Below are 57,671 nucleotides of genomic sequence, written 5' to 3' on the forward strand. Positions count from 1 at the left end.
AATTTAGAAATTACTTTATCTTCATAAGAAATCCATTCTTTTATTGCTGAAAACACATCATAATCATCCAATTTAGCAAATGTTTTAAGCGCTTCTAAACTAAAAGTTTCTTCAGTAATTTGATGATTTAAAAAATATGAAAATGCTTTACTTGCAGGTAATTTTTTACCTGCTAATGCTAATTCTTTTGCTCTCTTCAAAATTTTTCCTAATAATTTTTCAGCAACCAAGCCCGTTTTGTGCAAATATACTTGCCAATACATTAACCTTCTGGCTACAATAAATTTTTCAACAGAATAAATTCCTTTTTCCTCAATCACTAAATTATCATTTTTAACATTTAACATGGCAATTAAACGTTCCGAACTTATATTTCCTTCAGCAACACCGGTATAAAAACTATCACGATTTAAATAATCCAATCTATCCATATCTAACTGACTTGAAATCAATTGATATAAAAATTTACGATGATATTTTTCTGTAAAAATTGTAATTGCTAAAGAAAGTTGCCCTTTAAACTCTTCATTTAAAGCTTCCATAAATTTTAATGAAATAGCTTCATGATGAATTCCTGTAACAATACTTTGCTCTAAAGCGTGTGAAAAAGCCCCATGCCCAATATCATGCAAAAGAATGGCAATATTTAGTGCATTAGCTTCTTCTTCAGAAATTTCAATTCCCTTTACTCTTAAATTTAATACGGCTTTTTGCATTAAATGCATGCTTCCAATAGCATGATGAAAGCGTGTATGATGCGCTCCAGGATATACTAAATGTGACAATCCCATTTGTGAAATACGTCTTAAACGTTGAAAATAAGGATGATCAATCAAATCACAAATTAAAGTGTTTGGAATAGTAATAAAACCGTAAATTGGATCGTTTAATATTTTAAGTTTGTTCGATTTTTTTTCGTTCAAAACATTTTTTTTTATAAATAGTTTAACAAAGATAACAATATGGTTGATATAAAAATTTTATGGGTTGATGATGAAATAGATATTTTAAAACCTCACATTATTTTTTTAGAAAAAAAAGGATATACAGTTTCTACTTGTAATAATGGTGCTGATGCCATAGATATGTGCAATGAAAATAATTACGACATTGTTTTTCTAGATGAAAATATGCCAGGATTAAGCGGTTTAGAAACGCTAACTGAAATAAAAAGTAAACATACAAACTTACCTATTGTAATGATTACCAAGAGTGAAGAAGAATATATAATGGATGATGCCATTGGTAATAAAATAGCTGATTATTTAATTAAACCCGTAAATCCGCATCAAATATTATTGAGTTTAAAAAAGAGTTTAGATCATTCTCGCTTAATTTCAGAAAAAACGACTTCTAATTATCAGCAAGAATTCAGAAAAATAGCAATGGATTTAGCGATGGTAAATTCTTATGAAGAATGGGTTGATATCTATAAAAAATTGGTTTATTGGGAATTAGAATTAGAAAATATTAGCGATTCTGGTATGGTTGAAATACTAGAAAGCCAAAAACAAGAAGCAAATTCGTTGTTTTTTAAATTTATTAAGAAAAATTACCCAAATTGGATTCACAATAATGATGATGCTCCAATATTGTCCAATACATTATTTAAAAAAGTGGTGCTTCCAGAAATTAATAAATCCAATGGAACTTTGTTAGTAGTAATTGATAATTTACGCTATGATCAGTTCAGTATTATTGAAAAAACGATTACTAAATATTATAAAAAAGAAGAAGAAATTTCTTATTTCAGTATCTTACCAACAGCAACTCAATATGCACGTAATTCAATTTTTTCAGGATTAATGCCTTTAGAAATGGAACAAAAACACCCTAATTATTGGAAAAATGATACTGATGAAGGGGGTAAAAATTTATATGAAGAAGAATTTTTACAAGAGCAATTAAAACGTCTTAAACTCAATATTAAACTAAGTTATCATAAAATAACCAATCTAAAATCGGGAAAACAACTTGCTGACAATTTCAATTCTATTAAAGAAAACGATTTAACTGTAATTGTTTATAATTTTGTTGATATGCTTTCTCATTCGAAAACTGAAATGGAAGTTATTAAAGAATTAGCGAGTGATGACAAGGCATACAGGTCATTATCTAATAGCTGGTTTATGAATTCACCATTGTTAGAAATGATTCAGAAAGCGCAGAATTTAGGCTTGAAATTAATTATTACAACTGACCACGGAACCATAAATGCTAAAGTTCCTTCAAAAGTAATTGGAGACAAAAACATAAGTTCAAATTTACGCTACAAAACAGGAAGAAGTTTATCTTATGAAGATAAAGAAGTATATGCCGTAAAAGAACCTAAAGAAATTGGATTGCCTTCTATTTCAATAAATAGCTCATTTATATTTGCAAAAGAAGATTTCTTTTTTGCCTACCCTAATAATTTTAATCATTTTGTAAAATATTATAAAAATACGTATCAGCATGGTGGAATTTCTTTAGAGGAAATGATCATTCCATGTGCTATATTTGTACCAAAATAATATATTAATAATTGAAGTTTACAGTCGCATTTTTCAGAATAATTAACTTAATAAAACTGATAACTGATAACTGATAACTGATAACTGATAACTGATTTTGTATGATAAAAAATTACTCGTTACAACAATTACCAGAAATAGCTAAAGAAATAATTCAATTTTCAAAACATAAAGTAATCTTATTTTATGGAGAAATGGGAGTTGGAAAAACTACGCTAATTAAAGAACTAGCAAAACAATTAGGCGTTTCAGATATTGTAAGCTCTCCTACTTTTTCTTTAGTGAATGAATATCATTCGGAAAAAGGTACTAAAATTTATCATTTTGATTTCTATAGGATTAACAAAGAAGAAGAAGCCATGGATATGGGAATTGAAGAATATTTTTATAGTGATAATTGGTGTTTAGTTGAATGGCCAAATAAAGTTGAAAATTTACTACCTTTAAAGTCTGTAATTATTAAAATTACAACAAGCAGTAATCAACAGCGAACTTTAGAACTTAAAAATAATGAGTAAAAGTGTAACATCTCCATTTAGCAGACAAGAATTGCTACCGCAAGAAGAAACCTTAGAAATACAAAGACAAAAAGGAGAACTTGTTATTGGAATTCCAAAAGAAACGCATTATCAAGAAAAACGTGTTTGCTTAACACCTGATGCTGTTGGTGCTTTAACTGCTCATGGGCATAAATTTGTAATTGAAACAGGTGCTGGAAATGGTGCTAATTTTTCTGACAAAGAGTACTCAGAAGCTGGGGCAAAAATTTCTTATGATGTTAAAGAAGCTTTTGGTTGTCAGATAGTTTTAAAAGTTGAACCCCCTTCGTTAGATGAAATTAAATTAATAAATCCTCAAAGTACTTTATTTTCTGCTTTACAATTAAAAACACAAACTAAAGATTACTTTGAAGCCATAGCAAATAAACGTATTACAGCAATTGCATTTGATTATATTAGAGATGATCAAGGTGTATATTCAATTGTAAAATCATTAAGTGAAATTGCGGGAACTGCTTCCATCTTAATTGCTTCTGAAATAATGAGTAGAGACAATGAAGGAAATGGGTTGTTATTAGGAAATATTAGTGGAGTTCCACCAAGTGAAGTTGTTATTTTAGGAGCTGGTACTGTTGGTGAATTTGCAGCTCGATCAGCTATTGGCTTAGGTGCAAATGTTAAAGTTTTTGATAATTCAATCACAAAATTACGATGTTTACAACAAAATTTAGGAAGAGCAATTTACACATCAACCATACAACCAAAAACATTACAAAAAGCATTAATGCGCTGTGATGTTGCCATTGGGGCTTTAAGAGGAGTTAATAGAACTCCAGTAATTGTTACAGAATTAATGGTAGAACAAATGAAAGAAGGAGCTGTAATTGTTGATGTTAGCATAGATAGAGGTGGTTGTTTTGATACCTCTGAAATTACAACTCATAAAAAACCTACTTTTGTAAAACATGGTGTAATACATTATTGTGTTCCAAATATTCCATCAAGATATTCTAGAACTGCCTCAGTATCAATAAGTAATATATTTACACCTTATTTATTAAACATTGCTGAAGAAGGTGGATTTGAAAATGCAGCTCGTTTAGACCGAAGTTTGCAAAAAGGAATGTATTTTTACCACGGAATATTAACCAATAAAACTGTTGCAGATTGGTTTAATTTACCTTTTAGAGATATTAATTTATTGTTTTTTTAAAATGACTTTTAAACAACGTTTACCTTATTTTTTAGGCGGATTAACTATTGGTATTATTGTAGTAACTTTCTTTTTAGGAAAGAAAGAAACTACATTTGACTATTTGCCAAACTCTAGAGTTTTAAAAAATATTAGAATTAAAGCTCCTGTTTTTTCTTCTGAAGTTTTAACACTTATCAATTCTAAAAAAATTGACAGCACTGCTATTTCTCAAATTTTAAAAAATGGAGATGTTGATATTCGGAATAAAATTAAATTAGACTCTTGTACTCAATACATTATAAAAGGTTCAAGAGATTTGAAAAATATTACGCTAACGGTTATAAATTGTGAATCAACAGCTATCATTAAAAATATTGTTATTGAGTAGCAATTTCTGAATAATAATATTCTTTAATTTTTTTAATACTTTTAATTGTTTTTTGAAGCCACTTTAAATACAATTCACTTTTTTCAGTTTCACTTAATTGCCAATTTACGTCAGATTTTTTAAGCTTATCATTCATATTTTGAAGTATAATGGCAGTTGCAACAGAAATATTTAAACTCTCTGTAAATCCAACCATTGGTATTTTCAAAAATCCATCCGCATTTTCCATGACATCCTTTGATAAACCTCCTTTTTCAACACCAAAAAAGAAAGCTGATTTTTGTGTAATATCAAAATCTTGTAATATACAAGACTCATTATGGGGTGTTGTAGCTATAATTTTATAACCTCTCTTTCTTAAATCATCAATACATGCTAACGTATTATTAGTGTCTTTTTCTTTGAAAATTGAAAAATCAATCCATTTCTGTGCTCCTTTTGCAACTTGGTTAGAAGCATAAAACTTATATTTATTTTGAATTACATGCAAATCTTGTATGCCGAAAATTTCACAACTTCTAACAACTGCACTGGCATTATGTGGTTGATAAATATCTTCAATAGCAACTGTAAAATGACGTGTTCTTTCATCAAGTACTTTTTGAAATAAATTTCTCCTTTTTTCCGTTACAAACTGTTCTAAATATTCAATAAATTTATAATCTACCATTCAAATTTAACTTTGTTCAAATATAAAATTTTACTTTTGAATAAATTAATGATATGAACAAAATTGTAGTTTTAACGGGTGCAGGAATAAGTGCTGAAAGTGGCATTAAAACTTTTAGAGATTCAGACGGACTTTGGGAAGGCCATGATGTTATGGAAGTTGCTTCACCAATTGGTTGGGAACGTAACAAAAGTTTAGTATTAGATTTTTATAATAAACGAAGATCTCAATTACTTAATGTTTCACCAAATGAAGGACATAAAGCATTGGTTTTATTGGAAAAAAAATATGAAACTACAATCATAACCCAAAATGTAGATGATTTACATGAACGAGCGGGAAGTAAAAATGTATTGCATTTACATGGTGAATTATTAAAAGTGAGAAGCTCTAAAAATGAAAATCTTATTTATGATTGGACAGATGATTTGAATTTGGGAGATCTTTGTAAAGAAAACAATCAACTTAGACCACATATAGTTTGGTTTGGTGAAGAAGTTCCAATGTTAGATAAAGCGATAGAAATTACTTCAAAAGCTGATATTTTAATTATTATTGGTACATCAATGCGAGTATATCCAGCGGCAAGTTTAATTCATTTTATAAAACCAAAAACACTTGTTTATTTTATTGATCCAAAACCTACAATTAGAGAAAATCTGTATCCTAATTTAACAATTATTGCAGAAAAAGCTTCAATAGGTGTTGTGAAGTTAATTACTAAATTAATTGGCTAATCATTAAAAATAATTCCCCTTTAGATATTTGACTTCCAATTTCAATTAATTTAAAAACCTCTGAATTTCTATCTTCTGAATATTTTTTTGATGCTTTAAAATAATCAATGCTATCATCAAATGGATTTTTTAAAAACCAACTATAATCTTCTGCATTTAAAAAACTTTTATTTGTGTTATTCAATTTTATATAAATCCGGATCATTTCTTTTGAATTACATTTAAACAAATTGATGTCATATTCTGAAATGTGCTCTAAATATTCCGTTTTAGTTAAAACATCTTCCCAAACTACATCACTAAATAGGTTTAACTCTTTTTCAGCCATTAAAGCATTTTCCTTCTTTATCTTCGTCCATTCTTTAGCATCTATTTGTTGAGTTGCTAAGAATTCAGAAAATTCATGATGTAATTCTAAAAACTGCTCTTTTGTTAATTGTCTATATTTCATAGTTTCTCTTATTGCATAGTTAATGATTTGGCGAAGTCAACATAGTCTGCTATTGCTTCATTTGAATTCAATTCCAAAAAAAAACCGCCCAATTTGGGCGGTTTAAATATAATAATTTTAAATTATTTAGAAAGAATAACGTACTCCAAATTGTGCTTGCCATCTAGATAATAAACTAGAATCATACACATATGTGGATTTTAAATCTTCACTAAATGTGTAGGTTGGTGTTCCAGTACCATCAACAGTAACCCCTATTGGTTGTACTGCATCTGGTTGTTGAACTAATCCCCAATCTGAATTAATTAAATTTCCAAAGTTTAAAATATCCGCTGTGAATTGAATAGAATTTGTTTCAGATAATTTTAATTCTTGAATAAATTTAACATCCCATTTACCTCTCCAAGGAGCTAAAGCACCGTAACGCTCAGCATAATTTCCTCTTCTTCCACTTAAATAATCGTCTTGTTTAATAAAATTATCAAATGCTTCACCCATACTTGCTCCACCTGAAAAATTCATACTTCCAATTTCACTTGTAGTTGGCACATAAATTAAATCATTTAAACCAGAACCATCTCCATTAATATCACCAGCATACGTATAATTAAATCTTCCACCTTGTGCATATTCAAAAAATGTAGAAATGGTAGTTTCCCATTTATCGTTTGCTTCATATTTCCAAGTTTTAGAAGCTACACCAATAATTCTGTGTGTATCTCCATATTTAGAATATGCTAATGTTGCATTGTTTGAATTTCCTAAAGTTGGGTTAAAATCAAAAGCATCACCTGTTATTTCCGCTTCAATTGAATTTACATCTTTAGAATTTAAATAATTATAAGCACCCATTAAATACAATCCATTTTCAAAAGTTTTTTGAGCTTTAAAAGAAGCATTAAAAGTTCTTCCTTTGTCTGAATTTGTAAATACATACCCATTATTACCTTTATCTGTTGCAGTATAAATTGGTCTATTATCAACACCTTGTAAACTTCCAGTTGGCAATCCTAATCCCCAGTTTTGAACATGAGCACCGTTAATATCTTTTGTATATGATAAATCTGTTGTCAATACCGTTCCATCCTGTAATTTATAGTCTAATCCTAAACTATTTCTCCATACTTGAGGGAATTTAAAATCTGGGTCAACAACTTGATAATACCAAACATTCGGGTTTGCTATTTGGTTTCCTAACCATACAAATGGGAAACGACCTGTAAACAACCCTGTTCCTCCTCTAACTTGTAATGTTTTATCACCTTTAGCATCCCAATTAAATCCAAATCTTGGAGAAATTAAAAAATCATTATTAGGCATTTTAGTAGAGTTTAAAAAAACTGTCTCTCCCGTTGAAGGATCAATATAAGGTACATCTGGCGCATAAAAATTACCAGGAAAATCTATAACATCTTGTGCTTTCTTACTTGAATCAAAGAATAATGGTTTGTCAAAACGAACCCCATAAGAAACTTTAAAGTTCTCATTTACATTCCATTCATCTTGCATATACACTGCTAATTGACCCACATTTGTTTCTGCCAAAGTCCAAGAATCATTCGCATTATTTGTATCAAAAACATTTTGAGCATTTGCCATGGCATCCGCTAACATTCCGCTAGAAACACCAGTTCTAAATGCATTCATATCAGCAAAATCACCGAAAAATGCTCCTACATATCCTCCATCAGGATATTCTGAATAACTACCTGGTCCAAACCCATAACCATAAGCACCTAAGTTAAATGAATTGTCAAATTGAAATTTTTCAAATGAAAACCCAATAGTATAATTATGATTTCCTTTGCTAATATTTAAGTTATTAGTTAACTGAAATACTTTTTGATCTAACTTATTATTAATTGAAAAAGGCTCATGACCCGCAACTATATAATTTCCTCCACTTCCATCTTTAATCCTAAAAGCTGGCATTGGTGCAGATTTTGAAGTTCTAAAATCATCAAAATGAGTATAACCCACTTGTAATTTATTAGTTACATTATCAGCCAATGTAGAGTTTAACTCAACTAAAAAGGATTTTAGTTGATTATTTATTTGATAGCCTGAATTTTCAAATTGCAAAATTTGAGAACTAGGTCCTCTAAAACCTAACGCCGTTGGATGTGCTGGCAAATCTCTTGAAGCATCTAAGAAATTATAAACAAAAGACATACGGTTGTTTTCATTGATATTCCAATCTAATTTTATCAATCCTTTTGTACTATTAGATGCATGTGTAAAACCTTCATATGCTCCTGTATCATAGCCTATTCCTGCTAATGCAGATTGTACTTCTTGTAAATCGGATAATAATACTCTTGATTCATTAATACCCGTATTACCATCTCCATTATTTGGTAACCAAGATTGACCTAAATCAGATCTTTTGTCTTGTTCATAATTTACAAAAACAAATAATTTATCTTTTATAATAGGAGCTCCAACACTAAATCCAAATTGAGATTGTTCTAATTTTGGTACAGCTATATTTTGACCTTTAATTTTATCTCCTGTTAAATCTTGATTTCTAAAAAATCCATAAACAGTTCCAGATACATTATTAGTACCACTTTTTGTAACAGCATTTATAGAAGCACCTGTAAAACCCGATAAAGTTACATCATAAGGTGCTGTTGCAACAGAAATTTGTTCAATAGCATCTAAAGATACTGGTTGAGCACCTGTTTGTCCACCAGGAGTTGCAGCATCTAATCCAAAAGGATTGTTAAAGATAGAACCATCTAATGTGAAATTATTAAATTGATCATTTCTACCACCAAAAGAACCTCCAGAAGCCGATGGCTCTAAACGTGTAAAATCTGAAGCTGATCTTGAAATTGTAGGTAATTTTGTTAATTCTCTTTTTCCAACACTAGTTTCTGCACCCGTTCTATTATTATTAAAAGTAGTACTTCTTCCACCTGTAATAACAACTTCTTGTAATTGCTCGCTTTCAGCAACCATTTGCACATCAATATCTAAGGCACTACCTAAATTTAAATATACATCTGTATATTCAATAGTTCTATAGCCTATATAACTAATTGTTACAGTGTAAGGTCCACCCACACGTAAATTTGGTAATGAATACCTTCCGCCATCTAATGTCATTGTACCAGCAACAGTTCCTGTAGGAATGTGTTTTGCTATTACATTTGCACCAAATAAACCTTCGGATGTGTTGTCACTTACCAATCCTTGAATTTTAGAAGTTGTAACTTGTGAAAAACCAGTAACAACTGAAAGCATCATGATTAATAATGAAAGTAGTAATTTTTGTTTCATAATTATTAAAATTAAATTAATTTGTTAATTGATAATTTTTATTCGCGTCAAATATAAACAAAAAAAACTCACCATTAAAGTGAGCTTTTTTTTGTTTATTAACGAATTATTGTTAATTACTATTCTAACTAACTTGTTATTGACATTTTAGTTTAAGCCTCTAGCCTTTATCATTGGTTCAATTTTAGGAGCTGCCCCTCTAAAATCTTCATACATTTTTTCTAGTTCTAAGGTGTTGCCTCTAGAAAGAATCATATCTCTATAACGTTGACCATTTTCTCTAGTTAAACCTCCATTTTCCATAAAATAATCATAGGTATCATGGCTCAAAACTTCTGTCCACAAATAAGAATAATATCCTGCAGAATAGCCTCCACTAAAAATATGTGCGAAATAAGTTGAACGATACCTTGTTGGTACTTCTTTTAGCAATAAATGAACTGAATTTAATGCTTCCTCTTCAAAATTGTTAACATCTGTAATATTAGTTGTTGTTGAAATGGTGTGCCAAAGCATATCTAAATTAGAAGCTGCCAAAACTTCGGTTAAACTATACCCTTGATTAAAGGTACTTGCATTTTTAATTTTAGTAATTAGTAGTTGTGGTATGTCACTTCCATCTTTATAATGCAGTGCATAATTTTTTAATATTTCCGGATACAAAGCCCAATGTTCATTAAATTGAGAAGGAAATTCTACAAAATCTCTTGCAACAGAAGTTCCAGACAAACTAGGATACTGTTGACTGGCGAAAAACCCGTGTAAGGCATGTCCAAATTCATGAAACATTGTTTCCACTTCATCAAATGATAATAAAGTTGGTTCTCCTTCAGCAGATTTTGCAATATTCATAACATTGTAAATCACCGGTTTTTTGTTATATAATTTAGACTGAGTTACAAAATTATCCATCCATGCACCACCGCTTTTAGAGTTTCTTGCATAATAATCTCCATAAAATAAACCAAGTGGTGTACCATCTTGTTCAAATAACTCATAAGTTATTACACCTTCTTGATAGGTAGGAAGGTCGGTTCTCTTTTTAAACGTAATTCCATATAATTTTTGAGCAGCATAAAATACTCCTTTTTCTAACACTGTATTTAGTTCAAAATAAGGTTTAATTTCATTTTCATCTAGGTCATATTTAGCTTTTCTGACTTTTTCAGCATAAAAATTCCAATCCCAAGGTTCTAATTTAAAAGTTTCTCCTTGAGAGTTTATCATTTTTTGAATTTCGGCACCTTCAGCTTTCGCTTTTGAAGTAGCAGCAGGAACCAATTTTGAAAACAACTCTAAAACAGCTTGTGGTTTTTTAGCCATGGTATTTTGTAATCTCCATGAAGCAAAATCATCAAAGCCTAATAATGTACCTTTTTGAGCACGTAATTCCACCATTTTTTTTATTAACTCTTTGGTATTATATTTACCCTCATTTGTTCTGTTCCAACCAGCTTCAAATAATTGTTTTCGTACTTCTCTATTTTCTAAATATTGTAACTGAGATTGTTGTGTGGTATTTGTAATGGTTAATAACCATGTGTTTTCTTTCGTATTATCTTTAATATTTGCAATCTGTTCAGTTGAAAATCCTGCAAGCTTTTTAATATCATGAATTTCAATGGTAGTAGCTCCATTTGCTTCTAACAACGTTTGATCGAATTTTGTGCTAAGTGATGCAAGCTGCTCATTAATATTTTTAAGTGTAATTTTATCTTCTTCCGATAAATTTGCTCCTGCAATACTGAATTTTTCATAGTAGTTTTCTACTAATTTAGTAGATTCAGCGTCTAAATTAAATTTTTCTCTATTTGAATAAACCGTCTTTACTTTGGTAAACAGCGTATTATTTAAATAAATTTCATCAAAATGTTTCGCCGCTAAAGGAGCAATTTCAGTTTGTATATTTTTTAAAGTATCGTTTGTATTAGCAGCTGTTAAGGCGTTAAACACATTATTTACTCTATCTAACATCTCATTACTTTTTTCTAAGGAAAGAATTGTATTCTCAAAAGTTGGTTTTTCAACATTTTCAACAATTACTTTAATTGCTTCTGATTGTTGTCTCATAGCTTCAATCAATGCTGGCTTAAAATGCTTATTTTTAATCTTCGTAAAATCAGGAGCAGCATAAGGCAATATACTTTCATTTAAAAAAGGATTATTGGACAAATCACTTTCCATTGAAGTATTTTTTTTGTTTTGATTACAGGATATAATAGTAACCATAAGTGTAAATATTAATATCGTTTTTTTCATTATTAAAAATTAAGATAATTATTGGTAAATTTAAGAATGCTTTATCAATTAACACTATAATTTTAATATAAAAAAAAGCCCACTTGAAAGTGAGCTTTTTTTATAATAATTAACTAAATTTATTAGTTACTTTGTTCTGCAATTATTTCAATTGGTAATTCTATAATTACTGCTCTATGCAATCTAATTGTAGCGTTATATTTACCAAGTCTTTTAATGTTTCCACCTTCAACTTTAATGAATTTTTTATCAACTACTTGTCCTGCAGCAGCTAAAGCCTCTGCAACATCACCATTGTTAACTGAACCAAATAATTTAGAACCATCACCAGTTTTAGCAACAATTTTAATTTCTAATTCTTTAATAGCATCCGCAATTTTAGTAGCATCTCCTATTAGTTTTTCTTCTTTAAAAGCACGTTGCTTTAAAGTTTCTGCTAATACTTTTCTCGCTGAAGTTGTTGCTAATACTGCAAATCCTAAAGGAATTAAATGATTACGACCATAACCATTTTTCACAGCTACAATATCATCTTTAAAACCTAAGTTTTCAACGTCTTGTTTTAATATAATTTCCATAATTCCGTCCTTTTATTTTAACATATCTGCTACATAAGGCATTAAAGCCAAATGACGTGCTCTTTTAATAGCTACAGATACTTTACGTTGATATTTTAATGAAGTTCCCGTTAAACGACGAGGTAAAATTTTACCTTGCTCATTTACTAAGTACAATAAGAATTTTGCATCCTTGTAATCAATATACTTAATACCATTCTTTTTAAAACGACAGTATTTAGTAATTTGTTTTGTGTCAATATCTAATGGAGTTAGGTAACGAACCTCACCTTGTTTACCTCCTTTTGCTTGTTGTTCTATAGACATAGCTTATTTTTTAGATGCGTTATTTCTTAGTCTTCTTTTTTCAGCCCAAGCAATAGCATGTTTATCTAACTTTACAGTTAAATAACGCATAACGCTATCATCTCTTCTAAATTCAAGTTCAAATGGAGTTATAGTTTCTCCACTAACTTTGTATTCAAATAAGTGATAAAATCCACTTTTTTTGTTTTGGATTGCATAAGCTAATTTTTTTAGCCCCCAATCTTCTTTTGATATCATTTCGGCACCTTTAGAAACAAGATAGTCGTTAAACTTCTGTACTGTTTCCTTTATCTGAACTTCAGATAAAACGGGATTCAAAATGAAAACAGTTTCGTAATGATTCATAATTAAAAATTTAAGTTTTTACTTTAAGGGTGCAAATATACTGTTATTTACTTAATTGACAAGTGATTTTTAAAGTTATTTTAGTGAAAGTAAAATCGCTATAATTCAGCTTTGTAAACACTATTTTTAACATATAAATTTTGGTTTCATTCTTATATTAATAATTATCCACATCAATATTAAATTTAATTGGGCGAAATTCTTTTACAGCCTGAAAGGAATTCTTTACCCTTAAAATATTATTTTTAGTTACTGTAAGCGATTGTTTTTGTGGAATTTTAATAATTAAAGTTCTAATGTAATAATTTCTAATCTTAGCTATTGAAGGTGTTGAAGGCCCTAATACAAATTCACCAAAAATACTTATTAAAGACTTCCCTAGCCAATGCGCGCCCTCATCAACTCTATTAAAATCTTTATGGCGTAACGTTATTTTTATCAATCTATAAAATGGAGGATATTGATATTGCCAACGTTCATCTAATTGTTCTTTATACATTTCTTCAAAAGAATTGGTAGAAACTTGTTGTAATATTTGATGAAATGGATTAAAAGTTTGAATGGCTACTTTTCCTCTTTTTTTAACGCGTCCTGCCCTACCTGAAACTTGTACCATTAATTGATAACTTCGCTCGTGTGCTCTAAAATCTGGAAAGTTTAACATGGTATCAGCATTCATAATTCCAACTAACGAAACATTTGCAAAATCTAAGCCTTTTGATAACATTTGTGTACCAACTAAAATATCTATTTCCTGCGCTTCAAACTGCCCAATTATTTTTTGATAGCCATATTTACCACGAGTTGTGTCTAAATCCATTCTTCCAATTTTAGCATCTGGAAAAAGTTCTTCTAATTCTATTTCAATTTGCTCGGTACCAAAACCTTTAGAATTTAATTTTTCGCTTCCACAAGCACCACAATTATGCTGCATTGCTTTTTTATAGCCACAATAATGGCAACGTAATTCTTTTCGGTAACTATGAAATGTTAAACTTACATCGCACTGCGGACATTGCGGTGATACACCACACGTTTCACATTCAATTACAGGTGCATATCCTCTCCTATTTTGAAATAAAATAACTTGCTCTTTATTATCTATAGCATCCGTAATCATTTCAAGTAAACGGTCTGAAAAATGACCTTTCATTCTTTTTTTTCGATGCTTTTCTTTTATATCAACTAGCTCAATTTCAGGCAATAAAACATCTCCATAACGTCTATTTAATTCAACAAAACCATATTTACCTTGTTGTGCATTGTAAAAAGTTTCTATACAAGGAGTTGCTGAACCTAATAAAACGTTGGCTTTATGTTGGTTTGCTAATACAATTGCTGCATCACGTGCATGGTATCTTGGTGCTGGATCATATTGTTTAAATGAAGGTTCGTGTTCTTCATCAACTATAATTAAACCTAAGTTTGAAAATGGCAAAAACATAGATGAACGTGCCCCTAAAATTAGCTGTGCTTTTTGTTTATTTTCTAATACATTATTCCATACTTCAACACGTTCATTCATAGAATATTTTGAATGAAATACAGATAAATATTCTCCAAAATAATATTGTAATCTTTCAATTAACTGCGTAGTTAAAGCAATCTCTGGCAATAAATAGAGCACTTGTTTATTAGTGTCAAGTAATTCTTTAATTAATTTTACGTATATCTCTGTTTTACCACTACTTGTAACACCTTTTAATAATGTAGTTTGTTTTGTTTTAAACGTTGTTTTAATAGCATTATACGCAACTTCTTGAGGTTCAGTTAATTCTTTTAATCCTGATGAATTTCCTTCAAAATTAATTCGATCTTTTTGAATAAAATAGATTTCAAAAACTCCTTTATCAACTAGTGATTTTATAACTGCTGCTGAAGAATTTGAAGACTCTTGAAGCTTCTCTGCTTTTATTGGTTTTCTTGAAGCAATTAATTGAAAATAGGTTAAAACTACATCGCGTTGTTTTTTTGCTCTACTTAAGATTTCTAATAATTCAGCTAATTTTTCATTTGAATTCCATAAGTCTGATAAACGAATGTATTTTATGAGTTTTGGCTTATATTGCTCATAAATTTGTTCTTTAACGAATATTACATTTTTCTCAATTAATGCTTTAATAATTGGAAAAACACCTTTCTTCCCTAGTATTTCAATAACTTGAAAAATTGATAGCCTAGATTGATGTTGTAACGCTTCGTAAATCAAAAATTCTTCATCTGAAAGCATTTCTTCTTTCGAAAAACTTTGAACCAATTCAATTTCTGTTTCGCTTTCTAATAAAAAAGCAGAAGGCAATGCTGCTCTAAAAACTTCACCCAAAGAACACATATAATAATCAGAAATCCATTCCCAATGTTTTAATTGAATTTCATTTACAATAGGTGTTTCATCTAATATTTGATGAATCTCTTTTGCTTCATAACCAATAGGCGCTTCACTATGAATACTGTAAACTAAAGCTGTATATACTTTTGATTTTCCAAACTCTACAGCAACACGCATTCCTTTTTTTAAGAATGTAGCTTCAGCTTCTGTTATTTTATAAGTAAATAACTTTTGTAGTGGAATGGGTAATATGACGTTTATATAATTAATAACTTTTGAATAAATAATGAAATGAATTGATTGTCCAAAAATAATTAATTGAGCATGTTAAATGCATAAAAATCTTATTTTTAATTAAAAATATTTTAATATACTGATTGTCAATTACTTAAAAACATTTTTAATTTTTGGCACGTTGTTTGTAATTGTGAGTTTGTATAATACAGTATGAACCTTTAAAACTCTTAATTATGAAAAACAAGATATTAGTATTCGCAACATTTATATTTGTAAGCATCACTACATTTGCTTCAACAAATACTTCAACAGATAACCGTTATTATAATGATTATGGTGATTCATTCACTTTTGTTGAACGAGGTATAACCTTTTCAGTTTTTCAAAATGGAGAATTTGATTTTTATATTAATCAACACAATGGCGTAAATATTGGCTATCAAAGTAAAAGTATAAACATTAGTTTTAATTCAGGTTATAACTATGACGCATATGTACAATATGATAATTATGGCGCTATTATTCAAATTGAAGATATTCCAATTTATTATGATTATTATGGTCGTGTAGACAGAATTGGAAACATAAATCTTAATTATCAATACGGAAGATTGGCACGTTTAGGTGGATTATATGTTCACTATAATAATTATGGCTCTTATTCTCATTGTTCTGGATATATAAATACTTATAACCGTAATTATGTATATCATCCTTATCATAATTATTTTGCAAGACCATTTTTTGAATATAGAGTAGTAAGCTATAAACCTTATAGAAACCATTACAACCCAAACAGATACGTTTATAATAGAGATCATTCAAAAAATAATTATTATAATTCAGGTAATAAAAGAACAAATAATAATACAAGACAACGTGTAGCTACTCAAAATGTTCCAAAAAGAAGTAGTGATAATATTGCAAGATCTGATAGAAATAATACAAGATCATATAGTAGTAATAGAACAACAGGAACAACTAGAGATTCTCGTGATCGTTCAACAAATAGTTCAACTAGAAGAAATACAACAGAAACAAGAGATTCTAGAAACTCAAGAACAAATACTAAAAGTTCTCCAGAAAAATCAGTACAACAAAAACGTACTGTAACTGAAAACAGACCTGATAGAGTTCAAGAAAAAAGAAGTACACCAGTAACCTCAAAAAGAACTGAAATTTCTAAAAACAGAAGCAAAAAGGTAAATACTCGCAAACCTGCAACAACAGCAAAAGAAAGAAAACCTGCGAATAGAGAAAATAGCAGTAATGAAAATACAAGAAAAAGGAGAGGTTAATAAATTGATTTAGTTAGTTTTAAAAAAAGCTTTACAGAAATGTAAAGCTTTTTTTATATCAATTAATTTAAGAAGTAACAATTATAAAAGTTTATTCTTTTTTGCTTTTTTACTTCCTGCATACATATCATATCTCACAAATTTACAATCCAAATCTCCATTTTTCACAGGGATTTTTCTTGAAGTTCGCAAACCTACGTACTTTAAAGCTTCCATATCTGAAGTTATAAACCAAACAGTAGAATCTGGATATCCATTTTTAAGTGTATCACCAATTTTTTTATAAAACTCTTGAACATCAACATTTAATCGTTCACCATAAGGTGGATTAAATAAAATGGTTGTTTGCCCAAATACTTCTTTCATTGAATTAAAGAAATTCACGTGATGTATTCCTATAAATTCTTCTAAATTTGCATTTTTAACATTCTCTTTTGCCTTAACAACTGCAGATGGCGCTTTATCAAAACCCATTATTTTAAAATGAGAACTTCTAATTTTTTTCAATAAAGATTCTTGAATGGTAAAGAATAAATCTTCATCATAATCCTCCCATTTCTCAAAACCAAACTCTTTTCTATTAATATTTGCGGGTATATTATTAGCAATCATAGCAGCTTCAATTAAAATGGTACCAGAACCACACATAGGGTCAATAAAATTACATTCACCTGTATATCCTGAAAGTAACACCAAACCAGCAGCCAAAACTTCATTTATTGGTGCAATATTAGTTGAAGTTCTATAACCTCGTTTATGCAAAGAATCTCCCGAGCTATCTAAAGAAACCGAACATAAATCTTTTTGAATATGCACATGGATTTTAAGATCGGGATGCTGTACATCAACATTGGGTCTTTTACTATATTTATTTCTAAAATAATCTGCAATTGCATCTTTTGATTTTAAAGAAATATAGTGAGAATTTGTAGTGAAATTATCTGAATTAACTACCGCTCCAATAGAGAAAGTACTATCAACATTCATATATTTTTCCCACTCAATTTGCATTAGTTTTTTATACAAATCATCTTCATGCGCCACTTTAAAGCGTTTAATAGGCTTTAAAATTCTAATGGCAGTACGCAAAGCAATATTAGCCTTGTACATAAAACCCTTATCACCTCTAAAAGAAACACTTCTTACGGCTGATTCAACATCTTGAGCACCAAGATTTTTAAGTTCAGTTGCCAATAATTCTTCAAAACCAAACATTGTGGTGGCAACCATTCTAAAATCACTATTCATATTTTATAATTTTTGCAAAAATACGGAAATATTAAGTTTAATGTGAGAATTTCAATTTTTAGAAACATTTAATTTTAAAAAAACTCAGAAAACCAATAAATTGATTAGAAATTAAATTGATAAATTGGCAATAAAGTCTATTCATTTACCTTTTTTTTGTAAGTTAGCCAGAATTTAAAAAATATAGAACTTATGAAATACATTTTATTTTTAGCAGTAGTACTAGTATCATTAACTGTTAATGCTCAAGCAGATCAAATATTTAAACATAACGGTGAAGTTGTTGAAGGAAAAGTAATACGATTGGAAGAATATACAATTGTTTTTGTTTATGATGGTGAAGATGCTGAAAATACAATAGGAAAGTATGCAATTGAGAAAATTGTTTATGGTAAAAGTGGACGTGTTGAAGAAGTATCAGAAAAAATTGTAATTAATAGTGATAAAGATTGGGAGAATGTTGTTGTATTAGAAGACAAAAGTTACATCGCTGGTTTAACAAAAGTAGAAGAGATTAGAGGTAAAACAGGGTTAATTAATTTTCAAACAGGAAATTCAGGAGATAAAAAAGCAGAAAAAAAATTAAAAATCGCTGCAGCCAAATTAGGTTGTCAGTTTATTTTAATGACATCTGATAAAACTACCGTTGGTGCTAATTCAAATATGTTAGGCGGTACTCAAGCAATAAAAAAAGGAATAACCTATAAATACTAGTTTATCAAATTCAAAAAAAAAAGTTGCTTATGGCAACTTTTTTTTTGTGATATAGTTGCTTTTCGAATTTAAATAATAATGGTTTAAGAAATATTGAATTAAGTATCTAATAACTATTCAATTCCTTACTTTTGTTTGGAATTTATAATTATGACTAAAAACAAAGAATGGTTTGCTTCGTGGTTTGACACAAACTATTATCACATTTTATATTCCCACAGAGATTATTCTGAAGCTCAAGAGTTTATGAAGAATATTGTTGCTTTTTTAAATTTAAAAAAGCAACATGTTTTATTAGATTTAGGCTGCGGTAAAGGAAGGCATTCCATCTATTTAAATTCATTAGGGTTTACCGTTGTTGGCGCCGATTTATCTAAAAACAGTATTTCAGAAGCAAAACAATCTGAAAAAGAAGGTTTGAAATTCATTGAACATGATATGAGGAATCCATTTAACTCAACATACAACGCTATTTTAAATCTATTTACAAGTTTTGGATTTTTTGAAGATGACGCTGAAGATATCGCTATACTTCAAAATATAAAAAATGGTTTAAAACCCAATGGGATTGCTATTATAGATTTTATGAATGTAAAAAAAGTAATAGCGAATTTAGTTGTTGAAGAAGTTCAAATTATTGAAGGAATCTCATTTAAGATTAACAGATATATAAAAAACGGCTTTATTATAAAGGAAATTAATTTTGATGCAGACGGCAAACATCATACTTATTTTGAAAAAGTTAAAAGTTTAGATTTACCAAAAATAAAAACATATTTGAATTCTGTTGATTTTAAAATAAAGCATACTTTTGGTAATTACCAATTAGAAGATTTTAACGAAGAAACTTCTGATAGATTAATTTTAGTTTTAGAATGACATATATTGCTCTTATTTTATCAGTTTTAGTAGGTATTTTAATTGTTTTTGGTTTAAAACCAAGCAATAAAACAGCTCAATTATTATTAGCATTTAGTGGTGCTTATTTACTATCTATTACAATTCTACATTTATTTCCAGAAGTGTACTCAACTGAAATTTCAAATATTGGATTATTTATCCTCTTAGGTTTATTATTTCAACTAATATTAGATTTTTTCTCAAAAGGAGCAGAACATGGTCATATTCATGTGCAACAAAACATGGTATTTCCCTGGGCATTATTTATAAGTTTAAGTATTCATGCTTTTATGGAAGGAATTCCATTAGCGCACAATCACCATCATGAATATTTATTATGGGCTATTGTAGTTCATAAAATTCCAATTGCAGTTATTTTAGGAACCTTTTTTGTAAGCTCAAATATTAAAAAAATAAATGCTATACTTTTTTTAGTATTATTTTCTTTAATGTCTCCTTTGGGAAGTTTAGCTGGTGAAAATATTCTATTTTTAACTACTTATAAAACGGAAATAACAGCCATAATTATTGGAATATTTTTACATATTTCAACCATTATATTATTTGAAACTTCAAAAGATCATAAGTTTAATCTTTTGAAGTTTATTGCTATACTTGTTGGTATGTTTGTTGCTTTTTTAGCTTAATTAGCTACTTGACTAATAAATTTTATACGCATTAAACGTAATTCTTCATAGTCATATTCACCATCAAATTCATCCATAGCATCTTGTATTTTATCACTCTCCGACTCCATAAAATAATTAAAAATTTCCTCTTGCTGATCTTCATCTAAAAGTTCATTAATACAGTAATCTATATTTATTTTTGTCCCACTATAAACAATCCTCTGCATTTCTTCAATAAGGTCTTCAAAGGTTAAACCTTTAGATTTTGCAATATCTTGAAGCGGTATTTTTCGATCTGTATTTTGAATGATATATAATTTTAAACTTGAATTTACTCCTGTACTTTTTACTATAAAATCATCAGGTCTCAAAACATCATTTTCTTCAACATATTTAGCAATTAACTCTATAAATGGCTTTCCAAATTTTTTGGCTTTTCCTTCTCCTACACCATAAATATTTGTTAATTCATCCATGGTTATTGGATATTTTAAAGCCATATCTTCTAATGAAGTTTCTTGAAAAACTGCATATGGAGGTACCCCATTTTTTTTCGCTACCGATTTTTGTAAATCTTTTAATAATTTAATTAAAACTTCATCTGCAGAACCACCACTATTACTTGTGTTAGAAATAATGGTTGAATCATCTCCTTCCTCATAAATATGATCTTCAGTCATCATAAAAGATGTTGGTTCCCCAATATAGTCTATTCCTTTTGTTGTAATTTTAATAACACCATATTGTTCAATCTCTTTTTTAATATATCCTGCTACTAATGCTTGCCTAATTAAAGCCATCCAATATTTATCAGTCTGGTTTTTGCCACACCCAAAAAATGGCTGATTATCTGTTTTATGAGATTTTAATAATGCATTTATCTTACCAATAAGTGTATTTACAAGCTCTTTTGATTTATATTTTTGATTTGTTTTTAAAACAACTTCTAGCAAAATTTTCAATTCGTTTGTAGCTTCGTGCTTTTTCTTCGGATTTCTCATATTATCATCCATATCAGCACCTAAACCTGTTAAAACATCAAATTCTTCACCAAAATAATGCAATAAATATTGTCTTCTTGACATAGAAGTTTCTGCATATCCTACTACTTCTTGTAAAAGTGCATTTCCAATTTCTTGTTCTGCAATTGGTTTTCCAGATAAAAACTTTTCAAGTTTTTCAATATCTTTATAGGCATAATAGGCTAAGCAATAGCCTTCTCCGCCATCACGTCCTGCTCTTCCTGTTTCTTGATAGTAGCTTTCTAAACTTTTAGGCATATCATGATGAATAACAAAACGAACATCAGGTTTGTCAATTCCCATTCCAAAAGCAATGGTAGCAACAACCACATCAATATCCTCCATTAAGAACATGTCTTGATGTTTTGATCTTGTTTTACTATCTAAACCTGCATGATAAGGAACAGCTTTTACACCATTTACTTGAAGCACTTGTGCAATTTCTTCTACTTTTTTTCGACTCAAACAATAAATAATCCCAGATTTGCCTGTATGTTGACGAATAAACCGAATAATATCAGAATTTATATTTTTTGTTTTTGGACGAACATCATAAAATAAATTAGGACGATTAAAAGAAGCCTTAAAAGTAGTGGCATCAGACATCCCAAGTGTTTTTAAAATATCTTCTTCCACTTTTTCAGTAGCCGTTGCTGTTAAACCAATAATTGGCACTTTGTCTATTTTTTCAATAATAGCACGAAGATTTCTATATTCTGGCCTAAAATCATGTCCCCATTCAGAAATACAATGTGCTTCATCAATGGCTACAAATGAAATAGTTTGCTTTTGTAAAAATTCAATATACTCCTCTTTTATAAGAGATTCAGGAGCTACATACAATAACTTAGTAATTCCACTTTCAATATCATTTTTTACTTGAGTTACTTCCGTTTTATTTAAGGAAGAATTAAGTACATGAGCTATTCCATATTCAGAAGAAATTCCTCTAATAGCATCTACTTGATTTTTCATTAAAGCAATTAACGGAGAAACTACAATTGCAGTTCCTTCCTTAATTAAAGCTGGCAACTGGTAACATAGCGATTTACCTCCACCTGTTGGCATAACAACAAATGTATCATTGCCTTTCATTATGCTTTTTATAACATCTTCTTGTAACCCTTTGAATTTATTAAATCCAAAATTCTTTTTCAAAGCCTCATGTAAATCAATTTCTGTGTTACTCATTATACTTTTTAAATTATCTAAACAAGGTTAAATTTTCAACTAAATTTATAGTTTCATTCTTAATAAATTAATAAACTTAACAAATTATATTTATTTTTAATTAGTTTAATCAATTTCTAATTAAATAAATTTATTTTTGTTAGCTAATAAATATAAAACATTTTTTTAATTCAAAAACCTATTCTTTTGAAAAATAAAAATAAAATCTTAGAAAATGCGAAACAAACTATTTTAGCTGAAAGTATTGCTATTGCTAATTTAGTAAATTTTCTAGATGATAACTTTGAAAATGCTATAAATTTTATACATAACTCAAATGGTAGAGTTATTGTAACTGGTATTGGTAAAAGTGCAAATATAGCAACTAAAATTGTAGCTACATTAAATTCTACTGGTACACCAGCAATATTTATGCATGCAGCAGATGCTATACATGGAGATTTAGGGATTATCCAAAAAAATGATGTTGTTATTTGTATTTCTAAAAGTGGTAATACTCCTGAAATAAAAGTTTTGTTGCCCCTAATAAAAAATTATGGTAATAAAATTATTGCAATTACTGGCAATGTTGAGTCGTTTTTAGGAATAAACGCTCATTTCACATTGAATTCTTATGTTGAAAAAGAAGCATGTCCAAATAATTTAGCACCAACATCAAGTACAACAGCTCAATTAGTAATGGGTGATGCAATAGCTGTTTGTTTATTAGAATTAAATAATTTTTCGAGTAAAGATTTTGCAAAATATCATCCAGGCGGTGCTTTGGGTAAAAAATTATATTTAAGAGTTAGTGATTTAATTGAAAAAAATGAGGTGCCTCAAGTTTTAATTACTACATTAATTAAAGATGTAATTATTGAAATATCAAAAAAACGTTTAGGAACAACAGCTGTAATTGAAAAAAATAAAATTGTTGGTATCATTACTGATGGAGATTTAAGACGTATGTTAAAAGATAATTCAGATATTAGCCATCTAAAGGCAAAGGATATTATGAGTAAAAATCCTAAAACAATACAGGTTGATGAAATGGCTATAACTGCATTAGAAACAATGGAAAACAATAATATTACTCAAATATTAGTTGAAGACGGTACAAAATATGTAGGTGTTGTGCATTTACATGATTTATTAAAAGAAGGAATTTTTTAAGATGGCGAAAAAAATAGTACAAGAAAAAGATATGTCGTTTTTAGACCATGTAGAAATACTAAGATGGCATTTGGTTCGCTCTGCGGCTGCCATTTTTATAGTTTCTATGGGGGCTTTTTTAATGAAAGATTTTATTTTTAACAAAATAATCTTTGCACCAAAAGATGCGAATTTTATTACATACCGATTCTTTTGTAAAGTTTCAAAGATATTTGGAACTGATGGATTATGCATCACCGAAATTCCATTTAAACTACAAAGTTTAGATATGGCTGAACAATTTAGCGTTCATATTTGGGTGTCAATTACTGCAGGTTTCATTATTGCTTTCCCTTTTATTATTTGGGAATTTTGGAAATTTATTAGCCCTGGTTTATATACAAAAGAGCGTAAAGGAGCTTTAAGTTTTATTATTATTTCTTCTTTTCTATTTTTTATAGGAGTTCTATTTGGCTATTATGTAATAACTCCTCTTTCTGTAAATTTTTTAGGAAATTATTCTATTAGTGATAGTGTTGAACGTAACATTCAAATTGGATCTTATATTTCATTAGTAAAATCTTCTGTATTAGCTTCTGGTCTAATATTTGAGCTTCCTATAATCATGTATTTCTTAACTAAAATGGGACTTATAACTCCAGATTTTTTAAAAAAATATAGAAAACATGCGTTGGTTGTAGTGTTAATTTTAGCAGCAGTAATTACTCCTCCTGATATTATTAGCCAAATAATTGTTGGTGTTCCTATTATGATCTTATATGAAGTTAGTATTATTATATCTAAAATAGTTATTAAAAGAGAATTTAAAAAAGAACAGCAAAATGCCTAATCAAGTTGAAGAATTTAATACATATCGTATAAAAATGAACGATAAAATATTGGCTGAAGATAATAAAGTCATAAAAAGGATCTTTAATATAGATACCAACGCCTATAAAAAAGGGCATTTAGATGTTAAAACTAAAGAATTATTAGGTTTGGTAGCTTCTGCCGTTTTACGCTGTGATGACTGCATAAAATATCATTTGGAAACCGCCTTTAATGAAGGCGTCACTAAAGAAGAAGTTATGGAAAGCTTATCAATTGCAACATTGGTTGGTGGAACTATAGTTATTCCGCATTTAAGAAGAGCCTATGAATTTTGGGAAGAACTAGAAGCAACAAATAACCAAAATTAAATATTAAACAAAAACACAACAAAAAAGTGATTTTAAGAGCTGAAAATATTAAAAAGAAATACGGAAGTAAATACGTTGTAAACGGAATTTCATTAGAAGTTGAACAAGGTCAAATTGTTGGACTTTTAGGCCCTAATGGTGCTGGAAAAACGACTTCTTTTTATATGATTGTTGGAATGATTAAACCAAATGAAGGTGAAATTTATTTAGACAATCAACCTATCACTAAATTTCCAATGTACAAAAGAGCACAGCAAGGTGTTGGTTATTTAGCACAAGAAGCTTCTGTTTTTAGAAAATTAACCGTTGAAGATAATATTTTATCAGTCTTGCAATTCACTAATCTTTCTACTTTCGATCAAAAGAAAAAATTAGAATCTCTTATTGAAGAATTTGGTTTAGGTCATGTTCGTAAAAACAGAGGAGATTTGCTTTCGGGAGGTGAACGTAGAAGAACTGAAATTGCGCGTGCTTTAGCTTCAGACCCTAAATTTATTTTATTAGATGAACCTTTTGCAGGTGTTGATCCAATTGCTGTTGAAGATATTCAAAATATTGTAGCACATTTAAAAGATAGAAATATTGGTATATTAATTACAGATCATAATGTTCAAGAAACTTTGGCAATTACTGATAAAACATATTTAATGTTTGAAGGAGGAATTTTAAAAGAAGGAACTCCGCAAGAACTTGCTGAAGATGAAACTGTTAGACGTGTTTATTTAGGGAAAGATTTTGAGCTAAAAACACGAAAATTTTAATATTCTTTTTAGTTCTATGAATTATAAAAAAATATTTATTAAAATAGCAAATGAGTTAGCTACTTTTAAAGATAATGGTAATGTTGCCAATTATATTCCTGAATTAGGCACTGTTGACCCCAGTAAATTTGGTGTTCATTTAACAACAATTAATGATAAGCATTTTAATTTTGGCGATTCAAATGAGAAATTTTCTATTCAAAGTATCTCCAAGGTTTTATCGCTAGTAATGGCCTACAATTTTGAAGGTGAAAAATTATGGAAACGTGTTGGTGTTGAACCTTCTGGTACTGCATTCAATTCACTTATTCAGTTAGAAACTGATTTAGGAATCCCTCGTAATCCGCTAATAAATGCTGGTGCCTTGGTCATTTCAGATATTTTGGTAAGTCATCTTAAAAATCCTAAAAAAGATTTTATTGAGTTTGTTAGAAGAGTATCTGGCATTTCAACTATAGATTATTGCACAAGAATTGCGGAATCAGAAAAATCTACAGGTTATAGAAATACAGCTCTAATTAATTTAATGAAATCCTTCGGAAATATTAAAAACGATATTGATATTGTGATGGATTTTTACTTCAATTTATGTTCAATTGAAATGACTTGCAAAGAGCTTTCTCAAACATTTCTTTTTTTAGCAACCTATGGAATATCCCCTTATACTGAAGAACGTATTTTAAGTAAAAGTAAATCAAAACGTTTAAATGCTATTATGCAATTATGTGGTTTTTATGATGAAGCTGGAGAATTCTCATTTAAAGTTGGTTTGCCTGGCAAAAGTGGTGTTGGAGGTGGAATAGTTGCTATTTACCCTAATAAATATAGTATTGCAGTGTGGAGTCCAAAATTAAATAAAAAAGGAAACTCTAATAAAGGTATACAATTTTTAGAGCTTTTTACTTCAGAAACAAAAACTTCTATCTTTTAATTGTGAGCACTACATTTATATAACTTAATTAACTTCTTATACTCCATTTAATTTTAAGAAATTTTAAGAATATACTTCCTTCTTTTTCATTAGTTTTGTAGCAAATAAAATAAATTTGAAAAATATACTTTTTATTATTTTTATAGTATTTAGCATTGTAGGTTATTCTCAAACCAAAAGAATTAAAATTTTACATGCTGATAATACATTTGTAAAACCTGAATTTCCAGGAGCTACAATTTCCATGGGAAATGTTTTTGTAGAACATGATGGCGCTACTTTACGATGTGACAAAGCCTATATCTATAAAGAGAAAAACTTGATAAAAGCAATGGGTAATGTTGTTGTAAACCAAGGAGATACTATTTTTCAATATAGCAAATACACTGATTATGATGGAAATACCAAAATAGCAACATCATGGGGTAAAGTGTTCTTAAAAGATGAATTGATGGAACTTAGAACTGACACACTTCAGTTTGATAGAGTCAACCAGCATTTGTATTATAAAAGTGGAGGTACAATAAAAGACACTACAAATGTATTGACTAGTAAAATTGGAAATTATTATTTACAAACCAATAAATTTCAAGCATTTACAAATGTAGATGTAGTTAATAAGGATAGTAAATTAGTTTCAAATCATTTAGATTATTTTACAAGTACAGGAATTGCAGATTTGTTTGGTCCATCAACTATTACTAGTGAAAATAATAAAATTTATACTGAAAATGGACATCATAACTCAAAAACAAACATTTCCCATTTTTTAAAAAATTCTAAAATATTTTACAGTGATAGAACAATAGAAGGCGATAGTTTATATTATAATAAAAATATTGATTTCGCTTCTGCAACAGGAAATATTAAAGTAATAGATACCGTAAACAGTTCAGTAATTAAAGGTGGTTATGCAGAGTTCTTTAAATTAAAAGACTCTGTATTTATAATAGATAGAGCTGTGGCTATCTCAAAAATGGAAAAAGATTCAATTTATATTCATGGAGATATTTTATTGGTTACAGGAAAGGTTGATGAACGAATTGTAAAAGCTTTCAACCATGTAAAAATATTTAAATCCGATATACAAGGTAAATGTGACTCACTGGTAAGCAATGAAAAAACTGGATTAACAAAACTTTTTACAAACCCCGTTTTATGGGTAGAAGGCAATCAAATAACAGGTGATACTATTCATTTAATTTCAAACGCAAAAACTGAACAATTAGATTCTTTGAAAATTTTAAACAACGGGTTTATTATTAAGAAAGATTCTGCTGGATTTACCCAATTGAAAGGTAAAAATATGTACGGAAAGTTTGAAAATAATAAACTAAAATCATTAAATGCTATTGGAAATAGTGAATCTATCATTTTTTTAAGAAATGAAAATCAATTGCTTATGGGTATTGATAAAAAAAAATGTAGCAAAAACATATTCGTAGGATTAGAAAATAATGAATTTAGTTTTATTGATTATAATACTAATATTGAAGGAAAAACCTATCCACCTTCCGATTTTGAAAAATTACCACCAGAAGAAAAGTTATTCAAAAATTTTATTTGGAGAGAAGAAGAACAGCCTCTTACTAAAGATGACATTTTTAAGAGAGATGATACACCTATTAAAATAGAAGGAGAAAAAAAGGTAATTACTAAAGAAAAAATTAAAGATAAAATTGAAAAAAGAATTCTTTAAATATCAAGCCCAAACTTCTCCACATCCGCTAGCATTAGAAATCTCTCATGCAAATGGAAACTATGTTTATGCTACAAATGGAAAAGAATACTTGGATTTTATTGCAGGTGTTTCAGCAAATACATTAGGACATAATCACCCCAAAATATCACAAGCAATTAAAGATCAGGTTGATAAATATACACATGTAATGGTTTATGGAGAATTTATACAACAACCTCAAATAGATTTAACAAAATTACTTGCTGAAAATTTACCAAAACCTTTAGAAACCGTTTATTTAACAAATTCAGGTACAGAAGCAACAGAGGGAGCTATAAAATTAGCCAAGCGTTATACACATAGAAGCGAAATTATAGCTGCAAAAAACGGATATCATGGCAATACACAAGGTGCTATGAGTGTTTGTGGCGCTGAACAACAAAATAGTGCATTTAGACCCCTAATTCCCGGTATTCGATTTATAGAATTTAATAATGTTATTGATATTGGTAAAATTACAATTGCTACTGCTGGTGTAATTTTAGAAACCATTCAAGGTGGTGCGGGATTTATTGAACCTACACATAATTATTTAAAAAAAGTAAAAGATAAATGTGATGAAGTTGGTGCTCTACTAATTTTAGATGAAATTCAATCTGGTATTGGAAGAACAGGAAAACTTTTCGGTTTTGAGAATTACAATGTTATCCCTCATATTATTGTTGCAGGAAAAGGTTTGGGTGGCGGAATGCCAATAGGTGCTTTTATTTCTTCGCATGAAATAATGAGTTGCTTAAAACAACAACCCAAATTGGGTCATATAACAACTTTTGGAGGACATCCTGTAATTGCTGCTGCAGCTAATGCAACTTTATTAGAATTATTAAATTCAAACTTAATTGAAGATACTCTTCAAAAAGAAGAACTGATAAGAAAATTATTAGTGCATCCATTAATTACTGAAATTAGAGGTAAAGGATTAATGCTTGCAGCAATTGTTGAAACAGATGAAATAGCTTCTAAAGTTATATTAAATTGTATTGATAAAGGTTTGTTATTGTTTTGGCTATTATTTGAAGGAAAAGCGATTCGTATCACTCCTCCCCTTACTATATCTGAAGAAGAAATTTTTAAAGGTTGTAATCTTATCATTGAAGTTTTAAACGACATATTAGCTGAATACTAAGCACTTTCTTAACTAATTTTTAACACTAACTCATTTAAATTTAGCACAATAGTTAAATGTATGTTAATACAGTACCTTGCAATGCATATTAGCGTAACAAAATAAATAATTAAGCGTCATTTAAATAGAAACTAACAAATTAAAACTAATTATTATGACAACTTTAAATTTAAATCTTCCACAAGAAAACAAAAAAAGAGTAGTATTTGTAAATTTTGTAAACACAAAAAGATTACAATGGAGTAAATTTAGAAGATACGGATTTTAATAATAAAAAAAACGTATAAACACTTATGAAAATTTTTGTTTAAACCTGTAGCATCAACAAATAAATTGCTACAGGTTTTATTTTGAAATCAAATCATCTAAAAGATTTCGTATTTTAGTACTATTCCAATCAGCTGCTCCAACTTTAGAAATTAAAATATTTCCTTTTTTATCAATTAAATAACTTGCTGGAATACTATTTGTTTCAGTAAAATTTGTTAGTGGAGAACTTAACGAATTATAAACTGGCAAATCATATCCATTCTTATCAAAAAAAGGCTTTACAGTATTCCAATCTTCATTGGTGACAAACACAAAAGCTACTTTATCCCTATAATCATTGTATAATTTTTGAATCATTGGCATTTCTGCTCTACAAGGAGGGCACCAAGTTGCCCAAAAATTAACAAAAATTACTTTATTTTCAAACTCATTAAAATTAACACTTTCTATGTTTAAACCTTTTAAATCCCAATTGTATGATTTTAATGTTTCAACATTTTCTGTATTTTCTATTGTAGGAGCAAAAGCAATTTGACGCATACCCCACTCTCTTGTTGGAGGATATAACAATAAACCAATAGCAATTACAAATAAAACATTTGAAAGTACTTTCTTACTAAATAACTTATTCATATATCAATATTTAAATTCTTAGTGGGATCCATATCCATTTACTTACAAAAATAACAAAAATACACTACTAATTTCTGTAAATAATTTAAGACTAAATAGCCATTTATGCTATTACTGATTCTTAAACGCAATACAGTATATGTAATAAATGATACAATATTATTGTTAAAATGTTAAAGTTTTGTTATATATTGAGCGCATTAACTAACATAAATTAAAAAAAATGAACTCAAAAAAACAATTTTTATTAGCGATTTTATCGCTATTTACGATGGCAATTTACGCACAATCGTATCAAGTTTCGGGAACAGTAGTCGATTCAGACAGTCAACCATTACCAGGTGTTACTGTTACTATTGAAGGAACTTCAAGAGGAACGACAACAGATTTTGATGGTAATTATACTATTAAAGTTGAGTCAAGTGAAAATCTTATTTTTTCATATGTTGGATTTAATGATAAGAAATTACAAATGGATGGGACACAAATATTTAATGTTGTTTTAGTCTCTGGAGTTTCTTTAAATGAAGTTGTTGTTATTGGATCTAGGAATCCAAACAGAACAGCTGTAGATACTGCTGTACCTGTTGATATTATTGATGTTACAGAACTAATAACAGCTGGTCCACAAGTTAATTTAAATCAAATTTTAAATTATGTAGCACCTTCGTTTACATCAAATACACAAACAATTTCTGATGGTACTGACCACATTGACCCTGCTTCATTAAGAGGTTTAGGTCCAGATCAAGTTTTAGTATTGATTAATGGAAAAAGAAGACATAACTCTTCACTTGTAAATGTAAATGGTACATTTGGACGTGGTAGTGTTGGTACAGATTTAAATGCAATTCCTGCTGCTTCTATTGAGCGTATTGAAGTTTTACGTGATGGTGCAGCTGCACAATATGGTTCTGACGCTATTGCTGGTGTTATAAACATTGTATTAAAAAGAAGCACTGATGAATTAATATTAAATGTAACCTCCGGAGCAAATTTTTCAAAAAATGCAAACTCTCAAACTGGTGGAGTTGATGGTGAAACTACAAATGTAAGTGCTAATTACGGTTTACAATTAGGTGATAAAGGTGGTTTTATAAACTTCACAGGAGATTTTGATGTTAGAGAAGATTATAACAGAATGAAGGAATGGGAAGGTGATATTTTTAATACCTATAATACTATTGAAAGATTTGCTAATAATGCTGGATATGATTTATCTAAATTATTAGATGATGATGTCTCTGATGTAATTCAATATGGTAATGCTGCTGGATTAGGTTTAGATCCAAATGCTACAAAAACTGATTTAATTGGAATTAATGATGGAATAAACTCAGTAGCAGGTTCTTTAACACATCTTACCTTTAAAGATGGAATAATCAATGGAGTTGCTCCTAATGATAACACAACTGCTGAATTAGCTGCTCGTGGTTTAGAAAGAAGTGATTTTAATATGAGAGTTGGTCAATCTGCTTTACGTGGTGGTCGTTTCTTTGCTAACTTATCTTTACCATTAAATGATGATGGTACTGAATTTTACTCTTTTGCAGGTATTAGTTCAAGAGTTGGAAACTCAGCAGGTTTTTACAGATTGCCTAACCAAAGTAGAACTTATACTCCTGCCTATATTAATGGATTTTTACCTGAAATTAATTCTGCAATTAAAGACAAATCTTTTGCTGTAGGTATAAAAGGCAAAATAAACGATTGGGATGTAGATTTTAGTAATACCTACGGAAAAAATGAGTTCTTATATACTATTGGAAATACTTTTAATGCTTCTATGCAAAATGCATCTCCAACCACATTTGATGCTGGTGGATTTTCATTCGCACAAAACACAACTAATTTAGATGTTAGCAAATTTTATGATGATGTTATGTCAGGTGTAAACGTTGCATTTGGTGCTGAATACCGTGTAGAAAACTATGAAATAGTTGCAGGTGAACAAGCTTCATATGCTCAATATACTGCTAATGGTCAAGCAATTACTTTAGCTTCACAAAATCCTTCATTAGATTTCTTTGGTGCAGGAAGACCAGGGGGATCTCAAGTATTCCCAGGATTTAGCCCTACCAATGAATTAACAAGAGGTAGAAGTAGTGTTGCTGGTTATTTAGATGTAGAAGCTGATATTTCTGAAAACTTTTTATTAAGTCTTGCTACCAGATATGAAGATTATTCTGATTTTGGTTCTACATTGAACTTTAAAATAGCATCTAGAATTAAAGCTGGTGAAAACACCAATATTAGAGCGGCTTTTAACACAGGTTTTAGAGCACCTTCTCTACATCAATTAAACTTTAACTCAACATCAACAATATTTGATCAAAACGGAAACCCTCAAGAAGTAGGTACATTTGCTAATGATAGTAGAGCTGCAAAATTATTAGGAATTCCTCAATTAAAAGAAGAAACTTCTAGTAGTGTTAGTGTTGGTTTTACAACTAAAATTCCAGAAGCACATTTAACTTTAACAGTTGATGGCTATTTTGTATCAATTGATGATAGAGTTGTTTATACAGGACAATTTAAAGGGCCAGGTACAGGAACTGAATTAGATAATTTATTGGCTCAAGCTAATGCTTCTGCAGCTTCTTTCTTTGCAAATGCAATTGATACTGAATCTAAAGGAATTGATATTGTTGTTACACATGATGCTTTGTTGGGTAATAATGTAAAATTAAAATCTGATTTATCTGGTACATTTTCTAAAACTGTACAAGTAGGTGCTGTTAAAGCTTCAACCGTTTTAGAAAATGCAGGTTTAGTAGGTACCTATTTTCCTGAAGACAGTAGAGTTTATTTAGAAGAAGCAGTACCAAGAGCAAAAGTTAATTTATCAAATAGTTTAACTACAGATAAATTTAATGTTTTCTTAAGAAATGTTTGGTTTGGTGAAGTTACAGAAGCAACTACAACGGTTGCAAACCAACAAGTTTTTGGTTCTAAATTAGTTACAGATTTATCGTTTGGTTATAAAATGTCAGAAAGCACTACAATTACAGTTGGTGCAAATAATTTATTTGATATTTACCCAGACAGAGCTGATGCTGCTTATGGAAATAGAAGTGATGGTCGATTTGACTGGTCAAGAAGAGCACAACAATTTGGTGTTGGTGGTCGTTTCTTATTTGCAAGGTTAAACTTTGTACTTAAATAAAATTTAAACTGAGATTTCTTCAATAAAAGATACAGTTTCATTCATTTAAAACCCGTAGAGATTCATTTCTTTACGGGTTTTTTAGTATTCTAAAATAAAGTTTATACTTCCTGTAAAAATTCAGTATATGATATATATCACATCTACCTAAACCTTTAATACTGAACTTTATAGTAATTAATATTAATCAATATAATTAAGTTTATAAACACCTGATTTTTTAAACAAAATTAAAATGAGAACTACTTCAATTTTATTATTTTTAGTTTTTGTAACTATACAAATAAAAGCACAAAGTACATTAGCTTATACAGAAGATATTGCAGAATTAACTACTATTGAGCAACTTTTACTTTCGAAAAAAATAAATTCTCAGGCTGAATTTCCAGGAGGTAATAAAGAATTAGCAAAGTATTTAACCAAAAATATGAAATACCCTAGAAATTCTAGGAATTCAAGTTCTAGAGGAAAAGTAATTGTTTGCTTTTCAGTTGAAAATGATGGAAAAATAGCTAATGTGAGAATTGAAAAAGGGGTTAATAAAATTCTTAACAAAGAAGCTAAAAGAGTGGTTGAAAATATGCCTAACTGGAAACCTGCTTTTGAAAATGGTATCGCTATTAGTTCAGTACTTAAAATTCCAATAGTTTTTTTTAGAAATTAATTTTTTTAGACAAAAAAAAAAGCTTCTTAAAAAAATAAGAAGCTTTTTTTATATTAAATATGTCTTTTAACCTATTATATGTAACTCTCTAAACTCTTTTGTTATAACAAAAGTTATATTTCCATTTAGCATTTTAATATCAATCTCCTCATTGTCAACTTCTATACTCTTAATTTTAAATGGCAAACTGTGAATATTAATTTTGAAAGTTTCGTAAGTTGTAATAAACTTTCCTGATTTAAACTGTAATATTGTTAATGAATTTGTTTTTCCAACTAAGTTAAAATTTCTTAAGCTATACCTTCCTTTTTTATAATCAAATCCATCCTGTGCATCTTCAAAAACTTCAGAAACTTCTTTACCTTCTTTAAAATATACATCTAATTCTAGTTGCTCTATTATCTTTTCGCCAACATATTGCTGAATTGGATATTTAGGAATAATGGCACCTTCTTTTATAAAAATAGGCATACTGTCAATATCTGCATCCACCCATTTTTCTTCACCTCCAATTACTATTGAATTATCCCAGAAGTTATACCATTTTCCAATTGGAAAATACATTCTTCTACCTTTTGCATTTTGCTCTAAAATTGGACAGACCAATATTTTTTCACCAAAAATAAACTCATCATTTCTATAATTTGTATGCTGATCATGTTGATCAAAAAGCACTAATGATTTTAAAATTGGAATACCATCTTCTGTATATCTCCAAAAAGCAGTGTATAGATAAGGTAATAATTGATATCTAATTTCAATAAATTTTCTAACAATATCTGTCATAGTTGGCCCAAATGCCCAAGGTTCTTGATCTCCATGGTCTCCAGAGGAATGTACTCTAAAGAATGGATGAAATACACCTAATTGAACCCAACGCGTAAATAATTCTCCGTTAGGTTGTTCAGCAAACCCACCAATATCTGATCCTGCAAAAGAAAATCCAGACATACACATACGCTGTACCTGTATATTTGCCAACGCTAAATGATCCCAAGTAGCGACATTATCACCAGTCCAAGTTGAAGTATATCTTTGCGTTCCTGAGTATGCAGATCTAGTAATTACAAACGGACGTTTTGGATAAGAGAATTTTTTTAATCCATGATAAGTTGCTCTCGCCATTTGCATACCGTAAATATTGTGTGCTTTTCTATGACTACAAGGATTTCCATCATAATCATGACGCACATCATTTGGAAATGTTTTGCCTGGCACATCCATTACAGCTGGCTCATTCATATCATTCCAAACACCTTTTACTCCAATATCTTCAATTAATTCTTTAAATAAATCAGCCCACCATTCACGTACTTCTGGCTTTGTAAAATCAGGAAAATAACATTCTCCAGGCCAGACTTTACCTTTCATATAAGGTCCATCAGCTCTTTTACAAAAATAATCTTTTTCTAAAGCCTCTTTATAAACGCTATATTCATTATCAATTTTAATTCCTGGATCAATAATAGCTACTGTTTTAAATCCATCATCAGCCAATTCTTTAACCATCCTTTTGGGGTCGGGAAAATATTCTTTATTCCATGTAAAACATCTAAAACCTTCCATGTAATCAATATCTAAATAAATAGCATCACAAGGAATTTTTAATTCTCTAAACATATTGGTAACTTCTTTCACTTTTGCTTCTGGATAGTAACTCCATTTACATTGGTGAAAACCCAAAGCCCAAAGCGGTGGAATGTGATGTGGACGACCTGTTAAATCTGTATAATTTGAAACAACTTCAGACATTTCAGGTCCATAAATAAAATAATAATTCATTTCACCTCCATCTGCCCAAAAGCTGGTTACATTTCTTTTTTCTTGACAAAAATCGAAATATGATCTGAATGTATTGTCAAAAAATATTCCATAAGCCTTTTTATGATGTAAGCCAAGGTAAAATGGAATTGCCTTATATATTGGATCTGCACCTCTAACATAAGCATAAGAATCTGTTGCCCAATTTTCGAAACGTTTCCCTTTCAAGTTGATGTCTACAGGTTTATCTCCTAAACCAAAGTAACTTTCACCATCTAATGAAGTTTTAGACATTTTAACAATATCACCACCAAACTCATAACTTTCTTCCCAATGAAAACCTAATTCATCTTCACAAATAAGTGTTTTATCTTTCGCATCAAAAATAGCCGTTCGCAAATCTAATTTTGAAATATGACAAATTAATTTTGAAGTTGTTATAATATAATTGTTTTTATCTTCTTCAATTTCCAATTTATTATAGCCTTTACTTGCATACATTGTAATGCCATAAGAAAAATCATTTTCAAAAATGGATGAAGTAGCAAAACGAAATCTTAAAACACTGTCACGCTCCACAGTAACTTGAAGTGTAACATTATTTTCAGTTTTAAAATATAAAGTATCAACATTTTTTTTATAAAAAACTATTTTTGAAGGAAACAGGTTTCCCTTGTATTCTAATTCGGTATTTAAAATCATAGTTAGTAATATTTAAACGAAATGCAAACCTACTAAAATTAATAAATTTAAGCGCTCTCTTTTAATTAAAAAAACACCTATTATTTTATATTATCTATAAAATAATAGGTGTTAAAAATAAGACTGTTTATTTATATGCTATTTTATCTCAAAAACGGATATTCCTAATGGTGGTAACGTAATTTCCACAGTATATGGCCTTCCATTCCATGGTTGTTTTTTACTCGTAATTTGACGTTTATTTTCAATTCCACTTCCTCCAAATTTTTCAGCATCGCTGTTAAAAATTTCTTTTAATTTTACTTTAGCGGGAACTCCTACTTTGTACTTTTCAAGCAGTGCTGGTGTAAAATTACAAACAACTAATACATTTTGGGAAGCATCATTTCCTTTTCTTATAAATGAAATAACAGAATTTTCATTATCATCGTAGCTTATCCATTCAAAACCCTCATCTATAAATCCTTTTTCATATAAAGCAGGCGTTAATCTATAAAACTTATTAAGTTCTTTGTAATAATTTAATGCTTTTTTATGAGGTTCAAATTCTAATAAATTCCAATCTAAGCTACTTTCAAAATCCCACTCAGCATACTGCCCAAATTCACTTCCCATAAACAATAATTTTGTACCTGGGTGTGTAAACATATAACCATATAATAATCTTAAATTAGCAAAACGTTGCCATTCATCTCCTGGCATACGTCCCAAAATAGATTTTTTGCCATGTACAACTTCATCATGTGAAAACGGCAACATATAGTTTTCTGTAAATGCATACGCTAAACTAAATGTAATCTCATTTTGATGGTATTTTCTATAAATGGAATCTTTACCAAAATACTCCAAAGTATCATGCATCCAACCCATCATCCATTTCATTCCAAAACCTAAACCGCCCATAAAAGTTGGCTTTGTAACCATTGGAAATGCCGTAGATTCTTCAGCAATTGTTTGTACATCAGGGAAAGATTTATAAACTTCTTCGTTCAGTTCCTTCAAAAAAGAAATTACGGCTAAGTTTTCATTTCCTCCATATATATTTGGTTCCCATTCACCTTCTTCCCTTGAATAATCTAAAAATAACATTGAAGCAACCGCATCTACACGTAAACCATCAATATGATATTGCTCTAACCAGAAAATAGCATTACTAATTAAAAATGCTCTAACTTCGTTTCTTTCGTAATTAAAAATTAAACTTTTCCAATCTTGGTGATATCCTTTTCGTTTATCAGGGTGTTCATATAACTCTGATCCATCAAAATATCCAAGACCATGTGCATCCTCTGGAAAATGAGAAGGCACCCAATCTAAAATAATTCCAATTTCATTTTCGTGTAATTTATCAACTAAATATTTGAATTCATCTGGATATCCAAAACGAGAGGTTGGTGCAAAATAACCAGTAACTTGGTATCCCCACGAAGGATCGTAAGGAAATTCCATAATTGGCATCAACTCAACATGGGTAAAATTCATTTCTTTAACATACTTCACCAAATCATCAGCTAATTCAAAATAAGATAAAAAACGATCTTCTTCTAAATGCTTTTTCCAAGAACCTAAATGAACTTCATATACTGAATACGGTGCGTCTAAAGCATTATGTTTTTTTCTTATTTTTAACCAATTTTTATCTTTCCATTGGTAATTATCTTCCCAAACTATGGAAGCCGTTTTTGGTGGATGTTCAGAACGTCTTGCATAAGGATCTGCCTTTTCTGAAATATAACCATTGTTGTTTGAGTGAATTTTATATTTATAACTGGTTCCTTTTTCAATATTTGGGATAAATCCTTCCCAAATTCCTGAAGAATCCCAACGAACATTTAATTGGTGTTCACCATCTTTCCAATAATTAAAATCACCAATTACAGAAACCTGATTAGCTGTTGGTGCCCAAACAGCAAAATAAGTACCATCAATTCCATCAACAGTAGTAATATGTGAACCTAATTTTTCATACAATCGATAATGTTTACCCGCCTTAAAAAGGGAAATATCAAAGTCTGAAAACAGACTAAATGCTTTTACTTGTGCCATAAATTTGTTAGTGATTAATAATATTTGAAATTCCTTTTAAAGGAATTAATGCCCAACGTGGGCGAGAATTAAGTTCATACCCTAATTCATAAACTGCTTTTTCTAATAAGCAGTATTCTAATATAAATATGCGTTCCTGATGATACCCAATATTTAAATTTGCATCTTGAACCTCCGTAACATATGTCCCTAGAAAAACTCCTGTGAAATAATTATATAATAATTCAGCCGCTTTAAATAAAGTTTCTTGAGGGTAATTGTATTTTTCAATATTATTGAAAACTGTTGCATAAATTGCATAATGAAATGATCTAAATAAACCAGCAACATCTTTTAAAGGTGGTTGTTTTACTTTACGATCTCTAATGGTACTTTCAGGTTCTCCTTCAAAGTCTAATATATAAAAATCATCATCCTTCACTAATATTTGACCTAAATGATAATCGCCATGAACTCTAATGCGTTCACCTTTTAATTTAGTCCAATCAAATTTCACAAACCTTTTTCTAATACTATTTTTTTTATCAAGAAATTCTTTTGCTAATTCTAGGGCTAAACCATCCAGTTTATGCATATTGTTTTCAATAGTATTTATTCTATTTTGAAATTGATACAACAACCTGTTTTTTAACCAAACGGTATAATCACCATTAAAACGTGCAGGTGTAAAAGCGGTATCTTCAAACTCTGAACCTAATGTGATATGCATTTCTGCTGTTCGCTTGGCTAAGGTTTGAATTTTTAAAAATAGATTTAACCCAACCCAATCTATTATTTGAGGTGGAACATCATTTATTCCTAACCTTAGGAACAATTCAGTTTTTGGCAATGAGTTTACATCAATATGTTTATTTTCTAAATTTGAAAATACTTGATAAAGTTCTTTTAGCATATACTCCCAAGCATCACCTTGATTTGGAACCATTTCTTGCATTAAAGCAATAGTGATATCTGAATTTTCTGAATCTACAATATTAATACTGCCTAAAAATTTCGGTGTGTTTTTAAAATCTTTCTTTTCTGATAAAAACCGACTCATTTCATAATCTGGATTTTTATCAACATAAATTCTTCTGAAGAATTTTAAAACGTACTTTTCATTGTATATAATAGAAGTATTGCTTTGCTCTAAACCCATAAATCTTGAAGACTCATAATTTACATTATTAAACAACATACTTTTATGATACTGCACCTTATTTTTATCATTGGTTTGCGCAGTTACAATACGCTCAAATACTAATTTTCGGTATGCATCAAGGTTAATGGCATCAATAATAAATCCTTCTTGTCCTCTTATACTTATTGGCAGAATTCTATCTTTTTGAGCAAAACTTTCATCAGAAACAAATGCAATTGGTAAAAAATAATGTTGATAGAAAGCTTCAACAAAATTAATTTCTAAAATTAATCCATAATACACTTCATTACCCTGCTCAATTTTAAAATAATCCGAAAGTTCTATATACTTTAATTTACTAGCTTTTCCACCATACCAGCGTTGCTTCACAATATAATCTTCCAATACATCTGAAAGAAAAACTTTTATAAATTCTTCACTTTCAAGCAATTCCTCCCATACTTCATCAAAATTATAAGGTGGCTGCAAAATGTTTTTAGATAGTTGTTTGGACATGCTATTTTTTTATCTTAAAAATATGAAAAGGTAATGAAGCATGCAACTGTATAAAATTCCACTCATTATTCCACTCATACACATTATCAGTAATTAAGTCCTTCACTTTTAAATGATGATGATTTCCAATGCCAAGTTCTGCCAATGGTAACTGAAGCATTCCTTCTTGCATATAATGCTCATCTAAATTAATAATAATTAAAAGTTCACTATCTTTAGAATCATTCCATTTATAAAAAGCAATTAAATTATCATTATTAATGTTACAAAACTTTATATTATTAGTTTGCTGAAGTGCTTCATTTTCAAAACGAATTTTATTTATTTTTGAAATAATTGTTATCAAGTTATTTTCTTTAAACCAATCGTAATTACAGATTTGAAATTTTTCAGAATTCAAATATTCTTCTTTCCCAGGAATAGGATTACTCATCATATGTTCAAAAACAGGTCCGTAAATTCCAACATTTGAACTTAAAGTCGCTGCTAACACATAACGCTGAATATGTTTTGATTCATTTGCATGTTGAAGATGAAACGGGTTAATATCAGGTGTATTTGGCCAAAAATTTGGACGCATATATTCACACTGATCTGTTTTTGTTAATTCTTCAACATATTCCGTAATTTCATGTTTATTGTTTCTCCAAGTAAAGTAGGTATAGGATTGCGAATAACCTTGTTTTCCCAATTGTTGCATTATTTTGGGTGCCGTAAAGGCTTCTGCTAAAAATAACACATCAGGGTGTTTTGCTTTTACTTCATTAATAATCCAATTCCAAAAATAAAAAGGTTTTGTATGTGGATTATCCACCCTAAAAACATTAATTCCACAATTAATCCAATAAAATAAAGTATCTAAACATTCATCCCATAAATTTTTAAAATCTTCACTTTCCCAATAAATTGGTAAAATATCTTGGTATTTTTTTGGTGGATTTTCTGCATATTGCACGGTACCATCAGGTCTCCATTTAAACCAACTTGGGTGTTCTTTTACCCAAGGATGATCTGGAGCTGCTTGCAATGCATAATCCATCGCAATTTCAATTCCAAGCTCATTTGCTGTTTTTATCAAAGATTTAAAATCTTCAATGGTGCCTAATTGCGGGTGTAAGTCCTTATGCCCACCATATTTTGAACCAATTCCCCAAGTAGAACCAACATCACCCTTTAAGGCTTCTGTAGTGTTATTTTTACCTTTACGATTCACTTCCCCTATTGGGTGAACTGGAGGAAAGTATAAGGTATCGAAACCCATGTCTGATACTCTTGGTAATAATTTCTCACAATCTTTAAAAGTTCCATGCACTCCATTTTTCTGGGATGCAGAACGTGGAAAAAACTCATACCAAGTACTAAATCTAGCTTTTAACCGATCTACATATACTTGAAATTCTTTTGATGAATTTAGCAATATCTTTTCGGGATAATTATAAAAAATACGATGTAATCTTTCACTAACAGCTTCAGTAATTGATTCTTGATAAGCATTCGCATCAGCAAAAATATCAGCTAAATGTTTTAAATATTTTTTTTCAGAAGCAGTTGCTTTTAATTCACATTTATTTACATAAGATATTCCTTCTAATAATTCAGAATTTACATGTTGGTTATCAGCTATTTTTCGTTCAATACCATGTTGCCAATTCAAAGCATAGTCTATCCATCCAACAACTTTGTAAGAATAATAACCCTGTTTTTCAACAACAAAAGAAGCTTGCCAATTATTGTGTCCTGGATGCATTCTAACTTCTTTCCACTTTTTTTCCTTTTCATGTTTGTATAAAACGGCCGCAGCAGTAATATCATGACCATCCGACAGGATATCTGCGGTTACGGTAACAATTTCATTTACTACACGTTTTATATAAAAATCACCATTATTTATTGTTGGTGCTATATTTTCAATAACAACTCGTTCCTGATTTTTCATTTAAATCTAATTACCTTTTAATAATGCTTATAGTGTAAACCCATTAGGAACTATAGCTCCCTTTTTAATCACAACAATTCCATCTCTAATAGCGTATATACCTGTTTCTGAATCTTTTAAATGCTTACCTCCATTTATTTTTACATCGTTACCAATACAACAGTTTTTATCTAAAATAGCATTTTTAATAAAGCAACGAGATCCAATTCCCATAGAAACAATGTCTTTATTAATTATATCTTCTAAAGGTTGATAAAAATCACTACCCATCATATAAGTGTTAACAACAGTGGATTCAGCATCAATTCTAGATCGAACTCCAATAACTGAATGTTCAATTTTAGCAGCATTTATAATACAGCCATCTGCAATCACAGTTTTATCTAAAACAGTACCCGAAATTTTAGTTGTAGGCAACATTCTAGCATGCGTATAAATACGTTTTGCTTTACTATACAAATCAAACTTTGGAAAATCATCTGTCAATCCTAAATTAGCCTCAAAAAATGAATCTATATTCCCAATATCTGTCCAATAACCTTCAAATTGATGACTTATAACTTTATGTTTTCCAATTGCTTGTGGTATTATTTCTTTACCAAAATCATTCGTATCAGGATTGTTCATTAATTCAACTAGTAATTCTCTGTTAAATATATAAATACCCATGGAAGCCAAATAATTTCTTCCTACATCTTTCATTTGTTGGCTAACTTCTGAAGTCCAATCTGGTAATAATTCAGCTGCTGGTTTTTCAATAAAAGAAGTAATATCATTCTCTTCATTTGTTTTTAAAATCCCAAATGAAGTAGCATCTTTCGCATTCACAGGAATGGTAGCTATAGATATTTTAGCTTTACTTTTTATATGTTTTTGTAACATTTCATCATAATCCATTTGGTATAATTGATCCCCAGATAAAATTAAGGCATACTCAAAATCATGTCTTAAAAAATGATGCATACTTTGACGAACCGCATCTGCAGTTCCCTGAAACCACTTACTATTCCCCGGGGTTTGCTCTGCTGCCAAAACATCAACAAATGCTGTACTAAAAAAACTAAAATGATATGTATCTTTAATATGACGGTTTAATGAGGCTGAATTAAATTGTGTTAATACAAATATTCTTTTTATATCTGAATTGATACAATTAGAAATTGGAATATCTACTAAACGGTACTTTCCGGCAATAGGAACTGCAGGTTTAGAGCGAGACTCTGTTAACGGGTGTAATCTTGAACCTTGTCCACCTCCTAATATTATTGATAAAACATTACTTCCTGCCATAACTGTATTTTTTGAAATTTGTATTTATTTACTTTTATATTTACTTAATTACAACATTAAATTAAAGATTTATATAATCCTTTAACTTGTTTTGCAATTGCTATCCAATCAAAATAATCTTCAACTCTTTTTCTTCCATTTTTTGCCATAGCCTCTCTCAAAGATTTGTTGCTTATTAATTTATTAATTCCATCAGCAAGGTCTTTTGAAAATTTATCTGGATTTATAGGTTCAAAAGGAGCTACATTTTGTTGTTCTACTTGAATTAAAATACCTGTTTCATTGTCTACAACAACTTCTTTTATTCCTCCAACAGCACTTGCTACAACAGCAGTTTCACAGGCCATTGCTTCTATATTTATAATTCCAAAAGGTTCATAAATTGATGGGCAACAAAACACATCTGCATGCGAATATAATTGAATTACTTCTTTTTTAGGTAGCATTTCAGCAATCCAAATAACATTATCTCTTGTTTTTTTTACTTCATTCACACTTTCTTCCATTTCTTTTGCAATTTCAGGAGTGTCCGGAGCACCAGCGCATAAAACTATTTGTGTATCAGGATCTATATATTTTATGGCATTTACTAAATGTATAATTCCTTTTTGTTTGGTAATTCTACCAACAAAAAGTACATATGGTTTTAACTTATTAATACCAAATCTTTCTAAAGTTGATGTTTCGTTTGTGACCACATACTCTTCAAGATTTATTCCATTATAAATTACTTTAATTTTTTCTTCTTCAACATTAAAATATTTCAATACATCATCTTTAGTTTCATTTGAAACTGCAATAATTGCATCAGCCATTTCTATGGCTGTTTTCTCAATCCATGAAGATGCATCGTAACCGTTTCCTAATTGATCTCTTTTCCATGGTCTTAATGGTTCTAATGAATGTGTTGTGATTACCAATGGGATACCGTAGCATAATTTTGCAACAATACCAGCAAAATGTGCATACCAAGTATGACAATGAACAATATCAGCATCAATTTCATCTGCATTCATTTGAATACAAGTACTTAATGTTTGTAGAACAGATTTAAGCTTATCATTTGACTTGTTAAAAGCTGGATTATCAAAAGGGTAACCTTTTACTGTTAAATTTTCGGTATTTTCTTGTTGATCTCCAAAACATCTCACATCAACATTCATTAACTTAGCTAATTCTGCTGCTAAATATTCAACATGAACTCCTGCTCCACCATAAACATAAGGCGGAAATTCTCTTGTATAAAAAAGTACTTTCATAAAATCATTAATAAAATTGTAAATAAATAATTGATTATAAAGTATTTAATCCCCAACAAATACTCATTGTCAGCAAAAATTAAACACTAATATACATTATTTAATTAGATGAATAATTAATTGAAAAGTTACAAAAAATTTATTTGTGTAATTAGGTTATTTGCGAAAACGTTTTAATCCTAACTTATTAAATAAAAGAAACAATAACATCTTAATATTTAATTATTTAAAAAAAAGAGGAGCCTTACAAGGCTCCTCTTTTTAAAAATTATTTTTTAAACTTTAATCAAAATTTTATTTTAAACATTTTGCTTTTTAATTAAATTTAAGGCAGAACCTTCTTTAAACCATTCTATTTGTCCTTGATTGTAGGTATGATTTAATTTGATAGTATCTATACTTCCATTTGTATGAACAATTTCTAAAGTTAATTGTTTACCTGATGCAAATTCATTTAAATCTAAAAAATTAAATGTATCATCTTCTTGAATTAAATCGTAATCAGTTTCGTTAGCAAATGTTAAACCTAACATTCCTTGCTTTTTTAGGTTTGTTTCATGAATACGTGCAAATGATTTTACAATTACAGCAGCAACACCAATATGACGCGGTTCCATAGCTGCATGTTCTCGTGAAGAACCTTCACCATAATTATGATCTCCAACTACTATTGAAGGAATGCCTGCTTTTTTATAAGCTCTTGCTGTATCAGGAACTGCTCCATATTCTCCAGTTAATTGATTCTTAACTTTGTTTGTTTCCATACTGAAAGCATTTACAGCTCCAATTAAACAATTATTAGAAATATTATCTAAATGTCCACGAAAACGTAACCAAGGTCCTGCCATAGAAATATGATCAGTAGTACATTTTCCATATGCTTTAATTAATAATTTAGCGCTTTTAATTTCACTTCCCAAAGGAATAAAAGGTGTTAATAATTGCAAACGATCTGAATCTGATTTTACAACAACATCAATACCTGAACCATCTTTAATAGGTGCAACAAATCCAGCATCTTCAACTTCAAAACCTTTTGGAGGTAACTCAAAACCAGTTGGTTCTTTTAAAAGTATTTCTTCCCCATTTTGGTTTATTAATCTATCTGTCATTGGATTAAAATCTAATCTACCTGCAATTGCAACTGCTGCAACCATTGAAGGTGATGCAACAAATGCATGGGTATTTGGATTACCATCTGCTCTTTTTGAAAAGTTACGGTTAAAAGAATGAATTATTGTGTTTTTCTCTTGCTTCACAGCTCCTTCTCTATCCCATTGACCAATACAAGGTCCGCAAGCATTTGTAAATATTTTAGCATTTAAATTTTCGAAAATATCTAGAAGGCCATCACGTTCAGCAGTATAACGAACTTGCTCAGAACCTGGATTGATACCAAATTCAGCTTTTGCAACTATATTATTATCCACTGCTTGTTTTGCAACTGAAGCTGCTCTTGATAAATCTTCATAAGAAGAGTTAGTACAAGAACCAATTAAACCCCAATCAACTTTTAAAGGCCAATCATTTTTAGTCGCTTTTTCTGTCATTTCTCCAACTGGTGTTGCTAAATCTGGCGTAAAAGGTCCGTTTAAATGAGGTTTTAATTCAGATAAATTTATTTCAATAACTTGGTCAAAATATAATTCTGGGTTTGCATACACTTCATCATCACCCGTTAAATATGATGCAATTTTATTTGCTTCATCTGCCACTTCATTACGGTCAGTTGCTCTTAAATAGCGCTCTACAGATTCATCATAACCAAAAGTTGAAGTAGTTGCTCCAATTTCAGCACCCATATTACAGATAGTACCTTTACCAGTTGCTGATAATGCTTTTGCACCTTCTCCAAAATATTCAACAATACAACCAGTTCCACCTTTTACAGTTAATAAACCTGCAACTTTTAATATTACATCTTTAGCGGCTGTCCAACCAGAAAGTTTGCCTGTTAATTTAATCCCAATTAATTTTGGAAATTTTAATTCCCAAGCCATTCCTGCCATTACATCAACAGCATCTGCACCACCTACTCCAATTGCAATCATTCCCAAACCTCCTGCATTCACAGTATGTGAATCTGTACCAATCATCATTCCTCCAGGAAATGCATAGTTTTCTAAAACTACTTGATGAATAATTCCTGCTCCCGGTTTCCAAAATCCAATTCCATATTTATTTGATACAGAAGCTAGAAAGTTAAATACTTCACTACTATTATTTAAAGCATTTTGCAAATCTTTATCTGCGCCAATTTTTGCTTGAATAAGATGATCACAATGTACTGTTGTTGGCACTGCAACTTTATTTTTACCAGCTTGCATAAACTGCAACAAAGCCATTTGAGCTGTAGCATCCTGACAAGCAATTCGGTCTGGAGCAAAATCAACATAATCTTTACCTCTTACAAAAGCAGTTGCTGCTTTCCCATCCCAAAGATGGTTGTATAATATTTTTTCAGATAACGTTAGGGGTTTACCAACTACTTTTTTTGCAGTATCAACTCTTTCAGTCATTCGGTTATAAACACCTTTAATCATTTCAATATCAAAAGCCATATCTATATTTTTTATTTAATTATTTTATCCACGCGAAGTTACAAAAAATGAAGTTCAGAATTAAATAATTCGTAATATTCAGTGCATTTTTAAATATATAAATATTAAAAATGGTATTTATTTTGAAATACATAAAAATCACTAGCGAAAACGTTGTAAATATCAAGAATATGATAAAAAAATTAAGTAGGTCTATAAGCCGGATTTTGTACTTCGAAAAGTTCTCATCATTTATCTAGGCTATAAATTACTCTATAGCTCAAGCTGCCTACCCCTTGAAATAGAGCGAGTAACTCTAAAATTTCAATATACGTGGCATTTCACCGCATAGAGTTTACCTGGTTTCACTACAGCCGAACTGTACTTGCTTTCTGTTGCACTTGTCCTCAACTCACGCTGGACGGATGTTATCCGCTATGCTACTCTTTGGTGTCCGGACTTTCCTCTCCGTTAAAACGGAACGATAAGACGACCTACTTAATTTTGCAAAAATACATTAATAATTTGATTAAAAAAAAACCCACTTACAGTGTAAGTGGGAAAATTGCTATGAAAAAGAAAAAGTGTTATTAGATGTTTCACTAACAACATTTTATCAAATATACTTAATTTTTAAAAACAAAAAGTAAAAAAAGATGTTAATTTTAGGAAAACATATCTTTTACCTTTTCAAAAAAAGATTTGTCAAACTTTGAAGGATTTGGTTCGAAATTTTCATCTTTTATATTTTTTTCAAAAAATTCTTTTTGTTCTTTCGAAAGATTTTGAGGCGTCCATACATTAATGTGAATTAATAAATCTCCATTTCCATAGTGATCTATACTTGGCAAGCCTTTACCTCTTAATCTTAATATTTTACCTGATTGTGTACCTTCCTCAATTTTTATTTTAACTTTTCCAGAAACAGTATCAATGTTTTTACTAACTCCTAAAACTGCTTCAGATAAGTTAATGTATAAATCAAAATGTAAATTTGTTCCTTCACGTTTTAATGTTTCATGTTTAATTTCTTCAATAACAACAATTAAATCACCATCCATAGAATTATTTCCTGGAGCCGCATTCCCTTTTCCATTCACCTTTAATTGTACTCCATCAGTAACACCTGCAGGAATCTTTATTGAAACTGTTTCTTCTTTAAATTCTAGTCCACTACTATCAGCTCCTTTAGGTTGTTTATCTAAAATTTCACCAGCACCTTGGCAGGTTGGACATGTTGAAGCTGTTTGCATACGTCCTAAAATTGTATTAGTCACACGCATTACTTGCCCCTGACCATTACAAGTTGAACATGTTTTAAATGTTGCGCCAGCTGCTTGTACTTTTCTACGAACTTTTACTTTCTTTTCAACACCATTAGCAATCTCTTCTAGCGTTAATTTTACTCTAATTCTTAAATTGCTTCCTTTAACACGAGCTCTACCACGTGAACTTCCACCGAAGCCTCCGCCTCCAAAACCACCTCCAAAAATATCTCCAAATTGACTAAAGATATCATCCATATTCATACCTCCACCACCAAAGCCTCCACCTCTCTGACCTCCATTTTCAAAAGCAGCATGACCATATTGATCGTAACGCGCTTTTTTGTTTTCGTCACTTAAAATTTCATAAGCCTCAGCAGCTTTTTTAAAATTCTCTTCGGCTGCTTTATCATCCGGATTTTTATCTGGATGATATTTAATAGCCATTTTACGGTAGCCTTTTTTTATGTCAATTGGTGTAGCATTTTTAGAAACGCCTAATACTTCGTAGTAATCTTGCTTCATTTTTTTTGAATTATTGTCCTATTACAACTTTTGGATATCTTAAAACTTTGTCCCCTAACTTATATCCTTGTTCCACTACATCCATTATTTTACCTTTCATGTCTTCTGATGGAGCAGGGATTTGAGTAATAGCTTCATGTATTTCAACATCAAAAATATCACCTTTATTTACTTCAATAAAATTTAATCCTTTTTGAGCTAATGTAGTTTTAAGTTTATTTTTAATTAACTCCATCCCTTTTAATAACTCTTTATCTTTTACTTTTTTAATTTCAGCTAATCCCCTGTCAAAATCATCCAATATTGGCAATAAAACTGTCATTAAATCTTCATTGGCAGTTCTAAATAATTCAATACGTTCTTTAGCTGTACGTTTTTTATAGTTTTCAAATTCAGCAAATAAACGAAGAAATTTATCTTTCTCTTGAGCAACTTCCTTTTGCAATTGCTCTTCAATACTAATTTCTTGTACTTCTTCTTGTTGAATTTCTTTATCTTCTAAATCTTTTTCTTCTTTGCTATCGTTCTTTTTACTCATCTTTTTAACTTAAAAAATTTATCACTTTATTAGTCTGCAAAAGTATTGCCATTTTTTGAATTATGCCAATATGACATCTATTTATTGAAGGTTAAAATTATTAAATAACTAAAAATTTCAAAAGATTTACTATTCAAGTTCTATCCATAAAAAAATTCCTGTTGCCACAGGAATTTTTAAACTTGAAATTTATATTTTTATAAAAATTAATCTATTCTTGTTATTTTTGCTCCAATAGCCCTTAGTCTTTCATCAATATTTTGATAACCTCTATCAATTTGTTCAATATTTTGAATTGTGCTTGTTCCTTGAGCAGAAAGTGCTGCAATTAATAAAGAAATTCCTGCTCTAATATCAGGTGAAGTCATGGTTGTAGCTTTTAAACTATATTCATGGTTCATACCAATAACTGTAGCCCTATGTGGATCACAAAGTATTACTTTTGCTCCCATATCAATTAGTTTATCAACAAAGAACAAACGGCTTTCAAACATTTTTTGATGTATAAGTATACTTCCTTTAGCTTGTGTTGCCACCACTAAAATAACACTTAATAAATCAGGAGTAAACCCTGGCCAAGGTGCATCAGAGATTGTTAAAATTGATCCGTCTATAAAATTTTGAATTTCGTAACTATCTTGTTCAGGAATAAAAATATCATCACCTCTACGTTCTAAATTAATTCCTATTTTTTGAAAAACACGAGGTATTAACCCTAAATCATCCCAACTTACATCTTTAATAGTAATAGAAGACTTAGTCATGGCAGCCATACCTATCCAACTACCAATTTCAATCATATCAGGTAAAATTCTATGAGCACAGCCATTTAATTTTGTTACACCTTCTATTTTAAGTAAATTAGAACCTACTCCTGTAATATTAGCGCCCATACTATTCAACATTTTGCACAACTGTTGTAAGTAAGGTTCGCAAGCAGCATTGTATATTGTTGTAGTTCCTTTAGCCATAACAGCCGCCATTACAATATTTGCCGTTCCAGTTACTGAAGCTTCATCTAAAAGCATGTTAGTTCCAATTAACTCATCAGCTTCAACGCCATAAAATAGTTCTTCTTTGTTATATCTAAAAGTAGCTCCTAATTTTATAAACCCTTCAAAATGAGTATCTAATCTACGTCTTCCTATTTTATCGCCGCCTGGTCGTGGTATGTATCCTTTCCCAAAACGTGCTAATAATGGACCTACAATCATAATAGAACCACGCAAGGAACTTCCATCTTTTTTGAAATTTTCAGATTCTAAATAATCTAAGTTTAGAGTATCTGCCTGAAAAGTATAAGTATCCGCATTGACTTTGGTATATTTTACGCCTAATTCTCCTAAAATAAATATTAGTTTATTAACGTCTCTAATATCTGGTATATTACTAATTGTAACTTTTTCAGATGTTAATAAAACTGCACAAATAACTTGTAAAGCTTCATTTTTAGCACCTTGAGGAGTAATATTCCCACTTAATTTATGACCTCCTTCAATTTTAAATGTAGCCATTCTTTGATTGAAATTTATTTATTAAAATTTTTTCTTTGGTCTTGGTTTGTTTTGCTGTTTATTCGTAACCTTATTTGTAGGATTTTTCTTTTTCATTAAATCTTTCACTTCAGATAAAGTTTCATTTTTATCTGTTAAATCAATTTGTCCTTTTGATAATTCAATTAAATGTTTAAAAATAATAGCATCATCAACGGTGTCTTTATTCCAATTCAAATAACATTTTTTCATATGATTGGCAATCGCAAAATATAATGCATCACGAGGTTCACCATCTTCCCAAGTTAAGGCTGTCTTAATCATGGCTTGTATGTTATTTCCATAATACCTGTATTTTGAAGCATATTTTGGATACTCTAATCGCTCAGGTTTTTCTAACAATGCAGCTTTTTCCAATTTTTCATAAGGTGAATCTACATCTAATTTGAAATCAGCCATTATAAAAAGTTGATCCCATAATTTATGTTTAAAATCAGGCACATCACGTAAATGTGGCTGTAAATTTCCCATCACATCTACAATAGCTTTTGCCATTTTATTTCGCTCTTCAACATCTTCTAAAGCGATGCAATGATCTATCAGTTTTTGTATATGGCGCCCGTATTCTGGGATTATTAAATGTGATCTTTCTGCGTTGTATTCTAAATCAAAATTCATGTATCTTTCTTCTTTTTTAATAAATGCAAATTACAATATAAATATTGGTTTTACAATCTTATTTTTAACCTAAAATTGTAAGCTTTGCGAATTGTAATAATAATTTTTTAACACCTACAGAACCAAATCTAATTTCTGCTTTTTGGTTTGCTCCTGCACCTTCTAAACTAAGAACTTCTCCTTTACCAAACTTTGTATGTTCTACAATATTGCCTATAGTAATAGTACTATCAAATAAATTTGAAGGTAAAACTGCTGATTTTGTTACCTTTTTTAAATTTTTAGGAGGTGAAAATTGAACCTTTTGCACTTCTGTTTTTTTAACTGGCGTACGTTGAATTGGTTTTTTAAAACGTATTTTATTTTGAGGCACACTTCCAAAAATATCTTCATCTAAAAATTTATGTTGTTTTGGAATTGGCATTTTTACAGTTAAAAACTCTAAAAATTGTTCATCTATTTCTTCCAAAAACCTACTAGGCTCACAATCCACTAATTTTCCCCAGCGGTAACGCGTTTGTGCATAGGTTAAATATGCTTGTTTTTCAGCTCTTGTTAAAGCTACGTAGAACAAGCGGCGTTCTTCTTCTAACTCGCTTCTGGTATTCATACTCATTGCTGAAGGAAATAAATTTTCCTCCAAACCAACAATATAAACATATGGAAATTCCAATCCTTTTGCTAAGTGAATCGTCATTAATGAAACTCTAGGCGTGTCATCTTTCTTTTCACTATCAAAATCGGTTGCTAAAGCTACATCTTCCAAGAAAAAAGCTAAAGAATCTTCTTCTTCTTTTTCCTTTTGAACATCGACAAAATCTTTAAGGCCGTTTAATAATTCTTGTATATTTTCAACTTTACTTACACCTTCTGGTGTACCATCACTTTCTAAATCCTTTATAATTCTGGTCTGTTTAATTACAAATTCAGCAACCTCAAAGGCATTTTTTGTCTGCGCTTCAATTTGAAAATGCTGCATCATAGTAACAAAATTCATTAATTTTATTTTTGTTCCTGTATTTATACTTATATCAAGGCTTTGTAGATTTAATAGTAAACCGAAAATTGACTTTTTATAGTGGTTTGCAGCAACCGAAAGTTTATCCAAGGTAGTATCTCCAATACCACGAGCAGGATAATTAATAACCCTTTTTAAAGCTTCCTCATCATTTGGGTTTATTAACAAACGCAAATAAGCTAGTGTATCTTTAATTTCTTTACGTTGATAAAACGATAAACCTCCAAAAATTTTATATTTTATATCTTTTTTTCGAAGCGCATCTTCAATAGCACGTGATTGCGCATTGGTACGATATAAAATTGCAAACTCAGAATTTTTAAGTTGCAAATTCATTTTATTATCAAAAATTGAATTTGCAATAAAACGTCCTTCTTCAGCTTCCGTAAAAGTGCGCATTACTTTAATTTTTGCACCTTCATCATTCGCTGTCCAAACTTGCTTATCTAACTTTGTTTTGTTTCTTTGAATAACACTATTTGCAGCTTCAACAATATTTTTTGAAGAACGATAGTTTTGTTCTAATTTAAAAATATTCACCTTATCATAATCTCGTTGAAAATTTAAAATATTTTGAATATTTGCACCACGAAATGAATATATACTCTGTGAATCATCTCCTACAACACAAATATTTTGAAATCGATCTGCTAATGCTCTAACAATTAAATATTGAGAATGATTTGTATCTTGATACTCATCAACTAAAATATACTTAAATCGTTGTTGGTATTTTGCTAAAACTTCAGGAAAACGCGTTAATAACTCGTTGGTTCTCAGTAATAAATCATCAAAATCCATTGAACCTGCTTTAAAACAACGCTCTACATATTGGTTGTAAATTTCACCAATTTTTGGACGACTCGCCATTTTATCTGCTTCAATTAATTCCGGATTATTAAAGTATGCTTTTACAGTAATTAAACTATTTTTAAATGAAGAAATACGACTTAAAACCTGTTTTGGTTTGTACCTGTCTTTATCTAATTGCATTTCTTTAATGATAGAAGAAAGCAATCTTACAGCATCTTGTGTATCGTAAATTGTAAAGTTTGAAGGAAAGCCTAAATGATGCCCTTCAGAACGTAAAATACGTGCAAAAACGGAGTGAAAAGTACCCATCCATAAGTTTTTTGCTTCAGAATCTCCAACTACTGTTGCAATACGATCTTTCATTTCACGTGCTGCTTTATTGGTAAATGTCAATGATAGTATGTTAAATGGATCAACATTATTATTCATTAAATTGGCAATTCTATAGGTTAAAACTCTCGTTTTACCTGAACCAGCACCAGCAATAATAATCATTGGGCCGTCTTTATGTAAAACGGCTTCTCTTTGCGATTCGTTAAGATTTTCTAAGTAATTGTTCACAGGAATACTTTAATAGCCAAAAGTACTATTCCAAATTTAGTTTCGCAATAAAAGTTATTGACATCCTTTAGTTAGTTTGTACCGCTTGCTTTTTAAACTGACTAAGAAAAATAAAAAACAAACCAAATACCATAAAAAAACTAAAAATTAATACCAATAAATTATAATTTTTAATTGGACCGAAACCATTCAAAAATAAAAATCCCTGCGAAAACAATAAGGTTTCAGTTATAAATATTCCTGTTAAAAAAGTACCTATTCCAATTTTAGACAAAATATTTTTAAATACTATTATTTTTAATTGAACTAAAATTAGCAATAATAAGACACTCATAAATGCTAGTGTAAACAAGTGCAAATAACCAATTATGAAGAATGGTTTTAAAGCCATTGATTTTTCAACAATAAAAGGAAATGCTGAAGCAATTTGAATCACAATTTTAAAACTATACGCTATCAACCCAAATTTTAATACTAATTTAGAAATTGAATTCCATTTTATTTGTGGGTACGTTTGCCTAATTATTTTCATCAAAAAGAATAATGAAATGAGTTGCAATAGTGAAGCTACAAAACCTATTACATAAAAAACAGCAGAAACATCACTCCATAAAATTGACAATGCATACGCAGGTATGCAAGCTACATTTAAATATAAAAAGAAGTTTTCTTGTAATTTTTTAGAAATTATGATTTTTTGTTTTTCAAAAATTTTGAATAAAAATCCAAACAGCACAAAAACAAAATAACCGTTGTATAAAAAGTGTAGATAAAAATAAACCGTATTATGATATAAATCCGTTTTTCCTTGTGAAACTAAAACACCTGCTAAAAACCAAGTTGCTAAACTTGATAGTATATAGTAATAAATACCATATTTTATTAGCTTAACAGCAGTGCTGTTCCCTTTAATATCCTTTAATAATCTATATGAAAGCACATAACTAGCTACTCCAAATAAAGAAAGTAATACAATTGAAAATGCTTTATAACCTTCTAAAGGGAAACTAATTAACATTAAAGTAATAGTTACTACTATAATTGAAATTATTATTTTATAAACCTTTTTTTGCTTTATAGAAGCTTCTACAAAATTAGAAAGAAGCACTCCAATGGTTGCTAAATATCCCCAACCTAAAAATGCTACGTGAGAATGACTTTGTAAAAAGTGATGATAGTTTATAAATGTTAATGGATACGTGAAATTCCATCTTAATAACAATCCATACAAAGCTGATAGTATGAATAATGTAAATGCACATAAATATAAAAAACGATGGTTTCTGGTTCCTAACATCAAAAATTTTTAGTTTACAAATAAACAAGAATTTTATGTATTTTCTAATTAATAGGCATAAAAAAAGCGGTTTCAATTTGAAACCGCTTTTTAAAATATATTTTTAATTACTTTTTAGCAAATGTATAAGATACACCAACCATAACCATATCTGTTGTCATTGAATAACCAACTTTTGTATCAGGAACTACTCCATAAGGGTTAGTTGGAGATATTGCCAATGGGCTTAACATTGGTCCTTCTGTTTTACCATCACTTGCCCCATGGTGATATACACCATTTAACATTAATTTATCAGTTAATGGATAACTAAACCCAAATTGGAACGCATGTTTAATAACAGCCGTTGCAGGAAGTGAGAAAAATGCTAATTCATCATCAATTGGATTGCTACTATATGTATAACCAACTCTTAATGGTAATTTTTCAATTCCTTTATACTGTAAACCAGCTGATAAAATTTGTACGTTTTTCCACCCAAATCCTTTTACAGCACCTGTAGGGTAACCGGTCATTGGTCCACTTTCAGTTATTTGCCATCCTTTAGCTTCAAAACCTGCTGTATTTTCATAATCTACTTGTCTAAAATCTAAAGCTAAATCTATATCTCCTTTAGAATAACCCAAACCAAAAGATAAAATTGCTGGGTAATCCATTGCAAATTCAACATCAGGAGCAGCTGATCCATCTAAATAAGTGTTTGTAAATTGTAACTTATCAAATTTTTGTGCTGTTTTATAAGATGCTCCAATTTTAATTCCTTCTGGAGAGTTATAGAAAATACCAAATTGTGCTCCATAACCAATTGCCGAAGCTTTATCTGAAGTTGGGTAACCTTTTCCTGTTCCTCCCATTGCTACTGGAAAATCAGGAGCTGAAATTGGGTTTGGTGCTAATTCTAATGCTGCATAATTAATTGTTGGCTGAACACCAATTGATAAATTTTCAGTAATTTCATACGCCCAAGCTAAACCTACTTGTAATAACATATAATCAGATTCTACATGTCCAAAACCGTTCATACTTTGAGGCATATTAATTGGGTTAGACATACTTTCTGGAAAAGTCACTCCAAAACCACTAATACCAAAAGCAGAAACTCCAAAAGTATGTTTACTTCCTTCTTTCCCATAAACGTAGGCTAAAGCTGGCATTGGTGAAACACCTCTGTCATCTTTTGTAATACCACTATAAGAACCTGCTGTAGAACTTAATTCTGGAGAAGAAAAGAAAACTCCAATACTAAAGTCTATTATTTTATTGTCAAATACAGAAATTGCTGCAGGGTTCCATTGTAAAGCCCCGCTAATATCTAAAGGTTGTGCTGTTGAAGCTCCTCCCATTGACATATTAACTGCTCCAACTCCTTGCATGATGTGCCCTGCTTGAGCAAAAGTTGCTGTTGTAAAAAGTACAACGGCTAATCTTAATAAGTTTTTCATAATTGAATAATTAATTTAATGTTCTTTTTTATGTAACTTTTGTTATATAACTACCTCTTAAGAAGCTACATTTGTTACATTACAAATGTAAATTCTTTAAGTTTTGAATTTTATGACAATTATCATTAAAAAAAAATCGGTTTGCAATAATTGTTACAATTTAATACAATGAAAATTAGCATGAATTTATTTAGTAAGCACTTTAGGTGCAATTCTTTAATTAAATAAATTTTTATAAATGTTGTAAAATTATAGAAGTTATTGGTTCTTTTGAATATAGTTTTAAATATAAAAAATAGAGCTAGAAAAAGTATTTGTGCATTACAAAACACATGGTTTTATGGTTACAAACTTCATGGGATTTGCACAGTTTCTACTATTTTTGAATAGTTATAGATATCCCCAAAGCGAGTATTAAAATTATATATCCTAAATTGTTAAACGGTTATATTTT

At 29.7% G+C, this 57,671-nt stretch carries 44 protein-coding genes and 1 other RNA gene; 18 read left to right on the plus strand and 27 right to left on the minus strand.

Going from position 1 to position 57,671, the window contains the following annotated elements; genetic code table 11:
• Positions 1-923 (minus strand): HD domain-containing protein (locus tag ABY863_RS00470; RefSeq protein WP_372792229.1); only part of this gene is annotated, 923 nt, incomplete at its 3' end.
• 39 nt (positions 924-962) lie between these two features.
• On the opposite strand from ABY863_RS00470, the gene ABY863_RS00475 reads away from it, so the two are divergent.
• The 4 genes from ABY863_RS00475 (at position 963) to ABY863_RS00490 (ending at position 4,596) form a co-directional block, all read left to right on the plus strand.
• Positions 963-2,513, plus strand: coding sequence for a PglZ domain-containing protein (locus ABY863_RS00475; protein ID WP_372792231.1), 1,551 nt, complete (start codon positions 963-965; stop codon positions 2,511-2,513).
• A gap of 101 nt (positions 2,514-2,614) precedes the next feature.
• A complete protein-coding gene (gene tsaE, locus ABY863_RS00480; protein ID WP_372792233.1) occupies positions 2,615-3,031 on the plus strand; it encodes a tRNA (adenosine(37)-N6)-threonylcarbamoyltransferase complex ATPase subunit type 1 TsaE in 417 nt (138 codons plus the stop codon).
• Positions 3,024-4,226 carry an alanine dehydrogenase gene (locus ABY863_RS00485; protein WP_372792235.1) on the plus strand — a complete coding sequence of 401 codons (1,203 nt, stop codon included), beginning with the start codon at positions 3,024-3,026 and terminating at the stop codon, positions 4,224-4,226. The genes tsaE and ABY863_RS00485 overlap by 8 nt, the downstream gene beginning before the upstream one ends.
• A gap of 1 nt (position 4,227) precedes the next feature.
• Positions 4,228-4,596: a hypothetical protein gene (locus ABY863_RS00490; RefSeq protein ID WP_372792237.1), complete on the plus strand. Its 369-nt coding sequence runs from the start codon at positions 4,228-4,230 to the stop codon at positions 4,594-4,596.
• Here ABY863_RS00490 and ABY863_RS00495 read toward each other — a convergent pair.
• The gene (locus ABY863_RS00495) at positions 4,586-5,266 is read right to left on the minus strand and encodes a TrmH family RNA methyltransferase (protein WP_372792238.1); all 681 of its coding nucleotides are present in this window, start codon (positions 5,264-5,266) and stop codon (positions 4,586-4,588) included. The genes ABY863_RS00490 and ABY863_RS00495 overlap by 11 nt on opposite strands.
• Before the next feature lie 53 nt (positions 5,267-5,319).
• Between ABY863_RS00495 and ABY863_RS00500 the strand changes: the two genes are divergently transcribed.
• Positions 5,320-6,003, plus strand: coding sequence for an NAD-dependent deacylase (locus ABY863_RS00500; RefSeq protein WP_372792240.1), 684 nt, complete (start codon positions 5,320-5,322; stop codon positions 6,001-6,003).
• Here the strand turns inward: ABY863_RS00500 and ABY863_RS00505 are convergent.
• The 7 genes from ABY863_RS00505 to priA all read right to left on the minus strand — a co-directional run bounded on the left by ABY863_RS00505 (position 5,987) and on the right by priA (position 15,826).
• Positions 5,987-6,454 carry a DUF6495 family protein gene (locus tag ABY863_RS00505; RefSeq protein ID WP_372792242.1) on the minus strand — a complete coding sequence of 156 codons (468 nt, stop codon included), beginning with the start codon at positions 6,452-6,454 and terminating at the stop codon, positions 5,987-5,989. The two genes, ABY863_RS00500 and ABY863_RS00505, sit on opposite strands and share 17 nt — an antisense overlap.
• 126 nt (positions 6,455-6,580) lie before the next feature.
• Complete coding sequence (locus ABY863_RS00510) at positions 6,581-9,739, minus strand: carboxypeptidase regulatory-like domain-containing protein (protein ID WP_372792244.1); 3,159 nt, start codon at positions 9,737-9,739, stop codon at positions 6,581-6,583.
• 147 nt (positions 9,740-9,886) lie between these two features.
• On the minus strand, positions 9,887-11,998 hold the full coding sequence (locus ABY863_RS00515) for a M3 family metallopeptidase (RefSeq protein WP_372792246.1): 2,112 nt from the start codon (positions 11,996-11,998) through the stop codon (positions 9,887-9,889).
• 122 nt (positions 11,999-12,120) lie between these two features.
• Positions 12,121-12,576 carry a 50S ribosomal protein L9 gene (rplI, locus tag ABY863_RS00520; protein WP_372792248.1) on the minus strand — a complete coding sequence of 152 codons (456 nt, stop codon included), beginning with the start codon at positions 12,574-12,576 and terminating at the stop codon, positions 12,121-12,123.
• A 12-nt stretch (positions 12,577-12,588) separates the two neighbouring features.
• Positions 12,589-12,882: a 30S ribosomal protein S18 gene (gene rpsR / locus ABY863_RS00525; protein ID WP_372792250.1), complete on the minus strand. Its 294-nt coding sequence runs from the start codon at positions 12,880-12,882 to the stop codon at positions 12,589-12,591.
• 3 nt (positions 12,883-12,885) lie between these two features.
• Positions 12,886-13,227, minus strand: coding sequence for a 30S ribosomal protein S6 (gene rpsF / locus ABY863_RS00530; protein WP_372792252.1), 342 nt, complete (start codon positions 13,225-13,227; stop codon positions 12,886-12,888).
• 157 nt (positions 13,228-13,384) lie between these two features.
• Positions 13,385-15,826 carry a primosomal protein N' gene (gene priA / locus ABY863_RS00535; RefSeq protein ID WP_372792335.1) on the minus strand — a complete coding sequence of 814 codons (2,442 nt, stop codon included), beginning with the start codon at positions 15,824-15,826 and terminating at the stop codon, positions 13,385-13,387.
• Positions 15,827-16,026: 200 nt separating this feature from the next.
• On the opposite strand from priA, the gene ABY863_RS00540 reads away from it, so the two are divergent.
• The gene (locus ABY863_RS00540; protein WP_372792254.1) at positions 16,027-17,091 is read left to right on the plus strand and encodes a hypothetical protein; all 1,065 of its coding nucleotides are present in this window, start codon (positions 16,027-16,029) and stop codon (positions 17,089-17,091) included.
• 81 nt (positions 17,092-17,172) lie between these two features.
• On the opposite strand, the gene ABY863_RS00545 is transcribed toward ABY863_RS00540, so the two are convergent.
• Positions 17,173-18,339 (minus strand): class I SAM-dependent RNA methyltransferase, encoded by a 1,167-nt coding sequence (locus ABY863_RS00545; protein WP_372792256.1) that lies wholly within the window; start codon positions 18,337-18,339, stop codon positions 17,173-17,175.
• 192 nt (positions 18,340-18,531) lie between these two features.
• Here ABY863_RS00545 and ABY863_RS00550 point away from each other — a divergent pair, with 192 nt between their 5' ends.
• The 3 genes from ABY863_RS00550 to ABY863_RS00560 all read left to right on the plus strand — a co-directional run bounded on the left by ABY863_RS00550 (position 18,532) and on the right by ABY863_RS00560 (position 20,600).
• Complete coding sequence (locus ABY863_RS00550; protein WP_372792258.1) at positions 18,532-19,053, plus strand: hypothetical protein; 522 nt, start codon at positions 18,532-18,534, stop codon at positions 19,051-19,053.
• Positions 19,054-19,203: 150 nt separating this feature from the next.
• Positions 19,204-19,932 (plus strand): cyclopropane-fatty-acyl-phospholipid synthase family protein, encoded by a 729-nt coding sequence (locus ABY863_RS00555; RefSeq protein ID WP_372792260.1) that lies wholly within the window; start codon positions 19,204-19,206, stop codon positions 19,930-19,932.
• On the plus strand, positions 19,929-20,600 hold the full coding sequence (locus ABY863_RS00560) for a ZIP family metal transporter (RefSeq protein WP_372792262.1): 672 nt from the start codon (positions 19,929-19,931) through the stop codon (positions 20,598-20,600). The genes ABY863_RS00555 and ABY863_RS00560 overlap by 4 nt, the downstream gene beginning before the upstream one ends.
• Here the strand turns inward: ABY863_RS00560 and ABY863_RS00565 are convergent.
• A complete protein-coding gene (locus ABY863_RS00565) occupies positions 20,597-22,795 on the minus strand; it encodes a RecQ family ATP-dependent DNA helicase (protein WP_372792264.1) in 2,199 nt (732 codons plus the stop codon). The genes ABY863_RS00560 and ABY863_RS00565 overlap by 4 nt on opposite strands.
• Before the next feature lie 186 nt (positions 22,796-22,981).
• Between ABY863_RS00565 and ABY863_RS00570 the strand changes: the two genes are divergently transcribed.
• The 7 genes from ABY863_RS00570 (at position 22,982) to ABY863_RS00600 (ending at position 29,684) form a co-directional block, all read left to right on the plus strand.
• Positions 22,982-23,947 (plus strand): SIS domain-containing protein, encoded by a 966-nt coding sequence (locus ABY863_RS00570; RefSeq protein ID WP_372792266.1) that lies wholly within the window; start codon positions 22,982-22,984, stop codon positions 23,945-23,947.
• A 1-nt stretch (position 23,948) separates the two neighbouring features.
• Positions 23,949-24,776, plus strand: a complete 828-nt coding sequence (gene tatC / locus ABY863_RS00575; protein WP_372792268.1) for a twin-arginine translocase subunit TatC — start codon at positions 23,949-23,951, stop codon at positions 24,774-24,776.
• A complete protein-coding gene (locus ABY863_RS00580) occupies positions 24,769-25,125 on the plus strand; it encodes a carboxymuconolactone decarboxylase family protein (protein ID WP_372792270.1) in 357 nt (118 codons plus the stop codon). The genes tatC and ABY863_RS00580 overlap by 8 nt, the downstream gene beginning before the upstream one ends.
• Before the next feature lie 26 nt (positions 25,126-25,151).
• On the plus strand, positions 25,152-25,886 hold the full coding sequence (lptB, locus tag ABY863_RS00585) for an LPS export ABC transporter ATP-binding protein (protein WP_372792272.1): 735 nt from the start codon (positions 25,152-25,154) through the stop codon (positions 25,884-25,886).
• Between the two features lie 16 nt (positions 25,887-25,902).
• On the plus strand, positions 25,903-26,817 hold the full coding sequence (locus tag ABY863_RS00590) for a glutaminase (RefSeq protein WP_372792274.1): 915 nt from the start codon (positions 25,903-25,905) through the stop codon (positions 26,815-26,817).
• Between the two features lie 115 nt (positions 26,818-26,932).
• Positions 26,933-28,516: an OstA-like protein gene (locus tag ABY863_RS00595; protein WP_372792276.1), complete on the plus strand. Its 1,584-nt coding sequence runs from the start codon at positions 26,933-26,935 to the stop codon at positions 28,514-28,516.
• Positions 28,497-29,684: an aspartate aminotransferase family protein gene (locus ABY863_RS00600; RefSeq protein WP_372792278.1), complete on the plus strand. Its 1,188-nt coding sequence runs from the start codon at positions 28,497-28,499 to the stop codon at positions 29,682-29,684. The genes ABY863_RS00595 and ABY863_RS00600 overlap by 20 nt, the downstream gene beginning before the upstream one ends.
• A gap of 345 nt (positions 29,685-30,029) precedes the next feature.
• Here ABY863_RS00600 and ABY863_RS00605 read toward each other — a convergent pair whose 3' ends face one another.
• Entirely contained in the window at positions 30,030-30,587 is a 558-nt protein-coding gene (locus ABY863_RS00605) for a redoxin family protein (protein ID WP_372792280.1), read from the minus strand.
• Between the two features lie 223 nt (positions 30,588-30,810).
• On the opposite strand from ABY863_RS00605, the gene ABY863_RS00610 reads away from it, so the two are divergent.
• Complete coding sequence (locus ABY863_RS00610; protein WP_372792282.1) at positions 30,811-33,753, plus strand: TonB-dependent receptor domain-containing protein; 2,943 nt, start codon at positions 30,811-30,813, stop codon at positions 33,751-33,753.
• A 235-nt stretch (positions 33,754-33,988) separates the two neighbouring features.
• Complete coding sequence (locus ABY863_RS00615) at positions 33,989-34,417, plus strand: energy transducer TonB (protein WP_372792284.1); 429 nt, start codon at positions 33,989-33,991, stop codon at positions 34,415-34,417.
• Positions 34,418-34,483: 66 nt separating this feature from the next.
• On the opposite strand, the gene ABY863_RS00620 is transcribed toward ABY863_RS00615, so the two are convergent.
• From ABY863_RS00620 to ABY863_RS00690, 15 genes are all read right to left on the minus strand, one after another.
• Entirely contained in the window at positions 34,484-36,880 is a 2,397-nt protein-coding gene (locus ABY863_RS00620) for a glycoside hydrolase family 31 protein (protein WP_372792286.1), read from the minus strand.
• A gap of 138 nt (positions 36,881-37,018) precedes the next feature.
• Positions 37,019-38,926, minus strand: coding sequence for a 1,4-alpha-glucan branching protein GlgB (glgB, locus tag ABY863_RS00625; RefSeq protein WP_372792288.1), 1,908 nt, complete (start codon positions 38,924-38,926; stop codon positions 37,019-37,021).
• 7 nt (positions 38,927-38,933) lie between these two features.
• On the minus strand, positions 38,934-40,562 hold the full coding sequence (locus tag ABY863_RS00630; RefSeq protein WP_372792290.1) for a trehalose synthase: 1,629 nt from the start codon (positions 40,560-40,562) through the stop codon (positions 38,934-38,936).
• A gap of 1 nt (position 40,563) precedes the next feature.
• Positions 40,564-42,498 (minus strand): alpha-1,4-glucan--maltose-1-phosphate maltosyltransferase, encoded by a 1,935-nt coding sequence (locus ABY863_RS00635; protein ID WP_372792292.1) that lies wholly within the window; start codon positions 42,496-42,498, stop codon positions 40,564-40,566.
• Between the two features lie 27 nt (positions 42,499-42,525).
• The gene (locus ABY863_RS00640) at positions 42,526-43,788 is read right to left on the minus strand and encodes a glucose-1-phosphate adenylyltransferase (protein WP_372792294.1); all 1,263 of its coding nucleotides are present in this window, start codon (positions 43,786-43,788) and stop codon (positions 42,526-42,528) included.
• 56 nt (positions 43,789-43,844) lie between these two features.
• Entirely contained in the window at positions 43,845-45,047 is a 1,203-nt protein-coding gene (gene glgA, locus ABY863_RS00645; protein WP_372792296.1) for a glycogen synthase, read from the minus strand.
• A 299-nt stretch (positions 45,048-45,346) separates the two neighbouring features.
• Positions 45,347-47,608, minus strand: a complete 2,262-nt coding sequence (locus tag ABY863_RS00650; protein WP_372792298.1) for an aconitate hydratase — start codon at positions 47,606-47,608, stop codon at positions 45,347-45,349.
• 179 nt (positions 47,609-47,787) lie between these two features.
• Positions 47,788-48,088: RNase P RNA component class A (gene rnpB, locus ABY863_RS00655), an RNA gene on the minus strand.
• 164 nt (positions 48,089-48,252) lie between these two features.
• On the minus strand, positions 48,253-49,377 hold the full coding sequence (dnaJ, locus tag ABY863_RS00660; protein ID WP_372792300.1) for a molecular chaperone DnaJ: 1,125 nt from the start codon (positions 49,375-49,377) through the stop codon (positions 48,253-48,255).
• Positions 49,378-49,387: 10 nt separating this feature from the next.
• Positions 49,388-49,915, minus strand: coding sequence for a nucleotide exchange factor GrpE (locus tag ABY863_RS00665; RefSeq protein ID WP_372792302.1), 528 nt, complete (start codon positions 49,913-49,915; stop codon positions 49,388-49,390).
• 206 nt (positions 49,916-50,121) lie between these two features.
• The gene (gene murA, locus ABY863_RS00670) at positions 50,122-51,429 is read right to left on the minus strand and encodes a UDP-N-acetylglucosamine 1-carboxyvinyltransferase (RefSeq protein WP_372792304.1); all 1,308 of its coding nucleotides are present in this window, start codon (positions 51,427-51,429) and stop codon (positions 50,122-50,124) included.
• A gap of 21 nt (positions 51,430-51,450) precedes the next feature.
• The gene (locus ABY863_RS00675) at positions 51,451-52,086 is read right to left on the minus strand and encodes a DUF4290 domain-containing protein (protein WP_372792306.1); all 636 of its coding nucleotides are present in this window, start codon (positions 52,084-52,086) and stop codon (positions 51,451-51,453) included.
• A gap of 64 nt (positions 52,087-52,150) precedes the next feature.
• Positions 52,151-54,478 carry an ATP-dependent helicase gene (locus tag ABY863_RS00680; RefSeq protein WP_372792308.1) on the minus strand — a complete coding sequence of 776 codons (2,328 nt, stop codon included), beginning with the start codon at positions 54,476-54,478 and terminating at the stop codon, positions 52,151-52,153.
• Positions 54,479-54,545: 67 nt separating this feature from the next.
• Entirely contained in the window at positions 54,546-55,775 is a 1,230-nt protein-coding gene (locus ABY863_RS00685; RefSeq protein ID WP_372792310.1) for a hypothetical protein, read from the minus strand.
• Positions 55,776-55,882: 107 nt separating this feature from the next.
• On the minus strand, positions 55,883-57,217 hold the full coding sequence (locus ABY863_RS00690; RefSeq protein ID WP_372792312.1) for an OmpP1/FadL family transporter: 1,335 nt from the start codon (positions 57,215-57,217) through the stop codon (positions 55,883-55,885).
• Positions 57,218-57,671 lie beyond the last annotated feature (454 nt).

It is taken from the genome of Lutibacter sp., assembly GCF_041562875.1.
Lineage (GTDB): Bacteria > Bacteroidota > Bacteroidia > Flavobacteriales > Flavobacteriaceae > Lutibacter.

Excerpts from the sequence above, each read along its gene's own strand:
- ABY863_RS00475 (WP_372792231.1), top strand. The coding sequence starts at position 963 with ATGGTTGATATAAAAATTTTATGGGTTGATGATGAAATAGATATTTTA.
- tsaE (WP_372792233.1), top strand. The coding sequence starts at position 2,615 with ATGATAAAAAATTACTCGTTACAACAATTACCAGAAATAGCTAAAGAA.
- ABY863_RS00485 (WP_372792235.1), top strand. The coding sequence starts at position 3,024 with ATGAGTAAAAGTGTAACATCTCCATTTAGCAGACAAGAATTGCTACCG.
- ABY863_RS00490 (WP_372792237.1), top strand. The coding sequence starts at position 4,228 with ATGACTTTTAAACAACGTTTACCTTATTTTTTAGGCGGATTAACTATT.
- ABY863_RS00495 (WP_372792238.1), bottom strand. The coding sequence starts at position 5,266 with ATGGTAGATTATAAATTTATTGAATATTTAGAACAGTTTGTAACGGAA.
- ABY863_RS00500 (WP_372792240.1), top strand. The coding sequence starts at position 5,320 with ATGAACAAAATTGTAGTTTTAACGGGTGCAGGAATAAGTGCTGAAAGT.
- ABY863_RS00505 (WP_372792242.1), bottom strand. The coding sequence starts at position 6,454 with ATGAAATATAGACAATTAACAAAAGAGCAGTTTTTAGAATTACATCAT.
- ABY863_RS00510 (WP_372792244.1), bottom strand. The coding sequence starts at position 9,739 with ATGAAACAAAAATTACTACTTTCATTATTAATCATGATGCTTTCAGTT.
- ABY863_RS00515 (WP_372792246.1), bottom strand. The coding sequence starts at position 11,998 with ATGAAAAAAACGATATTAATATTTACACTTATGGTTACTATTATATCC.
- rplI (WP_372792248.1), bottom strand. The coding sequence starts at position 12,576 with ATGGAAATTATATTAAAACAAGACGTTGAAAACTTAGGTTTTAAAGAT.
- rpsR (WP_372792250.1), bottom strand. The coding sequence starts at position 12,882 with ATGTCTATAGAACAACAAGCAAAAGGAGGTAAACAAGGTGAGGTTCGT.
- rpsF (WP_372792252.1), bottom strand. The coding sequence starts at position 13,227 with ATGAATCATTACGAAACTGTTTTCATTTTGAATCCCGTTTTATCTGAA.
- ABY863_RS00540 (WP_372792254.1), top strand. The coding sequence starts at position 16,027 with ATGAAAAACAAGATATTAGTATTCGCAACATTTATATTTGTAAGCATC.
- ABY863_RS00545 (WP_372792256.1), bottom strand. The coding sequence starts at position 18,339 with ATGAATAGTGATTTTAGAATGGTTGCCACCACAATGTTTGGTTTTGAA.
- ABY863_RS00550 (WP_372792258.1), top strand. The coding sequence starts at position 18,532 with ATGAAATACATTTTATTTTTAGCAGTAGTACTAGTATCATTAACTGTT.
- ABY863_RS00555 (WP_372792260.1), top strand. The coding sequence starts at position 19,204 with ATGACTAAAAACAAAGAATGGTTTGCTTCGTGGTTTGACACAAACTAT.
- ABY863_RS00560 (WP_372792262.1), top strand. The coding sequence starts at position 19,929 with ATGACATATATTGCTCTTATTTTATCAGTTTTAGTAGGTATTTTAATT.
- ABY863_RS00565 (WP_372792264.1), bottom strand. The coding sequence starts at position 22,795 with ATGAGTAACACAGAAATTGATTTACATGAGGCTTTGAAAAAGAATTTT.
- tatC (WP_372792268.1), top strand. The coding sequence starts at position 23,949 with ATGGCGAAAAAAATAGTACAAGAAAAAGATATGTCGTTTTTAGACCAT.
- ABY863_RS00580 (WP_372792270.1), top strand. The coding sequence starts at position 24,769 with ATGCCTAATCAAGTTGAAGAATTTAATACATATCGTATAAAAATGAAC.
- ABY863_RS00590 (WP_372792274.1), top strand. The coding sequence starts at position 25,903 with ATGAATTATAAAAAAATATTTATTAAAATAGCAAATGAGTTAGCTACT.
- ABY863_RS00605 (WP_372792280.1), bottom strand. The coding sequence starts at position 30,587 with ATGAATAAGTTATTTAGTAAGAAAGTACTTTCAAATGTTTTATTTGTA.
- ABY863_RS00610 (WP_372792282.1), top strand. The coding sequence starts at position 30,811 with ATGAACTCAAAAAAACAATTTTTATTAGCGATTTTATCGCTATTTACG.
- ABY863_RS00615 (WP_372792284.1), top strand. The coding sequence starts at position 33,989 with ATGAGAACTACTTCAATTTTATTATTTTTAGTTTTTGTAACTATACAA.
- ABY863_RS00620 (WP_372792286.1), bottom strand. The coding sequence starts at position 36,880 with ATGATTTTAAATACCGAATTAGAATACAAGGGAAACCTGTTTCCTTCA.
- glgB (WP_372792288.1), bottom strand. The coding sequence starts at position 38,926 with ATGGCACAAGTAAAAGCATTTAGTCTGTTTTCAGACTTTGATATTTCC.
- ABY863_RS00630 (WP_372792290.1), bottom strand. The coding sequence starts at position 40,562 with ATGTCCAAACAACTATCTAAAAACATTTTGCAGCCACCTTATAATTTT.
- ABY863_RS00635 (WP_372792292.1), bottom strand. The coding sequence starts at position 42,498 with ATGAAAAATCAGGAACGAGTTGTTATTGAAAATATAGCACCAACAATA.
- ABY863_RS00640 (WP_372792294.1), bottom strand. The coding sequence starts at position 43,788 with ATGGCAGGAAGTAATGTTTTATCAATAATATTAGGAGGTGGACAAGGT.
- glgA (WP_372792296.1), bottom strand. The coding sequence starts at position 45,047 with ATGAAAGTACTTTTTTATACAAGAGAATTTCCGCCTTATGTTTATGGT.
- ABY863_RS00650 (WP_372792298.1), bottom strand. The coding sequence starts at position 47,608 with ATGGCTTTTGATATTGAAATGATTAAAGGTGTTTATAACCGAATGACT.
- dnaJ (WP_372792300.1), bottom strand. The coding sequence starts at position 49,377 with ATGAAGCAAGATTACTACGAAGTATTAGGCGTTTCTAAAAATGCTACA.
- ABY863_RS00665 (WP_372792302.1), bottom strand. The coding sequence starts at position 49,915 with ATGAGTAAAAAGAACGATAGCAAAGAAGAAAAAGATTTAGAAGATAAA.
- murA (WP_372792304.1), bottom strand. The coding sequence starts at position 51,429 with ATGGCTACATTTAAAATTGAAGGAGGTCATAAATTAAGTGGGAATATT.
- ABY863_RS00675 (WP_372792306.1), bottom strand. The coding sequence starts at position 52,086 with ATGAATTTTGATTTAGAATACAACGCAGAAAGATCACATTTAATAATC.
- ABY863_RS00685 (WP_372792310.1), bottom strand. The coding sequence starts at position 55,775 with ATGTTAGGAACCAGAAACCATCGTTTTTTATATTTATGTGCATTTACA.
- ABY863_RS00690 (WP_372792312.1), bottom strand. The coding sequence starts at position 57,217 with ATGAAAAACTTATTAAGATTAGCCGTTGTACTTTTTACAACAGCAACT.